Genomic DNA, 57,671 nt, shown 5'->3' on the forward strand with positions numbered 1-57,671 from the left:
CCATAATTGTCAATTGTCAATTAAGTAAATAAAAGGCTATGAAACATTTGTTATTTAACATTTCATAGCCTTTCATTTACTTAATTTTTATTTTTTCTGCTGTAAGATTTCTTTTGATTATGTCTTTTAAAATACCTATATCATCATTACTGCTAAAAGCCCTTTTAGGAATTATCATAGATTTAATATCTCCTAAATAGATAAACATACTGTTTTTTGATTCCGTTACTTTAAAAATATTTTTCCAACCTATATTGTTATTACTTGATTTGCTAATTAATAAAATCCCATCATCATTTATAATATAATTTTGTTCTTCCTGTAAAAGCATTTCACTTTTAAAAACCTTTTTTGAATAAAAAACAATTAGAAAATAAAAAGCTAATAAAATTAAACTAATAAGTAAAATCCCTGTAGGTATCATAACAATAAACATTTCCTTTAATAATTGAGTATCCATACCATTAGAAAGTACTTTAAAAAGTATTGTACCTATAAACAAAATAAAATATAAAAAACCAGCTGCATAAAAATGTTTTCTACTATGATGAATATTAAAATCTTTATAATCTTTAAATTCTAGCTTAAAGTTAGCTTTTACTTCCTTTTTCTTTAAGTTATCCATAACTCTCCTCCATATTTTAATTTCATGCTTTTATCATACATTAAGAAATAATCGCTTGTAAACCTTAATCATAAGTTATAAATATTTATTATTAAAAATTATGTTTATTTTATGAAAAGTTTAATAAATATATTTAATACTAAAAAATTCTCTACAGGGTGTTTCAAAACCTGTAGAGAATTTTTTAATATTATTTTATTCTTCGAAGTTAAACTCCCTATTTACATATTTAACCAATAATTCAATAGATGCTTCTATATCCTTCATATTTACAAAGGCATTTGGTCCATGTACATATCTCATTGGTGCAGATATACCAGTACATCTTACTCCAAAATTTGATCTATTTATAGCGCCTACATCGGTACCTCCAGCATAGATAACATCTCGTTGATATTTTATATCATTTTCCACACAACACTTAATCATTTCTTCAACTAAGTATTCATCACAAATTACACTGCCATCAGATATTTTTACAGCAGTTCCAGCACCTAAAGCATTACTTCCCGCATCACTATTAGGATAATCATTAGCTATAGTACCATCTAAAGCTATACCTATATCTGGATTTATCCTATTTGCTGCTACAGTAGCACCTCTTAAGCCAAGTTCTTCTTGAGTAGAAAATACACAGTATATATCATTATATGGTTTTTCTATTTTTTTAAGAGCTTCCGCTAATATATAACAGCCTACTCTATTATCTAATGCTTTTGCACATACATTATCATTCTTAAGCTCTACAAACTCCCCTATATATGATGCTACATCTCCAATTTTAATATATTTTGATGCTTCCTCTTTAGATTGTGCACCAATATCTATATATAGCTTTGTTATATCTTTTTTAATATTTTCAATCTCACAGGAGTTAGCAATAACTCCTATTGTCCCATTTCTAAACTTAACTCTACTCATTATAGTAGGTATTATAGGAATTCCACCTAAAGATCTAACTATTATAGTACCCTTATCCTCAATCTTCATTACTTGGAAGCCGATTTCATCCATATGAGCAGAAGCCATTATTTTCTTCTTATTTTTCCCATATCCTTTTTTGAATACAATTAAATTTCCCAATGGATCAGTAATAATATCATCACCATATTTTTTGATTTCTTCTTTTATAACCCCTCTAATCTCTTTTTCATATCCACTTACACCAAAAGCTTCTGTTAATTCTTTTAGAAACATATATTTATCCCCCCAATTAAAATTTACTTACAAGGTAATTTCTACAAAATTTATTGAAATCCTTTTTATTCGATTAAAATGAAACCTATCTTTAAGATTTCACGTAAATTTTATAATAAAATATATTTAAATTTTAAAAATTTATTACAAATTAAAATATTATTGTAATACTTTAATATACATTATATAAGTAGGATTTATAAATACTTTATTAGGTTTTATAAATTCAAAATGTATAATTCATAATCCACAATTTTACTTAATTCAAAATGCACAATTCACAGGTCACAGTTCACGATTGTGGATATTTATCCACCCCTGGGGTATATTACAAATCTAAAAAGTTGTAGAAAACCAAAAGTATGTACATAAAACTAATAGTAAAAACTACACTCTAAAATATACCCCTGAGGGTGCAGTATGATATGGTCAAATATTTAATACATTAATCAATATTTTAGTTATATTATATACTTTCATTATTCTAATTAAATTCAATGGATGTCGTTCCAAACTATACTGAACCTCAGGGGAACCCTTTCAGGGCTTCACTACTGTTCCCCTGAGGTGGAAAATCAGCAACTTCTTATAAAAAATAATTAAAGAAATTAGTTTGATAAAACTAATTTCAACCACAATTGTCAATTGTCCATTTTCAATTCTCAATTGTATAAGCTATTCTTCAGAGGTGAAAAACATATATCAAAATAAGTATTTATTATTAAACCGTAGAAAGGAGATTAACATGAATAGAGATTTGGATTTAGCAATTAACTTAAGAAATAGTGGTAAATTAAGAGAATCTAATGAATTATTGGTTAATTTAGCAAATCAATATCCAGAAGATGCTATGATAAATTATCATTGTGCTTGTGGATTAGAGGCTTTAGGCTTAGACGCAGATGCTATACATTATTACGAAAATGCAATATATGGAGGGCTACCTAATGAAGATTTACAGGAAGCAATAATAAATTTAGGAAATAATTATAGGGCTTTAGGTAGATATGTTAAAGCAAGGCAAGTGTTTGAATATGGATTAAATATATTCCCTAAAAATAATGCAATAAAAGTATTTTATGCAATGACATTGTATAATTTAAAAGAGTATGAAAAATCCATGGAAATTTTATTAAAAGTTTTAGCTGAAACTTCAAATGATAAGAATATAATGAAATATAAAAAAGCAATACAATTTTATTCTGATAAACTAGATATGAGATGGTAATTTAATTTTATATAAACCTTAAAATCTTTAAAAATTAAGGATTAATAATTAAGAATACGAATTTAGGATGAAATCCACTAAGTGTGAACTTCTTAAAATAAAACTTATTCTAGAAAACTCTAAAGGCTTTAGTGGTGGAGTTTTAATTATAATTCTTTATTAGACACCTTAAATTTACAATAATACTTCATGGCTAATTGTGAAAAAAGGTTATGGAGATATTCCTATCTCCATAACCTTTTTATCCAATAACTTTTAATTCTTTATCATATTTATTTAAAACTTCACAGCCGTCCTCTGTTACTAATACCAAGTCTTCTATCCTTACCCCGAATTCTCCTGTTAAATATATACCTGGCTCAATTGAAAATATCATTCCCGGTTTTACTACATCCGTATTTATTGAAGATACATCACCAAAGTCATGAACCTCTATTCCTATTGAATGGCCTGTTCTATGGGTGAAATATTTACCATAACCAGCTTTCTCTATATGGCTTCTCGCTGCTGCATCTATGTCACAAAATCTTACCCCTGGTTTAACAGTTTCTATAGCTTTTTTATTTGCTTCTAGAACAATATTGTAAACCTCTTTTGCTTTATCAGATACAGATTTATAAAAAACTGTTCTTGTCATATCTGAGCAATAAGAATTCTTTAAGCATCCTATATCTATGATTATGCTATTTCCTTCTTTTACCATAGAACCATCTACTTCATGATGTGGATCCGCACCATTAGCTCCATAAGCAACTATAGGACTAAAAGAATAACCTTCTGCTCCCATATCTACATAGATATCTAAAAGCATTTGAGCCATCTTCTTCTCACTATATTTTTCTTTAGATAATAAGCCTATGATTTTTTCCATTGCCATATCATTTGTTTTTGACGCATCTCTCATTAAGTCTTTTTCTTCTTCATCTTTGAACATTCTTACAGTATCAAGGACAGGAGAGCCATTAACAAACTTGCATCCTTCAGTAAATTCCATAAGTCTTAACAAAAATCTTGATGGCCAATTTTTATCAATTCCTATTATCTTTGAGTTATCAACATATTTAGAAATTATCTCCACACCATCCTGTGAATCATTAAACCATATCTTTTCAATACCTAAGTCCTCATAAACTGGAAATAATTCATTTAAGAATAATTTATGATTTCCTTCCAAGTTTAAATAAAGAGCAAGTAGCCTTTCACCTGGACTAATCCACTTACCTGTTAAATAAAATATGGATGGTGGATCACATACTATGATTTGAGGTATATTCCTTTTTTCCATTTCCTTCAAAACTTTATTAAGTCTTTCTACTTTCATAATAAAACCGTTGTTGTCAAAACTTTATAAAAATATAGGTATTACTTTAATGGTTGTAATATCCTATGTCTTGACAAGCTCCTTTCCCTAAGTATTTTTATACTTTTCATTATAACATATGGAATTTCTTTTTATTCTGTTTTAATAGCTTCTAATGCGCTAAGCTTCATAGCTCTTCTTGCAGGATAAAATCCTGATATAATTCCTACCAAAGTACTAAAAACTAATGCTGACGCTACAAGCCATATTGGGATTATTGAAAGCTTACCACCATCTCCCATCTCACCAAATAAATTCAAATTACTTCCAATTACATTTATTATCATGGACAATAGATAGCTTAATCCTATACCAAAGGTTCCACCGGATAATCCTATCATCGCTGCTTCTAATAAAAATATTCTTCTTATATCTTTTAATTGGGCTCCTATAACCTTCATTACACCTATCTCTCTGGTTCTTTCATATATTGACATTATCATTGTGTTAGCTATTCCAATAGCTGCTACTAATAAGGATACCGCACCTATCCCCCCTAATATAGCTTGCATTATATTTGTAGTACTCTTTACAGATTCAAGAAAGTCATTAAGACTATACGCATTATACCCCATATCTTTAATTTGATTTTGAATATCAGCTACTTTATTTATATCATTAACCTTAACTAAAATTTGCTGATACTTATTTTTATTCTTAGGCTTATTTTTATTACTAGTATCTAATTTTTCTTGTTCCTTTTGAAGCTTTTTAATATACTCTAAGCTGGTAAATATATAACTATCTTTTTCATAATCACTTTTCTTAAGTACTCCTACAGTGTTAACTTTTATGGGCTTTGCCATTTTTTTAGGCTTTCCATCTGGAGAAAAAATCTGAAAATCCATAGTTATACGATCTTTTAAAGGATTTATCTCCGGCGGCATTCCAAATCCTGAACTTTTTTCATCGTAAAAGTAGTTTTTTACTTCTGCACCCCAAACACATTGATTATTATCTCCAACCTTAAGAATTCTTCCTTCCTCAATATTAAAGTCAAATGCCTCCATTGCTTTAGAATCCATACCTCTTAAAGTTATATAAGAAGTGTATCTACCTTTAGATAACTTCATTTGTAAATTCATTACTCCTGTAGCTAGTTCTACATCTTTAATCTCCGATAGATTTGCTATAGCTTCATCATTTAGATAAACCTTTTTCTTATTTGGTAATGGCTTACCATCGGGGCCACCCATACCAAAATCCTCCATAATAGTAATAGTATTAAGACTACCCATTTGACTTATATTATTTTTAAAACTCTCACTCATTCCAAAACCTAAAGATAGCATTGTGATAATAGAACTTGTCCCTATAATTACTCCTAGTATAGTAAGAAATGTTCTAAGTTTTCTTCGCCATAAATTTTTAAGCCCCATTTTGACGATATCTAAACTACTCATCTAAGGTTTCACCTTTCTTTTTCTTTCTTTTCTTCCAAATAAAGAATCCAGCTCCAGCAACTACTATTGTGCTAATAGACCAAAGAAGTATACCACCTATTCCCTTTTTATTTTCTTCTGGAATTTCCTCTGGCATATTAGGATCCATTGGGGCTCCTTCTAAGACATTTATATTAATTTCTTTTACCTCTTCTACATGTTCACCTGCAGTATTGTCATAAGAAAATATTAACTTCCCTTTTAAAGGTCCTGTCTTATTTGGAATAATAACTCCATCATAGTTTTCTGTAGTACCAATTTCAAAATTACCTAAATAATAATTTCCATTTTCGGAAGTAAAGTCTCCTTCAAGTTTTATCATCATATTATATAGAGGTACTTTGCCCATATTGAAAAATTGCGCACTTACTGGTATAGGCATTCCTACATAACCTTCTGTTGGAATATCCATATTACCAATTTGAAGTTTTGCCTGTTGTACTACAGGTACACCTATAAGTTCTGTTGCAGTAATATCTTTTCCTGTTTCATCTTGATATTCAAAATTAGCAGTTATAGTATAAGTCTTTGCCTTTGCATCAGGAACAGTAAAGAACTTAAGTTTTTTCTCTATGGTTCCTTTAGGTGGAATTGATTCTATATAAAATGTATTACTACTATCAACTGGAGTAAATACATTTCCACTTTGTTCTGTCTTTTCATCAACAGTAAGGAAAATCTTAACATTACTTATAGCCTTATTTGCATTTGTATTAAAGAAAGAAAGATTTACATCAAATTTTTCTCCCGCTCTTACTATATTAGGTTCAAAACTATACTTATCTATTATTAATCTAGGAGTTAACTTATTTGAATCTGCTCCATTAACTAATATTCCTACATATTGAGTTATTTTATTGCTTTTACCTTCTTCACCTTCTGCAGCTGCTTGATTATCAAACTCTACATTAATGCTTATTGGATAATTTTTAGTAGTGGCTTCTGAAGTAGCAAAGAAAGTAAAATCTAATTTAGCTACTTTTCCTGGCTCTAGGTTATCTATCTTTTTTACATTTGCAGTTTTAGGTACCATTGCAGGATCTCCACTATCTAGTGTAACCTTTACATTAGATACCTTTGCTTTGCTCTGATTTCTAAGATCAAAGGTAATTCGCACGTCTTGATTTGGTCTAACTCCCTCTCTAGGGTAATTGATATTTTGTATAGATAAATCGGATAATGTTGCAGTGGATCCCCCTACAGTTATAAAAACTTTATGGCTTTCCTCATACTTTTGATTTTGAGCATCTTTGTAACTAGTTTTAAGCTCTAGTGCATGACTTCCATTTTTAATATTTTTTGATGCTTGAAGATCATATTCTATAACAGTTTGATCATATCCAGCTAGTACCTCACTATGCTTATTATTAGAACCCCCTACTATAGAAAAACCACTTTCTGCAAATCCATCAAGACTATATTTAACATCTCTAGCTTGAAGACTTCCTTTATTTTTAATAGTAAAACTAGCTTTAAACTTCTGCCCTGCAGTAATAGTAGCTGGATTAGTCACTACTCTATCAACTACTAATGTAGTAGGAGTATTTTTATTTACTACTTTTACATATACAGTTTCAGAATGAGTAAATGGATTATCATAAGCATTGGTAAAACTATAATTTAATTTAATAGGATAACTTTTCTCAGCTGCATCTGAATTTGCAGTTAACTTAAAACTTATGTTTTCAGATTTATCTGAAGAAATCTTTTTTATAACTCTAGTAGCACTTGTATCCTCTAGGGTTAATGGAGTGCTTCCATCTCCAAATTCAGGAGTTACCACTATATTTTCTGCAGTATATCCACCGGTATTTTTTATAGTAAAAGTAATTGTTTCACTATGCCCTGCATCAATAGTAGGAATACTCTTATTTACTAAATTAAGTCTTGGTACATATTTTGTTGTATCTACAGGTTTTTCTTCTTTTTCTATCTCTGTACTTTTAGGTACAGCCTGTTCTATTGAAATAAAATCTGTGGTAGTTATTTGTTTCCCTCCTTGAAAATACGTAATTGTAAGAGGTAAACTTGTATTACTGTCTCCATTATATTTCAGATCTAATTTTTCTGTTTTCCATTCACGTTTGTCAGTTTTTGGATTTACATCTAGATCTATTGCATCTTGTTTTGATCCTGTGCTAACTGGTGCAAATGGTGACCCCTTATCAATTGCTACACTAACTTTGCTTATCTCTTTATCTCCTTCAAGAAAAATTTGAATCTTAAATTTAGTATTTTCATATATACTACTTTTACTTCCATCATTTACTATATATTTACTAACTCTTATTCCTTCTTTATATCCAGTATCCTCATCAGCTGGTTTTGCCATTACCTCAAAAGGTATACTAGTTAATATCATTACTATCCCCAGTAATAACCCTATAATTTTTTTCATTTTTATTCTTCTCCTTTATCCCCCGTATTGTCTTTGTTTATTTCTATCTTGTCTACATTTCCATCTCGTATATGTATGACCCTATCTGCATAACAAGAAATTTCAATGTCATGAGTTACTATTATTAGTGTTTGATTTTGCTCTTTAGCCATTTTAGTTATTAATTCCATTATTTCTAGAGTGGTCTTAGTATCAAGGTTCCCAGTAGGCTCGTCTGCAAAAACTATATTAGGATTTCCTACAAAAGCTCTTGCTATACTAACCCTTTGCTGTTGTCCTCCACTCATTTGAGATGGTTTATGATTTAGCCTCTTTTCCAGCCCTACAGCTTCTAACATTTTCTTAGCTCTTTCATTTCGTTTTGAAGTTGAAATGTTTCTAAATATTAAAGGTAAAGTAACATTTTCTAGTGCAGAAAGAGTTGGTAATAAATTATAAGATTGAAACACAAATCCTATATATTTTTGTCTAAAAGCTGCTAACTGATTTTCACTCATCTTTTCAATATTCTTATTTTTTATGATTATTTCTCCCCTAGAAGGCTTTTCTAAGCCAGCCATCATATTCAGTAAGGTACTTTTACCAGACCCTGAGGTCCCTAAAAGACATACTACTTCCCCTTGATATATTTCTAAATCTATATTATCAAGAGCTACAATTTTTTCATCACCCATCCTGTAGAGTTTTCTTACATTTTTTAATTCAATTATTTTCCCCAAAATTAAACCTCACCGTCTACTTTCCTACTTTTCTCCATTTCTTCATTTTTTTTAAAAGTCTATTAGCTTTTTCTATATTCATAATAAAAACACCTCCCTTTTTACTAATTTTTTTTTAAAATACCTAATTTTTCTCTTTAAATATAATAGACTTAAATTTGCAGAAAAAATTTTGTATTTTTCACTAAAAACCACCATTTTATAGAATAAGTTTATATTTATTATAAATATTGTAAGTTATAAAGTAAAAAAAATTAAACTTATTTATAAAAAGTTTATAATTTTTTAGCTAAATCACTCTCAAATTTATAAAAAAACTAATTTTAACAGGTTTAAAGTAAAATCTCAAAAGATAATTATGTGCAAATATAAACCATATATTTATACAATAAATTAAAATATTTTAAAATATTAAATTCAAAAATAATATGTCCTTTTAATATTATACCTTTTTAATCTTACAAATAAATTAATTATAGATTACAAAATAGTAAGAAATTAAAAAAATTATAAGTTCTTTGCTTTTAATTTTATCGCACTTATATAGCTGTTAATTACTAAGATAATAAATTAGTAATATTTTTTATTTATTAAAGGAAATATATCTATAAAAACAGAATATACTTTTAATATTTCAAATATAGATTTACTTAACAAGGAGGATATGTTATGAAATTTGAAAAATCATGCGGTGCAGTAGTATATAGAAAGACAGATGAAAATTTAGAATTTCTAGCGGTTAAGAGTAAGCTTTCTAATCGTTGGGGATTTGCGAAAGGACATGTAGAATTTGAAGAAACTGAAAAGGAAACTGCAAAAAGAGAGGTTCTTGAAGAGGCAGGTATAAATATTAATATTCATGATGGATTTAGGATGGAAATAGACTATAACATAAATGAAAATATTAAAAAAGAAGTAATATTCTTTTTAGCAGAATTATCAGAAGAAACAGCAATTATTAATTATAAAGAAATTCATGAATATAAATGGGAGAACTTCGAAAACATGCTTAACTTATTAACCTATAATAATCAAAAAGAAATATTAAAAGAAGCTTATAGCTTTCTTCAACATAAAGTTCATAATTAAAATTCACCTACTTTATCGACTTGTAAGAGATTCTAGAATGATATTTAAAACAACTAGTAGCCTTTGTTTTAATATAATCATTACAAAATAAAAAGCAAAAGCTACTAATTTTTATTTTTAAATTTATAATAAAAGATAATCGCTTGTCCTATATTATTTTTACTCAATATAAGCTTTATATTTAAAAAATAAAGTAGTCTTTTCAATATATGATTTTATATTTGTTTGCAAGCTATCTTTCATATTCTATTTCTTTATTAAGTATTTTGGAAATATCTTTATTAGGTTCTTTATTTACTATGCAATCTTTTATAAGTTGTGATAATTTATCTGTGTCATACTCTCTTGTTGCTGTTATAGTTGCATCTAAAAGTTTATCACTGTCTACTTTATCCCACTCTAATTTATATCCATTTTTTATCGCTAATGTCCTTATAAATTCTCTTTGTGTTTTTCCATTACCCTCCATGAAAGGATGTGCAAAATTTAATTCAGACATATAATGAGCTAATCTTTCAGACATCTTGTCTACATCTAACCCTTTTAGGCATCTTTCTTTATTTAGACTATTAAGTAACTCATGTGTAGCTTCCCCTAAATGCTTGGTCGGTGCAAATCCGCCATCTAAATTCATCTCTTCATTTCTAAACTTTCCTGCAAAGGGATAAACATCGCCAAAAATAAATTTATGAATTTTCATAAGATGGTTAACATCAAATTTACCTTTTATAGGATTTTCTTTTAACTTGGATATTCTATCTGTTGAAATAATTTTATCTATAATATCTAAACTTTCTTTGTTTTTTATATCTAATTTATTTTTTAAGACATTAGTACCCTCATAATAATAAGAAGATTGATAATCTTCTTTGTATAAAGCTTCCATAAGTATATTATCCCCCTTGATTTACTTCTAAATTTATCTCTTTTACTATTTTAAGTCTTTTTTATTACTCATCATTTATTATTTTCTGTATTAAATTGCTTAGAATATTCTTTAACTTTTTCTATAAATTCTTTATCAGAACAATTACCCATTAAATGTTCTTTTATCATCGTCCTTTCTTCTTCATTCAAAGTTTGTCCATCAAATTTTAGACTACCTTCAGCACTTCTTATAGCTTCGTCTACACTTTTCTCATCAACTTTGTTTTTGTTCATAGATTATAATCCCCCTAACATTTTATTTTCTTTATTCTATGTGACATCATCTGTGGTATTTCACCATTGACTCTTAAGCTTATTAAATTATTGACTATAAATCTTATGTATATATATTTTTAGGAAAGTCTGTCTGATGTGTATTGAAAGGTTTGTTAAGTAATAAGTATATTCTAATTTGTATGCTCTTCATTGGTAATAATACATCATAAATGTATACTTATAGTATATTATGGATTTAATAGTAAATCTACATATTTTTTAATTTTGTTACAATTTAATGTAATATTCTTGAAATACTCCTCAAAAAAAGCATGGTTTCCCATGCTTTTTCCTATTTTAAATTTTCTATACTTTCAAGTACAGCTTTATACATTTCTTTGTATTTTTCACCTTTAGCTTTTTCTTCTTCAACAACTTCTGCTGGAGCTTTTGATACGAATCTTTCATTAGATAGTTTCTTCTCAACTCTATCTATTTCTGATTCTNNTGATTCTAATTTAGCTTTTTCTTTATTTAATCTTTCAAGCTCTTTCTCTACGTCTACAAGTTCTAAAAGCGGCATGTAGATTTCTGCGCCTTTTGAAACTACAGTAACTACATTTTCTGGAGCTTCTTCTTTAGAAGATAATATTATAACTTCACTTGCTGAAGCTAATTTTTCAAAGTAAGTTATTCCTTCTTTAAAAGCTTCCATTGCTTCTGTAGCATAGATATAGGTTTTAGCTTTTCTTGAAGGTGGTACATTCATTTCACTTCTAGCATTTCTAGTATTTTTTATAGCATCTATAATATAATTCATATATTCTTCTGCTACTTTATCTTCAAGTTCTTCTGTAAATTCTGGCCAGTTAGAAATAGTTATAGATTCACATTCTACTTTTAAATGAGTGTATATTTCCTCTGTAATGAAAGGCATTACAGGATGAAGTAATTTTAATCCTGAAACTAATACTTTATTTAAAACATTTAATACTACACCCTTAGCTTCATCATCTTCACCATATAATATTGGCTTCACTAATTCTATATACCAATCACAGAATTCTGTCCACATAAAGTCATATACTTTTTGAAGTGCTATTCCAACTTCAAACTTCTCTATATTTTCAGTAACTTCTTTAATAACAGTATTTAATCTTGATAATATCCACTTATCTGCTATTGAATAGTTTTTATTATCTTTAAACTTCTCCATTAATTCTTCATCAAAATTCATCATAACAAATCTTGACGCATTCCAAATTTTATTAGCAAAATTTCTAGCCGCTTCAACTCTTGATTCATAGAATCTTATATCATTTCCTGGTGCATTTCCTGTAACTAATGAAAATCTTAGTGCATCTGCTCCATAGTTTTCAATTACTTCTAGTGGATCTACACCGTTGTCTAGAGACTTAGACATTTTTCTTCCTTGATCGTCTCTTACAATACCATGAATAAGTACAGTATCAAAAGGTACTTCTTCCATATTGTATAATCCTGAGAATATCATTCTAGCAACCCAGAAGAAAATAATATCTGGACCAGTAACTAAAGTACTAGTTGGGTAGAAATATTTTAGATCTTCTGTATTTTCAGGCCATCCTAATGTTGAAAATGGCCATAATGCTGAACTGAACCAAGTATCTAAAACATCTTTATCTTGCTCTAAATTTGTAGAGTTACATTTAGTACATTTTTCTGGTGCATCTACTTTAACTATTATCTCACCACAATCTTTACAGTACCAAACTGGAATTCTATGTCCCCACCATAACTGCCTTGAAATACACCAATCTTGAATATTTTCCATCCAGTTAAAGTAGATTTTTTCAAATCTTTCTGGAACAAACTTAGTTTTCTTTTCTCTAACCACTTCTATAGCTGGCTTTGCAAGAGATTCCATTTTAACATACCATTGTTTTGATAACATTGGTTCAACAGTTGTATTACATCTATCATGAGTTCCAACGTTATGACTATGAGATTTTATCTTTACTAAATATCCTTGTTTTTCTAAATCTTCTACCATAAGCTTTCTAGCTTCATATCTATCAAGTCCTGAATATCTTCCATAGCCTTCACTTATAGTTCCATTTTCCTCTAAAACAACTACCTGTGGAAGATTGTGTCTTTTTCCTACTTGATAGTCATTTGGATCATGGGCTGGAGTTATTTTAACTGCTCCTGTTCCAAATTCCATATCAACATAATCATCTTCAACTATTGGTATTTCTCTATCCACTAATGGTAACTTAAGCATTTTACCAATTAAATGACTATATCTTTCATCTTTAGGATTTACTGCAACTGCTGTATCTCCTAATAATGTTTCTGGTCTTGTAGTAGCAATTTCAATTTTTTCATCACTACCTACTACAGGATAGTTAATGTGCCAGAAAAATCCTTCTTGCTCTTCATGTTCTATTTCAGCATCTGAAAGTGCTGTCATACATTTTGGACACCAATTAGTAATTCTATTTCCCCTATATATAAGATCATCATTATATAATTTTACAAAAACTTCTCTAACTGCTTTATTTAAGTTTTCATCCATAGTAAAAGCTTCACGAGTAAAGTCTGCTGAACATCCCATTTTTTTAAGCTGTTCTCTTATTCTATCTCTATACTCATCTGTCCATTCCCAAACTTTTTCAAGGAAAGCTTCTCTTCCCATTTCTTTCTTTTTTAATCCTTTTTTAAGCAGTGCATTTTCAACTCTTACTTCTGTTGCAATACTGGCATGATCTTCACCTGGTAGCCAAAGAGTACTATATCCTTGCATTCTCTTAGTTCTTATTAGAATATCTTGAAGAGTATTATCAAGAGCATGACCTAAGTGTAATTGACCTGTTATATTTGGTGGTGGCATCACTATTGTATAAGGTTTTTTACTTTTATCTACTTCTGGAGTAAAAAATTTCTTTTCTTGCCACCATGCATATAATCTTTCTTCAAAGTCTTTCGGATCATAATTTTTAGCTAAGTTCTTATTATCTTCCATATTAAGTCCTCCTATCAATTTTTATTTCTCACGTAACTGAAAATACACCTAAATGGAGCCATAAAGAGTTACGGTATTGTTCCTAAAAGCTGTGTTTTCATAATGAATTTAAAATTAAAATGTTTCTTCACAAGGTAAAAATTTATAAAAAAATAAAAAAGAGCCTTTCATCCCCAAAAGGACGAAAAACTCGTGGTACCACCTTTTTTCCCTGCAAAATTACAGGCTCATATAAACTAACGATTTGACAACCGGCTTTATCTACTAAAAATATATTCAATAAAGAAGCTCCAAAGCTACCTTCAGATTGTTCCATATAGAAGACCTTTCAGCCGTAGAGCCTTCCTCTCTTAATACTTCCAAATCCTACTCCTCTTCTTCAACGCTTTTATCACTGTTTAATTATTAGTACATTATATAGAATAACTAATAAAAAGTCAATACTTTTTTAATAATTTAACATGTTATGCTATATAATATTAGTTAGATAAATATGTATTAAACATATATTATCCAATAAAATTAGACATGAATATTCTATAGCTAAAGTGTGTTTTAAAAATATTATCTAATCAATAAAATAGCAAAGATTATGAGCTATATTTTACTTTCCATTCGTGTTAATATACTTAAATATATATATATATATTTCAAATTTACAAGTATATATAGGCTATCTACTATGATTATGTAAATCTGAATAATAGTCAAATATCTTAGTAAATTTTTACGAATTAATTCTATAACTTTAATAAATATATTTGTATAATTAAATTGAGTTCTATTACAAAATTTATGAAACAATTTTTTTAAATTTTTTCTGCAAAAGTGAATCTATGTCAATGCCTTAAGCTCAAAAAGTTGGACTTTTCACGCAAATTTTTAGCTAAATATTCACATTTTTTTATAATTAATATAAACTACACTTCCATGTATTCTTTTTATATAAAGCTCTACTATTGTATCTTTAAATTCTTTTGTATAATGCTTTTGACCATTTGCCGTTACAAATACTTCCTCATTTTTTTCTTACTATAAACTTTATTATTTGTTGAATTATTTACTTTGTTTGTCTTTTTCGTGCTCTTTAAAAATCATAAAATGATCTAAAAATACAAATTGATGCTATAAAAATGTATTCATAATCAATACCTCTATTTTCTACCATCACATTTCTGCTTTTGATGAAAATAAGTGACACAACATATAGTTATAATAGCTATAACTATAGCTATCAATTTTATTTTTTCATATAATGTGCGTGACGTTTCAATCTCTATATACTTTTCAAACCAATCTTCTCCTGAACTCCATCCACTATTATTATCCTCTGACCAAATCTTTACTGGATTCTTATCTCCAAGGATTTCGTTGCAAATCCATGCTGTTATCCAATAATTTGCATCATTTAAATTACCTCTTTTAAATTCTGATATGAAAAAATCTACAACTGGTTCACCCATTTGAATAATTTCATCATATTCCATTTTATTAGCTTTTATTTGTTCATATGGATTAGAATTTTTAGGGTCAATCATGTTTTCTAATGATATAATCTTTTTTAAATTTAAGTTTACAACTTCAATCTGAGAGCGTGTTAAAGTTATCTTTTCTTTTAGTGGATTTCTTATGATATCAAAACCTATAATTATAAATCCTACAAAAAATAATAGTATTATAGAAAGCAAAAAATATTTTAAACGAATATTAACCTTCATTTTTCCCTCCTAGTAAAATATAATTAATTAGTCGATTTCAGAATAGCACAACCATTGATATTACTGATGTTACAAAATATCCATTGTATATTTTACTTCACTAACCTCCGAATATAATATACTCACCTAATTAAATTTCTGTAGATTTGCAAATAAATTTTATAAAATTTTAACTTAGATTATTACTCCCTCATTTAGGTACACATAAGTTTATCTAAAAAATTGCTGTTTTGAAAAAATTATCCACACTTTTTTAATTATCAATTCTGCAATCATCTAAAATATAATTAATTATACGAAATAGTTCTCTCTGTCTGCTAATTATAAATTATATAAGCTCTTATTTTATATTATTACACATATTGTAAAAAGTTTCCCCTTGAGTAGTAAATAAATTTCCCATTTTATTACTTTTTACTTAAAAGACTTATATAAGAAATTAATAATTCTTAAGCAATGCATTATTAAAAAAACACCTAGAAACTAATTCTAAGTGTTTTTTTGTACTTTATTGTTTCTTTACAATTAAATTCTTATCATTTATTTCCAGAAAAATATTTGCGCATATCCATAGTTATCTTTTTTAACAGAGTCGTTAGGATTATATTCATAATACGGGTCTGTTGAATAGTGAGTAAAAACTTCTAGCCTTCCCCATTTCGCCCTAGTTTCACTAGTTCCAATATATTTAGCAAAATGAGTTATTTCACTGGAATTTCCGTATGCAACTATTTGAGGCGAAATTCCATCAGAAGGATCATATCCTCTCTCTCTTAAATAACTTATAACTTGTGCATGAGTTGGTAATGAGTTAGGTTTCCATGGCCAAATCCAACCTGAACGTCCCAGTGCGTATCCTAAACAATTATATGTTGAATCAGCTGGTGCATAATAATGCCATGTCCATGAATACTTTGAGTAATAGCTAGGGTCCATAACTAAACTTGCAGTTGCCATAGCATTAGATACTTTCTCAATTTCATTAATTTTATTATCATTTTCTTTTAAAATAGAATTAACTACAGTTTGATCCGTTTTTTTGTTTACTTCAACCACATCATCTTCTTGTAATAAACTCTCAAAAGCACTAAAATACTGAGTTTCACCATCTTTTAAATATTCTTTAATATAAGGTATAGCAAAAATACCTAATTTCTTTAGTTTTTTATTCTTTTCAGCATCATTTTCATTTGAATCAACTATCTCATTAACTTTATTTGGTACTTCTTCTAAGTAACTCTTAAATGTTGAAACAAATGTTTCTGCTGAATCCTATCCTTTATAGTCTTCTTTTAGGTTTACACCTGAAATTTCTTCTATTGCAATAGCAAGAATATACTCTGGGGACTTATTTTCAATCAGGTATTGAAGCACTGGCAATGCTTTTGGTCCTATTTTAACAAGCTTTTCATATCCTGCATTATCCTCAATGTAGTGATAAGGATTTGAACTCATTAAATAACGTATATCTTGTTCACCTTTTTCTTGTATAATATGATACATTTCTATTATACAATTGTTAATCTTATCTTCTAAATCTGAATTATCTTCTGTCTTTGCCATTACAGTAGCTTGTCCTGAAAAACATATGGTTAGTGCAAAAATTAATGTAAAAAAAGCAGTTAATATTTTTTTCATAAATATCCCCCTCTTTTCTTGTAAAATATTGCCTTAATTTTACCATAAATGTAACATAAATCAAGTATTTTTCATTTATATATAATAAAAAATTTACCTGTTGTGCTAAATGATATTACTTGGATAAATATATATCATATGAATATATTATCCAATAAAAATGGATATAAGTATTTTATAGTTAAAATGTGTTTCAAGAAATATTAACTAAATAGTAGTTCTTTAATATTAGCTACTTTATTGATCGTTTTAAGTTATTGGTATCTTCTTGGTATTTAAATCCCAAAGGCATCTCTATCATCTTTGTTTGCTGAAGTTACAGAAATGTCTGTTATATATCCATCAATAGCTATTAAGCCATGAAGTTTAAATCCAAAATAGGTTTCTTTCTTTGAAGCACATCTTCCATAAGAGGCTAATCCTTTAAATGTTTCATGAAACTTTGCTTTTCCAAATTTACAAGCATATATAGGCATACTGTCTACTATACGATGTGGATCTGAGTAATAACCAAGTATTTCAGTAAGTTTTCTACGGATTAGTTCTATAACTCTAAAAAGAAATCTACGGGTACGATTAAAACGAGTTCTATTGCAAAATTTAGGAAACAACTCTTTTAGGTTCTTTCTGCAAAATCCAAGCCATGATTTTTCAGAATCTATAGTCATAAGTTCACCTACAATGGCAATGGCAATTATTTTACTATCAGACATTATAGAAATATTAATATTTCTACGGTTCTTAATTTCATTTGGAACCATTCCTTGGTAAATATCATCAATTATAGTAAAGCTTACAGTAAAAAAATCTTTTAAATCTTCAATTGTTGTGGTAGTATTTGTGTTACAAAACTCTAACATATATGTTACCTCCATTGATTATTTTGTTGTTTTCAATGAAAGATTAACATATTATGTTGGAGTTTTTATACTTGTAAATTATGCTAATTAATTTAACTAGCACAACAGGTTAATTTATTTATTTTAATACTTTATCTTCTTGCAATAAATTTTATTTATTTACAAAATCAGCTTTTTCTGCTCACCGCTAAAAACTCTCCGGAACCACGGGTATAACCTGTGGTATTCATAATACAAAAAAGAGCCTTTCATCCCTAAAAGGACGAAAAGCTCGTGGTACCACCTTTTTTCCCTGCAAAATTACAGGCTCATATAAACTAAAGATTTAACAACCGGCTTTATCTACTAAAAATATATTCAATAAAGAAGCTCCAAAGCTACCTTCAGATTGTTCCATATAGAAGACCTTTCAGCCGTAGAGCCTTCCTCTCTTAATACTTCCAAATCCTACTCCTCTTCTTCAACGCTTTTATCACTGTTTAATTATTAGTACATTATATAGAATAACTAATAAAAAGTCAATACTATTTATTTTAATTTAAAATAAAATGTAAAGTTTTCTAAAATCTAGTATAAAAAATGTTTTTATGGTAATTATTACAAATAATAAAGAACATTTTATTGGAGGGTTATAAATGAGCTATTTTGATAAAGCAAATGAGCTTTATAATAATAAGAAATATGAAAAGGCAATTTCTATGTATACAAAAGCAGTAGAAATGAAAGAAAATGAAGCGGCTTCGCTATATAATACAGCAGTGTGTTTTATTAAGCTTAAAGATTTTCCAAAAGCTATTGCCACTCTGCACTGTGCTATAAGATTAAAAAGAGAAAGCTCTTACTTTTTTAATTTAGGCTATTGCCATGCGATGCTTAATAATAATAATAAAGCTCTAAACTACTTCAATACTGCTTGGGCCTTAAATCATGGCGATAAAGAATGTGAAAAGGCTATAAGTATAATACTTGAAACCTATTACAACAAAAATAAGACTTCCTAGTTAGGAAAGTCTTATTTTTTATTATATTAAAATAATTATAATAAGTAATATAATTTATACTCATATTATTATTTATAGCTATCTAAAGTTTCAAAAGAATATCCTTCCTCTATTAAATAATCAATTATATCTGGTAAGGAATCTACAGTAGTTTGCTTTGTTTGAGAATCGTGCATCAATATAATAACTTTATTTTTATCGCATACTGTTTTCTTAACATTACTAATTAACTTATTAACTGGAACATTAAGCGCTTCAGCATCTCCATTTAATGCATTCCAATCATAGTGTTTATATCCTTTATCTTTAACTGCTTCAATAAATTGATATTTTTTAAAGGATCCGCTTGGAAATCTAAAAAGCCCTCTTTCATAGTTTGTAAGTATATCCTCTAATACTTCATCAGCCTTATCTATATCCTTTATTAGCATATTAACAGATGAATAGATTAGCTTATAATCGTGACTATAAGTATGATTTCCTATAGTATGACCTCTTATCTCAACGTCTTTTAATACATCTTTATTAACTTCAGCTAAAGAGCCTATAACAAAAAAGGTTGCCTTTATATTATAATTATCTAATATATCTAATATTTGAGGTGTAATATTAGTTGTAGGTCCATCATCAAAGGTCAAATAAGCAACTTTTCCTTCTATAGGTTTTTCTATGCTTTCTCCATCTACTTCAGTTTCTTTTGTCGATTCATCTTTAAAGGTATTAGAGTCTTCTTCTTTATCTAGTTTATCATTTATAGAAGTGTACTTATGCTCTTTTTTATTAGTTTCCATAAACGTTGCAATATTTAAACTTGTCTTATTTGTATTGTTAGAATATAACCCCATAATCCATCCTAAAGAAAAAAATCCAATTATAACTGCTACTACAATCAAACTTCCTTTAACATTCTTTTTCATAGCGCCCCCAAATTTGATTAAATATTATTTAAAAAACTCTAAGCTAAGGCATCTAAAAGAAAATAATAAACCAAAGATGTTAATTTTATATCAGACAAGGCGTCAGGTTCTGCTCATAGTGCTCTATGGGCAGAACCTGACAACCAAGTATGATGGAAAATAGGCTAACATACTGCTCTATTATTTTTTGAAGATGCTCAAATAATAAATTTTTACTTAGTTTTTTTAGAGTCATTTACATGTTAAATTTAATTTATCCAATTTACAAATAAATATTCTCTAACATTCCCAAGCTGTCGTAATATTTAAGCAAGGATTATCAAATGTTGATTTCACATGCTTCTATTATATAAATTATACTTATTATATTATATTTTTATGTGTTTTAAAAAATATTAGTACGATTTTTTATTTACATCCTCTATATTAAGATTTAGCAAATTATTACAGAATAAAGGATTACTAGGTACAATTCCTAATAATACTTTTTTTAAATTATATGAATATTTTGAGATTCAACGATAAAAGAAACTTTGTTCAAATGCTCCGCCTATAAATTTAAATACATCTTATGTTAAGGTCAACCACTAGAATTAAGGCATTCTCTATTTTCATTACAGTCTTTAATCTATTGAAAATAAAAGCTCTATTAAAAATTTTCCCAACCGTTTCGCATTTTTAAAATTTAATAAAAAACTTCTTACCACCCTTGAATTTCCAATAGTTTAATACGGTTTTGATTTTAAAGATAGTTTGTAAAATAATCTTTATCTTAACTTTTTTCTACAATTATCCAAGTTTTCCTTTTATAGAATAAAAATTTCGAAAGTATATTTTTATGGTAAATATTTACATTATTTATAAGTTATGGTAAGATGATACATGTTGAGCTCAACACATACTATTTTTATTATTTTTAATTTATTGGAGGAAAGTAAAATGAATTTAAAAAGAGTTTTAGCTTGTACATTGCTAGGTATCACTATGATTACACCTGCTAATGTAGCAACCACTTACGCTGCTGGAGAAACACCTATTAGAGAATTAGGACATCACTATGGAGTAAGCGTAAAATGGGATGATGATTTGCAACTAGTTAATATTGATGGTCGTCGTTATTCAATTCAAGATATATGTGATAAAGTTAAAAATGGCACCTGTATGATATCAAAGAAGTCTTTTCATAATATTTTACACGATAATGATATAGATCATAAGAATTGTGATTATGAAAAATAATATATTGTAATAAATTTAACTTGAAAATGGAATATATTATATTAAATACAAAACATTATTTAAGTTAATTAAAAAGGCTAAACTCAATATATATTGGGTTTAGCCTTTATTATTTAGAGATTTATTAAGAAAAGTTAAATAAAAAGAAATTAACATTCCTTTAGCTTTTATACCTCTAATCACACAAGTACGTTTTTAGTAGATTTCTGAATTTATAAATTTAAAAATCATTGATTTATAAGGCTTTATATGGATTTTATCTACCATTCCCCAGCAATAGTAGCATCCCTATGATCTCTATCAAAGTTACTGTTATCAAAATAGTTCCCTCCGCTATAAAAGGTAGGGTCTACCTTTATCCATCTCTGTTCACTATCATCATAAAATTCATTCCAAGAATGGTTTACCCACTGTTTTCCATTAAAACCTTCACCTATAACCATTCTCACTTTTATATCATTTGCTCTACACATAGCAACAAAAAGGCATGCATAATCAAAGCATACACCTTGCCTAGTGTTAAAAGCTTCAATAGCTCCAGATTTTATGTTCATATTATTATTTATAACGTTTAGTGCTTTATTATCATCATATTCTATCTCTTTACCAACCCATTTATATATAGCCTTTGCTTTATCATAGTTCATATTATATTGACTTACTAAATTTATAGCAAAATTATTAATTTGCTCATTTGACTTTATACCATCTTCTAAAGTAACACCATTATAATAAACTATGACATTTTTATTAATATAATTACTAAAAGGTAACTTTTGTTTTCCTTCCTTGTCTTCAACTATTATTTTAAATGAGTCATTCAATGCATTAGGTAAATTTTTTATAACCTCAGAATTAGTTATTGGTGTTATCACCTTATTAGATATATAAGTATAAAGTTCTGATTCACTAAGTGCTTTTAAATAATTTTCATTTTTATTTAACATAGCAGCAAAGCTTAGTAAAAAAGCTAAAATAATAGAATAGCATATTCCTTTTGGAATTTGAAATACTCCACCAAAAACTCTTCTAGTAAAATTACTTTTTCTTTTTAAATTATTATCTATACCATCAAAAAGGGGATATAAAGTTATGTTATTTATAAGGTGAAATATAAAAATAATAATACTATGAATTATAATAATTAAGGCTATTCCAGTTAGCCATCTAATTATTGTAGGATTTTTTTCTCCAAAACTCATTATAAAATTGGGCATATATTTATATATATTATTGAAGGAACCTTGATTATGTAATGTAAAAACTTCATTTATATAATGTCCCCCTATAAAAATTGAGGCAACAAAAGACAAGCTTCCTATTACAGAGTTAATAGTTTCTTTTAAAGCAGAAGTGGAATATTTTAATAAAAACCCTTTCAAAATAGGATATAATAACGCAGCAACCAACCCTATCGTAATTACATTATATTTCACTTTATTCACCGTCCTTTACTTATATAGATATATAAATTCACAATTCACAATGCAAAATTCACAATTTTGGACATTTCTCACCAATAGCTGAGAAATTTAAAATTGATTAACTGTAGCGGAGAACAGTGTTCTCCATAAAACCCAAATCACATTCATATAACCATGGTGATAGCATTTAGTGATACTAGATGTACAAAAGAATAACTGGCGAACACTGTTCGCCCCTACAATTGTGAATTGTAAATTTTGAATTGTGCATTAATGTATAGCTATATTAGCTGTACATTAAGTCTTAAGATAGAACATATATGTGTACTTAAAAGTTTAATGTAAAATTAAATATAACCATATTTTCATGAAATTTCAATTCATAATTAATGGTAAATTTAGAAAATCTCCTTTAAGACTTTTTTTATTTCATCATATTTATATCCTCTTCTCAGTAAATAATCATGAAGTTTTTTATATTGCTTTTTACTATCACTTTCAGATTTTATGATTATATTAAAGCGTTTAGAAGCAATATTTACTAGCTCATCAAAATTGTCTTCAACTTCTTCTATTACTTCTTTTTCTTCTTCTTCCTTAATCACTTTATTTAATACTTCATTCACTACCTCAAAGTTATAGCCATTTCTCAAAAGATAATCTCCTAGCTTTTTCTTTAGCTTAGGTATACTATTCTCGCTTTTACATAAAATCTTATACTTCTTTTCTCCTAATTTATAGGCTATATCTCTTTCTTCCTCAGAAGAAATATTATTCAAATAAAAATTTATTTTTTCTTCATCTATTCCCTTATTTAAAAGAGAATATCTTATTTTGCCTTTTCCTTGAACTTTAATTTTTTCTTTTATATATAGTTCTACATACTTATCATCATTTATAAAGGAATAACTCTTTAAAAATTCCATAATTCTATTTATAGTTTTTATATCATATTCTTTTTGCAATAATTTATCATACATTTCCTTTTCAGTTTTAAAGCTTTTTTCTAAGATTTTTAGTGCAGAGTTTTTTCCCTTTATATAGTTGTCTTCTTCAACTATGTCAGAGAGCTTTTCTAAATCAACTATCATACCATTTTTAAGATTATGATAATAAACAAGTTCACTACTACAGGCAAAACTAAAATCACCGTCTAAGTATATATTTACTCTATCCTTATTTTTCTTTTGAATTTCAATTTTAGTTATAACATTACTCATCATTTTCACTCTTTTCAGGTAATAAAATATGGACTGTAGGTTTTTGTAAAACCTTTCTAGCCACATTATAAAGATCTTCTTTTCTTATTCTATCCATATTTTTCATATCTTCTACAAATTGATAGATATATTCTTCTTCCATGGCCTGATGAAGTACATAGTTTCCTAAGTCCGTTGAATCTTCAGCTGTGGAAGCTACTGCAGTTTTAAATACTTTCTTCATAAGATTTATGGTATTATCATCGAAAACTATTCTTTCTTTTGCAACATTATAAATACAATGATCTATAGTCTCTATAGCTTCCTCTACATGTTCTTCTGATACAGAAGTATATATGTAGAGAGTTTTTATTTTATCACTTAAATCTAACATTGAATAAACATCATAGGCAAGTCCTCTTTCTTCTCTCAATTCTCTAAACAATATAGAATTAGAACTTTCCCCTAGCTTATGATTTAGCACTCTAAGAGCGAGTTCTTCCTCTGTTGTAAGATCATTAAAAGAATAGAGATAAACTATGGTGCTTTGCTCGATATCTTTTTTATAGGAGATCTTAGTTTTATGAAGATTTTTTTCTAAGCTTACTGGAGGTTTTATAAAATCTTTGTTTTTCCAATGTCCAAAATATTTTTCTACCAATGATTTTATATATTTATGCTCATGATTAGAAACAACAGTTATATAGCAATTATTTGGTACATAATAAGTATTATAAAATGTAACTAATGCTTCTCTAGTCATATTCCTTATATATTTTTCCTTACCTATAACATCACATTTTAAAGGACTATTTATGAATGCTGCCTTATTAACTTCTTCAAAGCTAAGTTCTTCTAAATCATCCTTAACACTTTTTACTTCCGCAACAATTACTCCTCTTTCCTTTTCAATCTGTTCTTCTGGGAAAATAGAATTTGATAATAAATCTCCTAAGAGTTCTATAGCATTTTCCACTTCTTCACTTAAGGTAGTACTACTAAATACTGTACAGTTATAGTCAGTATAAGCATTATACTCTCCCCCTAAATTTTCAAGTTCATTATTTAAAGTTTCATTATCTCTTTTTTTAGTTCCTTTAAAAAGCATGTGCTCAATAAAATGTGCAATTCCTCTTTCACTTTCCTTTTCATATAATGCTCCTATATTTACCCCTACATGAATAGAAGATATTTGGGTATCTCTTTTTATAGTAATTAATTTTATTCCGTTTATTAGTGTTATTTCAGAAGTATCAAAAATATGTTTTTTCATATTTGCTCCTTTTTCTAAATTATTATAATCTCTCTAGAATACTATAATATATTAATTTTTGTAAATCAAATTAACCTTTAATTAAAATTATTTAATTCTTTTTTTCTTTTTCATGTTTACATATGTGTATAATTTTACAACATATATTTTTTTGGTTTATGAATTGCTATTATGGCAATACTATGTTACTATTAGGTGTATTTTAACGTAACGAATATATAATATACACATATTAAACCAAATAATAGAAAGAGGAATGTTAATGGATAAAATAAAATTTGATGATTTGGGTCTTGAACCTTCTGTATTACGCGCAATAAATGACTTAAAATTTGAATTTCCTTCAGAAATACAAGCTAAAAGTATCCCTGTTAGCTTAGAAGGATATGATTTAATAGGTCAGGCTCAGACAGGAACAGGTAAGACCCTAGCTTTCGGAGCTCCACTTTTAAGCTTAATGGCTCCTTCAAATGGAAAAGTTCAAGCTATAATACTAGCTCCAACAAGAGAACTTGCAATACAAGTTAGTGAAGAACTATCCCGTATAAATAAATACGAAAAATATAAAATACTTCCTATATATGGTGGCCAATCTGTTGAAAAACAGTTAACTCCATTAAGAAAAGGAGTAGATATAGTAGTTGGAACTCCTGGAAGAGTTTTATATCATATTAATAGAAGAACTCTAAAACTAGAAGATGCTAAGTTCTTAGTTTTAGATGAAGCTGATGAAATGTTAAATATGGGCTTTATAGAGGATATAGAAGCTATAATAAGTAACTTAAAAGAAGATAGGCAAACTTTATTATTCTCTGCTACTATGCCAAGACAAATAAAGAATTTAGCTAAAAATTATATGAAGCCAGATGCAAAGCATGTAGCTATATCTAAAAAATCTTTAACGGTTTCTAAAATTGAACAATACTATTTTGAAGTTAATCCAAAGAATAAATTTGAAGTTCTATGCAGAATATTGGACGTAGATGCACCTAAGAGTGCTATATTATTCTGTAAAACTAAAAGAGGGGTAGATGAGTTAGTAGACGCTCTACAAGGTAAGGGATACATTGTAGAAGGAATGCATGGTGATATGAAGCAAACTCAAAGATTAAATACCCTTAAAAAATTCAAAACTGGACATTTAAATTATCTAATTGCAACAGACGTGGCTGCACGTGGTATTGATATTGAAGATATAACTCATGTTATCAATTATGATCTTCCACAGGACAGTGAATCTTATGTTCACAGAATAGGAAGAACAGGAAGGGCAAATAAAGAGGGTACTGCTTATAGCTTTGCCACTCGTAAGGAAATGTCTATGATAAGACAAATAGAAAATGATACTAAAAGTAAACTTTTAAGAAAACAAGTACCTACCTTAGCTGAAATATTTGCTTCAAAATCTGAAGGAATACTAGACTCTATAAGAGAAACTTTAGAAGAAAATTCTTATGAAAACTTTATTCAAGTATCTAAAGATCTTATAAATGAGTTTGGTGCAGAAGATGTTGCTGCATCCTTAATAAAGATATTATTTGATAAAGAATTAAATTTCGAATACACAGAAGATAATATGAAAAATGATGAAATGTCTAGATTATTCTTCTCTGTTGGAAGATTAGATAGTATATCTACTAGAGATTTAGTTAAGTTCTTAGATGATACTGCTGAAGTTAAATCTAAAGAATTAGGTCGTATTGACATATTAGATAAGTTTACATTTATAGATGTACCAAGCAACTTAGTAGATAATATAATTGAGAAAAGTTCTGGAAGAAAACTTAATCAAAGAAAAGTTAGAATAGAATTATCTACTAGAAGGAAATAAAGAGTAGTCTTTTATTTTAGACTACTAAAAAACCCTTGTTATTACTGAATTTAAAAATTTGAATTTAGTAATAACAAGGGTTTTATATTTATGCTCTTTTTTAGTTGCTGTTTTAAACTATATACATTCCTTCATATAAAAATTAGGAATTAAGTATGAAGAATGAAGAATTATGGTAAAATTAATTTTTATCAAACTAATTTCTTAAAATAGATTTTTAAGAAAAGTGACACAGTCACTTTAAAAATAAATCAATTCTAAATTTCTCAGCTTCTGCTGAGAAATATCCAAAATTGTGAATTGAAAAAGTTGTGAATTCAATAGTTTTAATTATAATACTGAAAAGCACGAATTTTTTAGATATATGTTAATTTTAGAACTGGTATATCTATATCTAATTTATTTTTAAAACTAGTTACTTCTAGCTTCTTGCATTGCTTTTTCCCCTTTTTCCTGTGCATCTTTTAAAGCTTCATCTACTGACTTTTCATTGGCAAATACTTTTTCAAGTTCTTCTCCTAATACATCTAAAGCTGGAATAACTCCTATTGATCTAGCTCCACTATATCCTTTATCTAATGTTTTCATTGGAATTTCCTTTCGTGGATTTTCTTGCAAGAACTTTTTATAATTATCAAGTTCTAAAGCTGATTTTCTAACTGGTATATAACCAGTTTTCATTGAGAAGTATGCAGTATTTTCTGTGTTGATTAAATATTTAATATATAGCCAAGAAGCTAATTTTTCCTCTTCACTGCCAGTATTAAAAGCTGCAACATTAGTTCCATAATAAAGCTGTGCATCTTCTTTATGAGTTGGTAATGGTGCTAAAGACCAATTTCCTTTCATTGATTTTTCTATATAAGGAATTGCTGAAGTTGATGCTATACACATTGCTGATTTTCCTTGTGTTAGGGTATTATTTGGATTTTTATCCTCTCCAGCAAGTCTAGCAACTTTACTTTGAATCATATCATTAATAAGATTAACTGCTTCTTTAGTTTCTTCTTTATTAAAATTAATCTTATCTGACTCTTCATCTATAACTTCTTCACCAGCTTGTCTAACCCAAATGGCTATATCTGTTGAAATATTATTTGGAAAAGCAACTCCATAAACCTCTGGTTTTCCATCTTTATCACTATCTACAGTTAATTTTTCCGCTGCTTTTTTAAATTCATCCCAGGTTTTTGGGACCTCTACATTTTTTTCATTAAGCATATCTTCATTATAGTAAAGTACCATTTGACTTTTATTAAAAGGAAGCGCATATTGATTCTCTCCCCAAAGACCATCACTTAAAAATATAGGATAAATATCCTCTACTTCTTCCTTAGATAGCCCTACTTGATTGTTATTTATGTATGGTTTTAAATCTTCTACTAAACCTTTATCAATATACCAAGATAATCTATTGCAATATATTTGAGTTATGTTAGGCAATGTATTACTCTTTGCCGCTCCCATAAGTTTTTCAAATAAATCTCTATATCCACCTTGATTTACTAGCTTTACCTTAATATTTGTATTTTCCTTTTCAAAATCTTCTGTTATTTTCTTCAATGCCTCTTCATTTTCGCCTTTCATCGAGTGCCAAAATTGAATTTCTACATTCTCCTTAATTTCAGTAGAAATTGCTGATTTTGTGTCCTTATCATTATTAACTTCAACCTTATTACAGGCTACTACTGATAAGCTTGTAATTCCAGCTAAAATTATAGCTAGTAATTTTTTCTTCACCTAAACCCCTTCTTTCCTTTTATATAATTAACCTTTTATACCACTTCTACTTACACCATTTATAATATATTTAGATAGTAGTATATAAATAATTATCATAGGTAAAATTATTATTGTTGTCGCTGCCATTAATAAATTATAATCCATCCCTACTTCTGATGAAAATTTAGCAAGTACCGTAGGAAGAGTTCTCATTTCTTCTGAATTTGTTACAACAAGAGGCCACATAAAAGCATTCCAGCTATTTATTATCTTTAATATAGCTAAAGTAATTATAGCTGGTTTAGCCATTGGTACCATTACAGTACAAAGATATTTAAAATCACTACATCCATCTACCTTGGCTGCATAATAAAGTTCCTTCGGTATTCCCAAAAAGTACTGACGAAGAAAAAATATTGCAAATACACTTGCGCACCAAGGAATTATTAATGCTTTGTAAGTATCTATCCATCCTAACTTACTTAATAAAACGAAGTTAGGTATTACAAGGATTTCACTTGGAATCATCATTGTGCTTAAAAGCAATGTAAACAATAAATCTCTACCTTTAAATTTAAAATTTGAAAAAGCAAACGCAGCTAAAATTGTAGTAAATAATTCTCCTAAAGTTATGCAAATTGTTACAATTATGCTATTAAAAAGATGCCTCATAAATTGATTTAACTTAAATACTTCCATATAATTTTCCCATTTTAAACTTTTAGGAAATAAAACTATATCTTTGGAAAATATCTCACTTAAATCTTTTAATGAAGTCAATATCATCCATATAAAAGGTACTAAAATAAATATTGCACCTGTTAATAGAAAAATATATTTAAGCACCTTAAGTAATTTTTTTCCCTTCAATAGACTCTCCCCCTCAGTAATGTACTTTTTTCTTTCCTATAAAAAGCTGTATCAAAGTAAATATAAAAATTATTATAAAAAGTACAAATGCAGCAGCCGCCGCTGTAGCAAATTGCCAATTCATATAAAATTTATTAAAAATATAATACACGATAGTCATACCACTTTTTAAAGGTCCAGGCTTTTTATCATAAAGTATAAAAACTTCATCAAATAATTTAAAACTACCAATTACAGAGGTTATAGACAAAAAGAATATAGTTGGCGACAATAAAGGTATAGTTATTTCCTTAAGACATTTCCATTTTGATGCTCCATCTATCATTGCTGCATATTGATACTTTTTATCTATACTTTGAAGTCCCGCTAGTAATATAGCTATTTTATACCCAATGCCTCTCCAAATATTTAAAAATATTAAAAGAGGTATTGTCCAAAAACTTTCATTTAAAAATTCCTGAGGTGCTATATTAAATAATCCTATAATATTATTCATAAGACCATAATCACTGCTAAATATCCATCGCCAGACTATAGAAATGGCTACAGCGGATGTAACGAAAGGTAAAAAATATACGCTCCTAAAAGTTTCTTTAAATTTTATATTACTATTAAGTATTAATGCAAAAATTAAAGCTATAGTTATAGATAATGGCACTGATACTAAAACATATATAAAAGTATTTTTTAATGCTAAATAAAAATCTGGATCTGTGAGCACATATTTATAGTTTCCCAGTCCTTTTTCATAAACAATATCTTTTATATAATCAAATTTAATATAGAAGCTCATAGATAATACATTAATTATGGGATATATTTGAAACAATAAAATTATAATAAGACTAGGAAGTAAGTAAAATATAACTTTTTTATTTCTATTCATACTTTACTCCTTTAAATTATGAATTTTCTTAAAATTTAAAGCCACTCTATCTTTATAAAGAAAGCTCGTATGCTTTGTAGTAATTACACAAAGTAGACTTTCTCCAACTCTTACTTTTAAGTAAATATCCTTTCCCATAGGTTGTACATCTTCAATGATTCCTTGAAGATTATTTTTATTTATATTTTCTTCTATTTTTCTTACTTCTATATCCTCTGGTCTTATAGCTATAATTCCCTCATTAAGATTTTTATCTTTCTTAATGATATTTGTTATGTAATCATCCTTTTCTAGTAAATTGATTTTTGGATTTCCAATAAATGAAGCAGAAAAAATAGAGTTTGGATTATCATAAAGCTCTTTAGGAGTAGAATATTGTATACATTTTCCTTGATTCATGAGCAAAATCTTATCTGATATACTGAGCGCTTCCTCTTGATCATGGGTTACAAATAAAGTTGTTATGCCAGTTTTCTTTTGAAGAAACTTAATCTCTTCTCTCATTTCTACTCTTAATGCTTCATCAAGATTGGAAAAAGGTTCATCCATAAGTAAAACTGTAGGCTCTTTAATAATTGCTCTTCCAATTGCAACTCTTTGCTGCTGTCCTCCTGAAAGCTCCTTTGGTTTCCTATTTAACAATTCTTCAACATGAATCAACTTACTAATTTCTTTTGCTTTTTCTAAAGCTTGTTTTTTCTTTATTCCCTTCATCTTTAAAGGAAACATTAAATTTTCTGCAACGGTCATATGAGGATATAGGGAATAGTTTTGAAATACCATTCCAATGTTTCTATCTTCAATAGAAACATCATTAATCTTTGTATTATTAAAATAAATTTCTCCTTTTGTAGGCTCTAAGATACCTGATATCATAAAAAGTAATGTACTCTTTCCACAACCACTAGGCCCTAATATGGTAATAAATTTACCTTGTTCTATTGTTATACTTAAATTGTCCACAGCTTTAACATTTTCATATGTTTTTGCTAAATTATTTATTGCAATTTTCATAAACTCTATCACCTATCTTTTGAGTTGTCATTAATATGAATTTCCATGGTAATGTTAACATTTATTAAATTATTTTTCCAATAGGATATACATATAATTATCTACTCATCTATTAAATATCTAAATAAGTCAAATTCAAATACTTTGTTGCATTTTTAAAAATAGTAATTAAAAATCTTTAAATCATTAAAATAAATTGCAAAATAAAAAATACTAGAATGTAAAGTTAAACAGCTTTCTAGTATTTTTCATAGATTAAAATTTTATTTAATTTTATACATCTATCTTTACTAATCATCTATAAATATAGTTGATAAAATTTCAAAAAATTCTTTTCCTTAAATCCGCATTTTTTATATAATTTAATTGCTTCATTATCACAATTCACACAAAGGATTATCTCCATTATAGTATCATGTGAAAACACGAAATCAATTGCCATATTTAATAATTTAACTCCTAATCCACACCCTCTGGAATTAGTAGTAACGCCTAAATATTCTATATTCCCCTGTTGAGCTTCTGGACATACCTCTAGATATATATATCCTAGAATTTCATCTTTATCTTTGTATATATAAACTTTATTTTTTGAATTTATTTTATTAACTATCATGTCTCCACTATAGTAAGTATTAGGGAAAATACTGTCATGAAGCTTTATAAATTCATCTTTTTCATCCTCTTTTAATATCCTTACTCCATCACTAAGCTTCTCTATCCTATCCTCTCTATTTAGTGATAGTATAAACTCATTACTTTTAAAATTAAAATCTAAACTATTGGAAAATTCCATGGCTAAGGAATTTTTATAGTTAAAAAACATATTTGCTTTATTTATTTTCTTAGGTATTAAAGGTAGTATATTATTCCACAACTTTAAAGCAAGATTTACACCATATCTTACATCTACAAAAGGTCCATGAACTTCCGCTGTTTCATTTTCAATATCTAAATCTACACCTAATACAGCTGCTATTTCTTTTTCATCACTTAAAAATATTAAGCTTTTATTTGGTAAAAAATCTTCCTGTAAAATTTCCAATATTTCTTCTTTATTATCTCCACAATATCCTATATGATTTTCTTTTCTCATATTCATTACTGCTATAAATTCTGCTATTTTTTCTAAATCTTCTTTACCTATAACAGATAGCTTCATACCCTCTATTTCCATGGAAATCCCTCCAATATTTAAATTGTTACTACTATATATAATTCTGCATTTATTGGTTATTTCTTTTATATTTACTTCATATTATTGTTTTTTAACTATTTTACAAACAAAAATGGAGAAGTTTTTATTACTTCTCCATTTTTACTATACAATTAAACTAAAATTTATTTTACTATAACTTTTAATTCTACTTTGTATTTATCATCGTTTATATCATGTCCTTTTACAACACCAGTATAGATTTTTTCTCCTGCTGCAGAAGTATCTATAACTAAATCTTCAGTTTGCCATTGTATTTCTACTATTTTAGGTAATACTTCATTAATTCTCTTTCCATCTGGTAAAACAAACACTGCACTTGGTAACATAGCAAATTGATCTTTATTGACAGTTACAGGTTTTGATTTTATATTTTCAATATCAAAATATTGAGCTGCTTCTCCAATATATGATAAAACTTCGTTACTTAAAATTGCTTGTCCACCTAGTCCATAAACCTTTTTAGCCCTTAAAAAATTAGCATATATAGCAGTATTGTCATCTACTTCATATGCACTTGCTAAGATTAGTGGTGAACCTGTCATTGCTGCAGCTGCACTTCCAGATAATGCATCTGGATAGTTCATACCTGTTGCTACATAAATTTCATCATAACTTAGCCAATTTCCAAAAACAGATAATACATTTACATTTGTTTCAAATCTATTTTGCCCACCTATTCTCATTGGATTTGGGAATGCGGAAGCAACTTCATAACTTATAGCTCCAATTCCGCCTACAATAACAGTTTCATTAATTTCTGTTGAAGCTATAAAATTTTTGACATCTTCATTCATATAATTACTTGGAGTTAATATAATTGGCATTGAAAGTTTTCCTGCTACTGGAGCTATTGATAATGCATCAGCATAATTTAATCCATAAGCAACAGCTATTCCATTTTCTGTACCAATTTCCTTAGCTATATTTACCGCTGTGTTATATCTATCCTTTCCATCAATTCTTCTAGTTGCAACACCCATGGCTTTTAATTCTGTTTCTACCTCTTTAGATACAGCACCATTTCCACCAACTATAATTGCATTAGAAGCACTTAATCTTTTTATCTCTTCTTTCACAGATTGAGGTAACTTTTTATTTTCAGTTAAAAGTATTGGAGCATTATGCTTTGCCGCTAATGGTGTAGCGCTAAGTGCATCTGGATAATCCATTCCAGTAACTAGTACTATTGTATCTGATCCATTTGCCCATTTTTCCTTAGAAATAGCTACCGCTGTTTCATATCTTCCCGTATTATTGCCTCCATATAGTCTCTTAGTAGTAGTTTCTACTGAAGACTCTACCCATTCTCCTGAAAAATTGAAAACATCTTCGGAACTATTATTAGCCTCGCTTTCCATCATCATTTGTATAGCATTTTCATTTTTTGCTTCTGTTGCAAAAACTACACTGCTATTAAACAATAAAGTAGCTAATAATCCACAACTTAAAATTTCTAAAACACTTTTTTTCATTAACTTTATCTCCCCTTTTTGGTTTATCTATTAAAGATTACCATAATTTATTTATTTTTTCAATTTTAATTTAATAAAAATTTTCTTTAAATTTTTATTATTATTTAATTTTCCAAAATATTATTAGTGTTTTATTTTTACTATCATTGTTTAATACAGTATTTTATAAGATTTTATGTCGAATTTTATAAATATTAAAATAGAGTTTAATTCTAAAGTAATTTTAGATTTAGAACTAAACTCTTTGCTTTTTTCAAATATATAAATTTTAACATATGTTTTAATATATGTTGATATTTGATATGTCAGTGTACTCTTATACAAAGGAGATATTATAAGGAAAATATATACATTTCATGTAGCGATGAATAGTGTTCGCCAGAAAATCCAAATCGATTTCCATTATAATATATTTGACAGAAAGTTAATTTTCAACAGATATTATTTCAAAATATTATCTTAATACCAAAATTAATAAATATATTATTCCAAATCATATCTATATAATAAATGTGTAAAAGAAAACGGGCGAACAATGTTCGCCCCTACGATAATGCAGATAATAAAAAATATATAGCCACCATATTATCATGACTAACAAAATTCTCATTTATTTATGTAATATTTTTTCGTAACAATAAAATTTACCTTTACGAAACTGCACTTCACCAACACATTTATAATTCAATGCTTCATATAGATGGATAGCAAAAGGATTTTTAGAAAAAGCGTCAAGACGAATTATTGAATAGTTATTTTCAAGTGCCTTATCTTCAACAAAACTAACTGTCCTCTTACCAAATCCTTTACCCTGTACTGTAGGATCAACACACATGCGATGAATTACACATACATTTCCTTCTCTTTGCTTCCAATTAACAGCTTGGTACTCTGTATCTTGTTGTTCATTGATTACTATAGTTGAAACTAGTCTATTATTATATATAAGCACATACATTTGCTTATTTTCTATATCATTTTTAATAATATCGCTATTAGGGTATATGTTATCCCATTGATCAATACCCTTTTCTTTCATATCTTGTATTGCATTAGAAAATATTTTAATTATATTATCTAAATCAGACTTATTTGCTAACCTAAATTGATAATCCATTTTGAGATACCTCCTAATAATATAAACCGCTACTTAATTTTGTATGAGCATATTAATTTACAGTTTATTTATTTTCCTAAATTTTATAACATTATAACTTAATGGAAATCTATTGATAACCTAACCATATCAACACACTGTATTCCGTTTTCTATAATAGGCTCATCATAATGTTTTATAAAAAAATCATGATCTATACTTCTTATTCTAAATCCACACTTTTGATATAGTGCTAACTGAGAAATACTAGAGTTTCCCGTACCTACTTCTAAGGTTTTCATATCCGCTTTCTTTGCTGTTTCTATTGCATCTTTAATTAGTGCCTTTCCTATTCCCTTTCCATGAAAACTTTCATTTACAGCAAGATTTACAAGTTCCATAGTAGCAGGTCTTGTTTTAATTAATACATATACTCCAATTACCCTATTATGTAGTTCTGCAATATACACATCCCCTCTAGATGTGTATTCCTTTATTAAACCAAGTGAAGGATCTGCTAACAACAGTAAGTCATAAGGAAACAACTCTTCATTTTCTACTTTTTTAATACTTAACTTATCTATAATATCATTCATATTTTTAATCCTCTCCATTTATATCAAGTCTTTTTTGTTATACTATATACTTTAGTACAAATTATTATCAATAACAAATTTAGTATTTTTATAAATTTTAGACCTTTAAAAATATAAATTATCAAGATTACTTTTTAAAAGCTATATAGCCTTAATTTATGTAATTTTATTTTAAAATAGTAAAGCGTGGCAAAATACCACGCTTTTAGATAAACTAATAATATTAATGATTAGTTCCAAATTATTTTGAATAAAGCAATACTAAATACCATCTACAAAAATAGTATGCTTTACTCTCCATTTCTCTAGAGCAATACTAACCCAAAAACCATATATGCCTAAAGTTATAATAGATAACAGAAGCCACTTTATCCAATTGCCGAATAAGCCTACCGCAGTTCCTGTAAATTTTAGTCTTCTGCCTTCTATTACAGTATGGTTAATTTTCCAACCATAAACCATACATTCTGCCCAAGGATAGCATATTCCTAGAGTTAATACAGTTATTAATATTCCTAGTATTCTCCATCCTATTAATTGAAGTAATCCTCCATCAAAATAAGATTCCCTTTTCACATTACGATTTGATAATTCCATTTTATCCCCCTTGAATTAAATATTATTACAACAATATTATAAGGGGAATTTTATATAATATCACCAATAATTATAAAGTTTTCAATTTATTTAACTTTTATAAATTACTGATAATTATTTTCAAATTATCATATAAATTTTTCCATAAAATGTTAAAAGTAATGTATTCAAAAATTTAAATAAATAAAATTCTTATATTTAAATAAGAATTTTATTTATTTAAGAAATTTTTTATATTAAACTTTCATAAACTATTAATGGGGTGGTTTTATGAAATCATTTTATAAAATCTTTATCACACTTATTATTATATTAATAATTGAATATCTAATTATTTTCTTACTTTATTATTTTTAAATTAGCAATTAAATTAATTCTCCATTTATCCCCACTGTTACCTCTCTATAAGGTACTATAGTTTGGGATTGAAGCATTGCATTTTTAACTGAACTTACTATACCTGAGCAACAAGGTACTTCCATTCTAACAACAGTTATACTTTTTATATTGTTGCTTTTTAAAATTTCAGCTAACTTTTCTCTATAATAGTCATTATCATCTAATTTAGGACAACCTATTACAGTTATATGATCTTTTATAAAGTCTCTATGAAAATTTGCATAAGCATATGCAGTACAATCTGCTGCTATTAATAAATTTGCCCCTTCAAAATATGGTGCATTAGGATTTACTAATCTTAATTGTACTGGCCATTGACTTAATTCTGAATTAAAGCTACTGTTTTCTTCTTTAGAATTACAGTCACATATATCATTCTTTAAAGCCTTTGTACTTAGATTTAATCCTGCCTTTCTTTCAATTTTCTTTGCCATTGTTCCAGGGCATCCACAAGGCATAGCTTTACTTTCTTCTTTAGTTTCTTTTTTTACCTTATCTATATCCTCTATTCTTCTTTTCACCGCTTCATCATCATAAGCTCCTGCTTCTCTTTCAATTATCTCAATAGCACCTTGAGGGCAATTTAAACAATCTCCTAGTCCATCACAGTACATATCACTAACAAGCTTTGCTTTACCATTTACTATTTCTATAGCTCTTTCATGACATGCATCTACACATATGCCGCAACCATCGCATTTTTCCTCATTTATATGAACAATTTTTCTAATCATAACTTATACCTCCATAGCACACATTAATTTAAAAATCTAAAAGAAAATAATAACTCAAATATGTTAATCTATTTTAGAAATATGAAAGAAAAATATTCTAGCATACTGGTTTATTACTTTTTTAAGATCACTTAACTACTATAGTGTGTTAATTTAATTTCAATCTATGATTAAATTATATCAACTTAAATGTTTTTGGTATGTAACTTATGTTACAGAGTTAATTTTTTATAATTCCAATTTTATGTGAGTTTTTAATAACTTTTATTTTTTCCTCAATATTTTTATCCAAAGCTATTATAGCTACCGTTGCAGGACCACAACTTCTATTTACATCTATGTTTGGATTCTCTTCTAAGATAAATTCCATGCCATTATTTTTAGCTAGTTCTTCTGCTTCATATAATATTCCTTTAGATCCTATAGGAACAATTTCTTTGACTCCTTTTAATTCTCTTAAATAGTAAAGAACATCATATTGAAAAATATCTTCATCATATTCATAGCTTATCTCTTCTCCAACTTTAGGTATTCCTATGGAATAAATTATAACATCATCTTTTATATTATTTACTCTAAGTTTAGACTTTTCCCCGATCCCAATTATAGTCATTCCTAATCCTGTAGAAACACAAGGGAAATTTTCTTCTGTACTTCCACTAAGGGCAACATTGCTAATATCCGCCAATTCTAATTCACTTTTAATTCCCTTTATTATTTCTTCTCCTGTAGGTTTCATTTCTGCACAAACATTATCAATAACAGTAACCACTTCTGCACCACTACATAATACTTCTAGAAGCCCTACTCTAACTGTATATTTTCCTGTTATAAAAGGTGGAACCTTTAATGCATCCTGTGGCTTGTCTCCTATACTTCCACAGCTATCACAAGCAATTACCATAGATTTATTTTCATCTATATCTACTAATACTAAGTCTCTTATTTTATTTATCTTCATGTAGATTTTCCTGGTTATGAAAAACGTAACAAAACATAACCTTGCCCTTTCTTATATTTTTCATATTAATTTTTACGTTTTTAAAACCAATATATTTTATTAAATCTCCATAATAATTTACAAGACTTAATTCCATACCTTTTTAGTATTTTATTTTCCATTGTAGTAATATTACATTGATTTTTATTTGAATAAAGTGCAGTTATATAACCAATATAATATTCTCCATTTTTCTTTGTGTATTTTATTAAATCTCTATGCTTAAATCCATTTAGTTCTGCAATATTAGCTTTTGATTTTCTTCTCATAGGTTTGATAATCCAATCTTTTATATTACATTCCTTCATATTTACTTCTAAATCTGTTATGCAAATTGCATCATTACTATGTGTTTTATATATATTCCAATCGATACGTTTGTTAGCAGTATCTCCACCTGTAGTTAGCATTAATTTGCCCAATTTAGATAACTCTTGTCTTAAATAAGTTTTACCTTGCATAACGTGTTGAGCGTAGTCAAATCTTATATTTTTACCATCAATTGTTTTATAATATTTATCAATAAGTAATTTTCTTTGCCCTCTGTTTTTTGATGACAACCACTACACAAAGTGATTAAATTACTTATGGCATTAGAACCCTTTAATCTACGAGGAACTATATGATGTACTTCTAGCATACAATTAGATCTTCCGCATTCCATACACTCGCAATTATCTCTTAATATAACTGCTTTTCTTATATTTTCATCTAACCTATTTGATTTTTGATATTGCCATCCATATAATTTCTTACCTTCTGATAATGCTCTTATATCTACTACAACATCTTCTAAATGAAATTCCTTAATATTAACAAACTTTAATAATTGATTAATGATTCTAATGGTTGATTGTTTTTTCTGTAATATACTAGGTGCTACTCTACCTTTTCTTTTACTTGCTGATCTATTATCAAATCTAACTTTTCTGTATCTTTTATGAGTTCTATGGTATCTTCTATAACTTTTTCTAGTTTCCATTAAACTTTTAACATTTTGTCTAAGTTCAATAGTGCCCTTGAATATTGGTTTATTATATGTTTTGCATTTTTGAACTAATGCTATACCTACATGTTTACTTCCATCATCTATCCCACAAATTATTTCAGTTTCTTCATCAGGACGAACCTCATAATTTAGTTGAATTGCCATAGGATATTTTTGAAGTAATCTTGCTTTCTTCTTTCTAATCAACACCCATGCTTTATTACAAAGACATGAAGCTAATTTTCTTCCTTTTTTATCTTTTACAAATGAATATTCTTTTTGATTTTTAGTCATCTCTGACCACTCTCCTTTCGGGCATTTTCCTACTTGCTAAAGACAGTATGGAGTTCATATGATTAGGTGTTTGACTTCACAACCTAGAAGTCGGTCATCCTTCATCATTCTTAGAGCCTTAAACTGTTGGATATATTTAAGGGTAAGTCTTTAACTTATCATACAATCATAGTTCATCATGCTAAACTGTTTTCACAATTCTACACTCACTTAGGCTTGAAAACATCAAATAGTTATAACAACATACCTAAAGGTTGTGATATGTTATTATATGTTATGATTTTTAGCAACTACTTGAAGTTCCTTATGTTACTGTTTCTTAAATTTTTTCCAACTTCATTATACACCAAATTTATTTCATATAGCTTCAAAGCGTTTTTAATATTGCATATTAATGTTATTAAATAAAATTAATTATATTTAATTTTTTATTTATGATACCATATTCTTATTTAGTTTATACTAATGTTTTAGGCCTCTTCAAAAAAATAATAGCTCAGTATGTTAGCCTATTTTCCATCACGCTGTGTTGTCAGAACCCTCACATAGCTCTACTATGATCAGAACCTGTCTCCTTTTCTGATGCAAAATATATTTCGTATCTTTAACTAGCTATTTTCTTTCAGATGTCTTATTTGATATAATCGAATATGAATTGTAGATTTTCTCAATAATATACTTAAGGTATATTTTAAAAAGCTATAATAAAATTCAAAGCGCCCTAATGTACTGTATAAAAAGATAAAGATTTTTTATCAATTGACTATTGAAAATGGACAATTGACAATTATTGTTGAAATTAGTTTTAATCAAACTAATTTCTTTAATAGATTTTTAATAAAAGTGACTTCGTCACTTTTAAAAGGAATAAGTTCAAAACTTCTCTTGAGAGAAGTATCCATAATTGTCCATTGTTAATCGTCAATTCTCAACTACATAAATATACGCTAAAACAACTTGTTAACACAATTTTATGATTGTATAGGTTAAATTTAGAAATGGTACATCTATATGTAATACTAAAGATAATTTTATGAAATAAAAGATTTTATATACGGAAAGAGAAGTGAACTGTTAATGGAAAAAGTTATATTTAAAGGAAGTGCTATGCTTAATCCAGTGCCAGTGGTACTAATTAGTTGTAAGAATAATGAAGGTAAAGATAATGTTTTTACAGTAGGTTGGATTGGAACAGCTTGTACTAAACCTCCTATGATTACAGTGGCAATTAGACCTGAAAGATTATCCTACGAATACATAAAAGAAACCATGGAATTTGTAGTTAATCTTCCTTCTAAAAATTTAGTTAAGGAAGTGGATTTTTGTGGAGTTCGTTCAGGTAGAACTATTGATAAAGTTAAAGAAATGAACTTTTCAATGACAAAATGTGAAAATATTTCTGCCTCATTGATAGAAGAGTGCCCTATTTCTCTTGAATGTAAAGTTAAAAGTATCACCCCTTTAGGTACTCATGATTTATTTTTAGCTGAAATAGTCTGTTCACATGTAAATAGTGATTTAATTGACGAAAAAGGTAAAATCCATTTTGAAAAGGCAGATCTCATTTCCTATTGTCATGGAGAATATTTTGCATTAAATCCTAAGGCTTTAGGTTCCTTTGGCTATTCTGTAATGAAGAAGAAAACTATGAAAAAGAAAAAAATTAAAAGATAAATTAAGGCATCTTTAAAAATGACTGCTTAGAATTTTTGAATAGTTATTTTTAAATGCCTAAATACTATGAAAGGTAGTGAAATCCTATGGAATTTCTAAAAGTTGCATCTGCTTGCCCTATCACTAATGTAGCAGATGTAAATTTCAATGTAGAAAATATAAAAAATTGTATTGAGGAAGCTATAAAAAAGAATTGTAAACTTGTAGTGTTTCCTGAGCTCTCTATTACCTCTTATACCTGTGGAGATCTATTTTACCAAAGACAACTATTAGATAAAAGCGAAGAAGCTTTAAAAGACCTTTGTGAATTTTCTAGACATAAAGATATATTAATTGCTGTAGGTGCACCAATAGAGCATAAAAATTTGTTATATAATAGTGCAGTTATAATACTTAATGGTGAAATACTAGGTATAGTTCCTAAAAGTTATCTACCTAATTATTCAGAGTTCTATGAAAAAAGATGGTTTAACAGTGGTTTAAATTTAACTAACGAAAAAATATCTTTAAGTTTTAGTAAAAACATTCCTTTTGGAACAAACCTTATTTTTACTTGTGGTGATACAAAAATAGGTTTTGAAATCTGCGAAGATTTATGGGTTACCATACCTCCTAGCAGCTATTTAAGCCTTTTAGGTGCAAACATAATATGTAATTTATCCTCTTCAAATGAACTTGTAAGTAAAGCAGAGTATAGAAGAAATTTAATTTCAAATCAAAGTGCAAGATGTATGAGTGCATATATTTATTCTTCATCAGGTGTTTTTGAATCAAGTACTGATTTATTGTTTAGTGGTCATTTAATGATATGCGAAAATGGTAGTACACTTTGTGAAAATGAAAGATTTCAAAGACATAATGAAATTATTACATCAACTATAGATGTGGATAAATTAAAAAGTGAGCGTTTAAAAAATGTAAGTTTTAGAGATAGCATTCACTTTTGCCCATATGATGCAGAAATTATAGAATTTGAATTTAAAAACAAAGAAATTATAAACTTCAATCGTTATATTGATAAGCATCCATTTGTACCAAAGGATGAAATTGAAAGAGAAAAAAGATGTAAAGAAATTTTTAATATTCAAGCTGCTGCTCTAGCTAAGAGATTTTCTTATACAAAATTAAAAAAAGCAGTTATTGGTATTTCTGGAGGACTTGACTCTACTTTAGCATTGCTTGTAATTGTTAAAACCTTTGATATGCTAGGTATAGATAGAAAAAATATACTAACTATTACAATGCCTGGCTTTGGTACTACTGATAGAACTTATAATAATGCTATAAATCTTTGTAAGCATCTGAATACGGAAATTAGAGAAATTAACATAGTAGATGCTTGTCTTCAACACTTTAAGGATATTGGTCATGATGTAGATAAACATGATGTAACCTATGAAAATGTTCAAGCAAGGGAAAGAACTCAAATATTAATGGATATAGCAAATAAGGAAGGTGGTCTTTTAATAGGTACAGGAGATTTATCTGAGCTTGCATTAGGATGGGCTACTTATAATGGTGATCACATGTCTATGTATTCTGTGAACTGTTCTATACCTAAAACTTTAGTTAGATATTTAGTGCATTATGTAGCAGAAAAAGAGTTAAGTGGTGAGGTTTCTGAAATTTTACTAGATATATTAGACACACCTGTTAGTCCAGAACTTCTTCCTAAGGATAAAGAAGGTAATATTGCACAAAAAACTGAAGATATAGTAGGACCTTATGAGCTTCATGACTTCTTCTTATATCATTTTATAAAAGAAGGAGCAACTCCTGAAAAATTATTATTTTTAGCTAAAGCTGCCTTTAAAGAAAATTATTCTAATGAGGAAATTGAGAAATGGTTAAATACTTTCTTAAGACGATTCTTTACTCAACAATTTAAACGTTCTTGTTTGCCTGATGGTCCTAAGGTAGGTTCCATAAGTCTTTCTCCTAGAGGAGATCTAAGGATGCCTTCAGATGCAAGCTATAACTCTTGGATATAACAAAAAGTCGTGGCTAAATGTCACGACTTTTTAAAATTAAGAATGAGGAGTTAAGATAAAATTATTTTTTGATGAATTAATATTTATAATGTGTTTTTAAAGCAATAAACTTATTTCTTTAACATAAAAATTTATTTAGTAATTTTTCATTTCGTTTTATTTATATACGTCTACAATAAGTCCTGTTATTTCATCGATAGTACTTGCTATATTTAGAGTTTCTTTTTCTTCACTTAATAACATTTCTGTAAGTTCTTCTAGTTTTTTATCTACAGTTTCTACAGTAATAAAATATTGAGTTTGCCAAAAGCTTATATCTTTTTTAACGGAATACATAAAAGCAAGTACAGATTCTAAATATTCTTTTATTTCTCTCTTATAAGCTCTAACATCAGCATAACATTTGGTTACCACTAATTTGCTTCCCTTAGATTTTATATTTTTTAACATCTGCTTTAATTGTTCTTCTGACTTTTTTTGACGCGCAAAATTAAAATTTCTAGAAAAGTCATTATGTTTATTTATAGTAACCCCTTCTGTCTTTATTGGAGTCGTTCTTCCTAATTTAGATATTTCCATTTAAATACCTCCTAATGACTATTTTTTGAATAGGCTTTATTCTCTATAATAATTATATCGTAATAATACTACATTCTTTAAGGCTAAATTCAATTTGTTTGATTATTAAGAATAGTAAGAGTATAATGAAAAAAGTATAATAAAGCCACAGTTCTTAAATTACGAATTTTTTATTATTAATTTGCAAATATTAAATATTCATTATTGTAAGTTTACAAACATAATGATTTTAATTTAGATTGCTTTCATTAAATAAAATTTATATTTTTATATACTAAAATATTATAAAAGTGTGGTGATAATAATATGAAAAAACTTCTACAAATGTTTATTACTTTTTTCAAAATTGGAAGCTTTACTTTTGGCGGTGGATATGCAATGATTCCTCTAATTGAAAAGGAAGTAGTAGATAAACACAAATGGCTTACTAAAGAAGAATTTTTAGATATAATCGTTATCTCTCAAACTTTTCCTGGTGCTTTAGCTATAAATAGTTGTACATTTATTGGATATAAAATAGGTAATTTTCCTGGTGCTATTTTAGGTTTACTTGGTGTAACCTTGCCTTCCTTTTTTATAATACTTCTAATTGCTATGTTCTTTGCAAAATTTAGGAATCTCTACACTGTTGAATTGATATTTAAAGGAATTAATGCTGCAGTGCCTTTATTAATTCTAGTAGCAGTAATAAGCCTCAGTAAATCCCTTAATAAAAATTATATAAATATCATAATAATAGTTATAACAATACTTGCAATTACTATATTTAATGTAAATCCTGTAATAGTAATATTACTTTCAGCAATTTACGGTATTATTGCAAATAGAAAGAAGGTGTAATCATTGCATATACTTTTTAAATTATATTTAGCATTTCTAAAGATTGGTACTTTTGGATTTGGCGGTGGTTACGCAATGTTATCCTTAATTGAAAAAGAAATAGTAACAAACAATAGTTGGATTAGTTATACTGAATTTATAGATATAATTGGAATTTCTCAAATGACACCAGGCCCAGTGGCTATAAATTCCGCCACTTTTGTAGGATATAGAGTATATGGTTTTTTAGGAAGTATAGTTGCTACTCTAGGTGTTATAACTACTTCCTTTATTTTAGTGACATTAGCTTATTTCTTCTTTCAGAAATTTAAGGAGTCAGATTTATTGACCTCTGCTCTTTTAGGGATGAGACCTGCGCTTATAGGCTTAATAATCTCTGTATTCTTATCTCTTGGACGTACTTCTTACATAGATCTTAAAAGTATAATCATAGCCTTTATAATTGGATTAATGCTAATAAAAACTAAAATTCATCCAATATTAATAATAGTTATTTCAGGAATTTTAGGAATAGTATTCTATGGTATATTACCACTTTAGTTAAATCTTACAAAAACTAATATATAGGTCATCTTAAATTATAGGGTTCCACAATGAAAANNAATTTTTACCATGAATGCAAATTAAGAATGAATAATGAAGAATTATGGTTAAAACTCCAAGGCCGAAGCTTTGGAGTTTCTTAAATAAATTTTATTTTAAGAAATTCACTAAAGGTGAATTTCATCCTAAATTCGTATTCTTAACTATTAATTCTTAATTTCTAAGGATTTAAGCTATTTTTATAAAAAATTTATTTTCCAGAGTACATTTTAAACTTTTATATTAGTTCTCTATATTGAAGTCATTTTTGAATAATTATTTATTTCATGTCATAAATTAATTTAAATACTCTTTTATCCTAATATATATAATCTATAGGATTAAAGAGTTTTTTAAATAAATAGCAATCTTTACATTTTTTTCAAATTATATATTGTATTTAAAACCATATTATGTTATAATATTTTCTGTAATAACAGTTATTTCAATTTTTATCATTATCTTCCACAATAATAATTTTTGTATATTTTGTGGATAATATATTTTAGAGGTGATTTTTAATGTGGTTTAGCAAAAGTTCAGAAGAAGTCTTAAAAGAATTTCAAACCAATAGCATTACTGGCCTGACGTCCAAAGAAGTTGAAGAGAAAAAAAAGCAGTTTGGGCTAAATAAATTTGCAACAAAAAAACCTAGAACTAAAATTCAAATGTTTTTTTCTCAACTTCAAGATATCTTAATTTATATATTAATTGCCGCTGCAATACTATCTGCTGTTGTAGGAGAAGTTAGTGATACTATCATCATTGGAGTTGTCATACTAATTAATGCGATAGTAGGAATGGTTCAAGAAGCCAAAGCTGAAAAAGCACTGGATGCACTAAAACAACTTTCTACGCCCAAAGCTATAGTTAAAAGAGATGGTGAGCTTACGGAAATACCCTCTGAGGAGGTCGTTCCAGGAGATGTAATTATTATAGATGCTGGAAGATATATTCCCTGTGATTTAAGATTAATTGAAAGTGCAAATCTTAAAATTGAGGAATCTGCCCTTACAGGAGAATCTGTTCCTGTTGATAAAGATGCAAATATTTTAATAACTAGCGATGATATTTCTTTGGGCGATCAAAAAAATATGGCATTCATGTCTACTTTAGCTACTTATGGTAGAGGAATAGGTATAGCTGTTGGTACAGGAATGAACACTGAAATCGGTAAAATAGCAAAAATGCTCGATGAAAGCGAAAATGAACAAACCCCACTTCAAAAGAAACTTGAAGAGTTAGGAAAAATTTTAGGATTTTTAGCTATAGGTGTATGTATAGCTATGTTTGTAATAGGCTTACTTCAAGGTAGAGATAAACTGGAAATGTTTATGATCTCTATAAGCCTAGCGGTAGCAGCAATTCCTGAAGGTCTAGCTGCTATAGTTACAATAGTGCTTGCTATTGGTGTTCAAAAAATGATAAAACAAAATGCTATAATTAGAAAACTTCCTTCAGTTGAAACCTTAGGATCAGTAAATATAATTTGCTCAGATAAAACTGGTACATTAACTCAAAATAAAATGACAGTAGTAAAATTTTATTCTGATAATATCTTAGATGATATAGATAAATTAAATATAAATAATCCTATACACAAGTTGTTAATAGAAAATATGGTACTTTGTAACGATGCTACAGCTAGAGAAAATTCAAAAACTGGTGACCCAACTGAGATAGCATTGTTAGAAGCAGGAAATATGTTTAATATCTATAAAGAAGATCTAGAATCTTCACATAAAAGAATGGATGAAGTTCCTTTTGATTCTGATAGAAAATTAATGACCACTGTAAACAAATACGATAATGAATATTACGTTATGACTAAGGGTGCAACAGACAACTTATTAAATATCTGTACTAATGCTTATATAAATAATGAAATAATACCTTTAACTGAAGAATTAAAAGATACTTTCTTAAAATCAGCTTATGATATGTCTGATGATGCACTCAGGGTTTTAGGTTGTGCTTATAAAATTATCCCTTCAACTAATGTTGAAATCAATAACCTAGAAAATGATTTAACTTTCGTAGGTTTAGTTGGTATGATAGACCCTCCTAGACTTGAAGTTAAAGATTCTATTGCTCTATGTAAAAAGTCTGGCATAAAAACTATAATGATTACCGGTGATCATAAAAATACTGCTTTTGCTATAGCAAAAGAATTAGAAATTGTAAATGACATCACTGAAGTTATTTCAGGCGCTGACCTTGATAAATTACCTGATGAAGAATTGTCTAATAAAATAGATAGCTTACGAGTATTTGCAAGAGTTTCACCTGAACATAAGGTTAAAATCGTTAAAGCTTTTAAGTCAAAAGGAAATATAGTATCTATGACCGGTGACGGTGTTAATGATGCTCCTTCATTAAAAGCTGCTGACATAGGAGTTGCAATGGGTATTACAGGAACAGATGTGGCTAAAGGTGCTTCTGATATGATATTAACAGACGATAACTTTTCTACCATAGTCTCTGCTATAAAAGAAGGTAGAAATATATTTAATAATATCAAAAAGTCTGTAGTATTTTTAATTTCTTGTAATGCAGGAGAAATTGTTTCCCTATTCTTTGCCATACTTTTAGGATGGGCTACTCCACTTAATGCAACTCATATATTATGGGTCAACTTAATTACAGATACTTTCCCTGCATTAGCATTAGGTATGGACCCAGGTGATAAAGATGTAATGAACAAAAAACCTCGTAATCCTAAATCAAGTATATTTAAAGGATCAACTTTAAGCTTAGTAGCTAACGGAATCCTAATAGGTTCCTTAACCTTAATTGCTTTCGTCTATGGCGCTAGAACTTATGGTGGTGCAGATGTTTCATTATTAGCTATGCCTAAGCAGGTTTTAATCCATGCTCAAACTCTAGCTTTTACGGTTTTAAGTGGAACCCAATTAATTCACTCATTAAATATGAGGAACGAAACTAAATCTATATTCCAAATAGGATTATTTTCAAATATGTATTTAATTGGTGCTATAATACTAGGATTTTTACTTCAATTAATAGTAATATCCGTTACTCCAATAGCAAATTTATTTGGAGTATATAAGCTTACAATTAATGATTGGGAATTCGTATTTCTACTAAGTTTAGTGCCATTAGTATTTAATGAAATTGCTAAATTAATAAAAAGACTAAGAATGAGATAATATAAGGAAGCCTAGAACTAGGCTTCCTTATTACGTTTATCAACGTACTTCATAATATTATTTATTTTTAAGACTTATTAACTCCACTTTAAATTATATTGAAATCGCCTGACCAGAACATAAGTAATTAATCTGATCATGTAATATTCCTTTTAATTGTTCATATGCTTTTTCACCAGTACAATGACAGGTATAATATATTGATTTTTTTCCACTTAAGTATTTCCCAATATTATTTATCAATTCTACATTTACACATTTGCTATGCACAGGATTGTATAAATGAAAACCTCCAATAGCAAAATCTATATTTTTCTTAGTGATATCCTCAGCCTGTTCTAAGATATTAACTATTCCACGATGAGCACATCCAGCAAAAAGATAACTCTTGTTATTAGATGTAATTATAAGATTTTGTTCATGATTAAAATTATCACGAATAAACAACTTCTCTTCTTTTACGTATAATCTTTTATTTGATGTTGGCAGCATTTTATTTGAGTTTATTTTGTTAAAAATAATAAGTTCATCATCTATTTTATAAATATCGTCAACTAAGATAATTCTATCACTTTCTCTTAGCTTGCTATCTAAACCTATATAATATTTAAACAAACCTAAAACATTAGTATAGTACTTATCAAAGGCATTTTTATGAATATAAATTTTTGCCTTATCATTTACTTTTAAAAATTCTTTTAATCCTCCACCATGATCTTTATGCCCATGAGATATTACAACAATATCTACTTCCGAAATATCTATATTTAATTTTATAGCATTTTTTATAAATAAATCATTAGGCCCAACATCAAATAACATATTATGCTTTTCAGTTTTTATGTGTATAGATAATCCATGTTTACTGTCATATTGTGAAGATAGTGCATTGTTTTCTAGTAATGCTGTAACCTTCATATTTTATCTCCTCTTCATATTAAAATCCTTTATAAATTAATATATTATATTTTATTTATATAAGGATTTTAACGGTTAATCCTTATAATATAGATATTGTTTCTTATGAAAATTCTATTTAAAGATCTGTTAGTAAAATTAATCTCTATTTTTTCCTAATTTTTCATTATTAAAATCCACCTGCTCCACCACCACTGCAGCCACCACCGCCTCCAGTTGAAGTACCTCCGTTATAGCCTACTGTACTGGAAAAGACACCATAAGATCCATAGTATATAAATGAATTTGTGGTTGTAAAATTATCAAAGTTAAGATAATTTATAAGCCATATATTAGTAGCATATATTGATGAAGTCAATGCAAATTCTCTAAACTCTTCAAGTCTTTTTCTGCTAACATTCAAAGTTATCATATAAGGTAGATATTCATCTAAAGGGTACATCATAGCCATTGAACCTAATTCTCTACCTTCAAAGTTTGTTTTTACTTTTTTCCATTTCATTTTTTCACTATAACCATAATTGCTTAATCTTATTATTAGTCCTATACCTAGTACAAATATAATTATACTAATTATAAGTGATAAGATAGCTATAACATTTCCATTAACTAATGATATGATTGATATAATAAAAGTCATAATAGATAGAATTATATATGAAACTCCAGATTTTCTATTACTTTTATCAAAATAATTATTATCTTTTGCTAAATCATCTACTTTCTTTACCCATTTATGGTAACTTGCCATAAAATTAATTCCTTTTTCTTTATCTTTGGCGATTTTTTCTATCTCTTTCATAGTTATTTCGTTATCATAATTACTTATATCTATCAACCAATCTATTAGATACTGTTCATGAGCTAAAAGCTTCTCATATGGCTTATCTAAGACTATTATTTTATAATCCTCATTCTTTCCTACTGTATTGTTCTCTAACCCTATAAATCCTCTTCTATTCAAATCTAATAAGGTAGTTATAAACTCTGTAGTTGTAACTGCTCCATTATAGAATCTTGACAGTATAGCAGGACTACATTTTTCTGGAAACTCATTAAAATCTTCAGTTTTTATGATTCTTTTTGTAATTTTCATATAAAAAATAATAAACGTTAATCCTATAATTAAAAATATATAAACTAGAAAATTAATGCCTTTTTTAATATTTTTATTGGTTTCTACCCTCTTTTCATAGTCTAATCTTTTTCTTTCTTCTTTTTGTAGTATTTCTGTTAATCCATCTTTATTCTCAGTTTTAGTAGAGCTTATTAAAATATCTTTTGGGAATAAAACTCTGCCAGTGAGATACATATCTTTTTTAATATCCGTCGCTTCAAATATTATTTTATTATTTTCAATTTTAGCTGTAGGAAATCCATCCCCTGTATCAAAAAATGCATTAATATCTTTCTCTGATACCTCTTTAGGAAGCGCTATTACTCCATTAAAGCTGTCTATCTCACTTTTATAACCTTTATCCCAAAAATTATAATATAACTCTCCAACATCATTATATAAGGTAGTTACGTCAGATAATGTATAACTAAGCTTAATTTTTCTCTTTACATTTTTTGATGGAATATATAATTTAACCCTAAATAAATTTTTATTTTCTTCTGCTATTTCATAAAGAAAACTATCTCCATTTTTAGCCTTTTCACTATATTTAAATTCTTTTTCTACCTCATCTTCTATAAGAAAAACTTTTAAATCTTTAATGCCATTTGTTCCCTCTGTAGAAATATCTTTAAAAGCCCCATTAAATTTTCCACTGAAATCCATAATCAATATTTCTTCAACCTTTAATGATCCATCCTTTAAAATATTAACTGTGGAATTTAATTCATTAATTTTAACCTCTTTGTCATTGGCATAAACAACTATAGAAGTTGAAATTATAAATATTAACATTAAGCTAAAAACTTTGAATAAATTTATTGTTAATTTTTTGTTATTCATTTGCTCACCTCAATTGATATTACTAGAAAGAAATAGCTTATTAGATTTCTTTAAAATTTAAAACCTTCTCCTAAAACCTAACTATATATATTTTCAATAAATTATTTTTAATTCCTCTTTTATATCCTTTATAAAAAATTTAGATTCTCATACTCTATAAATTATTCTTCATAAAATTCAAGAAAGCAAAAATCATCATGATACACATGATGATTTTTCTTATTTATATTAGCTTTGTTCCGTTTTCATCTTGTATTATTAGGTTTCTCTTCATAAGTCCGCCTAGAGCTCTTTTAAAAGCATTTTTGCTTGTATTAAAAATACTTTTTATATCCTCTGGTGATGATTTATCATTTAATTTCATTGACCCATGATTTTTCTTTAAATAATCTAATATAACAGTTTCTAAATCTTCTTTTTCTACTAGTCTACTTTTTCTTGAGGTTACACCAACTTGACCTTCTTCATAATATCTTTTCACCCTAACCTTAATGGTTTCTCCTGCTTTAAGGTCATTATAGTACTCGTTTTTAAGTATTACTCCCCTATAAATGTTTTCTAAAGCTATCATAGCTGTTTCATTAGTTTGGAATCCATATATAGTCCCCTCAACCTCTTCTCCTATATTGTAGCTATTTGTATCATGAAGATATTTATCTATGTTAGTGGTAGCTGCTAAACGATTAGTTTTATCTAAGTATAGATAAAACAAGTATTTTTTTCCTACTTCTAACTTATATTTAATTTCCTTAAAAGGTACTAGTACATCCCTTTCAAGTCCTATGCTTATAAAAGCACCTACTTTGCTATTATCTACTACCTCTAAATAAGCAATTTCTCCTATTTGTGCTAAAGGATTTTTCATAGTAGCAATGATTCTATCTTTAGAATCTCTATATATAAAAGCTTCTACTTCATCTTCAACCTGAAGTTCATTGCCTAATGCACTCTTTGTTGGTAATAAAATATCATCAGAAGTATTATCAGTTTTCCCATCTAAATAATATCCAATTTCCGCTTTCCTTACAACTTTTAGTTTATTTATTTCTCCAATTTTTATCATATATAATCTCCTAATTCTTCAAAAATTTTTCCCAATGTATATATTCATTTAGCTTATCTACAAATTTAGCTAAGTACTTTTCTTCTAATTCAGTAAATCTATTAAATATTGGACTATCTATATCAAGAACACCATAAGCTATTCCATCTTTAATTATAGGTATTACAATTTCTGAATTAGACGCAGAATCACAAGCTATATGTCCTGGAAAGTTATGTACATTTTCAATTCTTTTTATTTCTTTATTTTCTGCTGCTGTTCCACAGACACCTTTTCCAAAAGCTATTCTGTTACAAGCAGGTCTACCTTGAAAAGGTCCTAAAACTAACTCATCTCCTCTAGTAAAGTAAAATCCACTCCAATTAATTTCATCTACAAGAGCATAAATAATTGCAGACGCATTTGAAAGATTTGCTAAAACATCACTTTCACTGCTTAATTGACCTTCTAAAAGAGTTAGCATATATCTATATTTCTGTTCATTTGTCATTTTATTTATACTATCTAACTTTATCATTTTATGCCCCCTTACTTCTTCAATTGATAATTGAAAATGGACGATGGACAATTATGGTGAATTCTCAGCAAAGCATGAGAATTTTTTAAAAATTTGTAAGTTACTTTTTATCTTGCCATTTTAAATTTAAAATTGGTTACAACATTCTTCGCTACTGCGAAGAAGTATTTATAATTTTCAATTGTCAAATTTCCATTGTCAATTCTTAAAAAGTTTTGTGTTCCATTCCCATTTGAACATATCCTTCTGCAGATTTTTTTATGTGTTCTATTTCTTCTTTTGTTAGTTCTCTTACAACTTTTGCTGGAGATCCCATGCATAGTACTCCTGATGGTATTTTTTTGCCTTGAGTTACTAAACTTCCTGCTCCTATAATAGTATTTTCTCCTATTTCAGAATTATTAAGTATAATAGAGCCCATTCCTATTAAAACATTATTTCCAATACTACATCCGTGAATAATACTATTATGACCTATAGTAACATTATCACCTATTTTTGTCGGTGTATTATGATCATTATGTACAGTACTATTATCTTGTATATTTGTATTCTTTCCTACTTTTAAATAATCCATGTCTCCTCTTAAAACTGTGCCGTACCATATATTTGAATTTTCTTCTATTTCTACATTTCCTATAATAGCTGCATTTTCTGCTATAAAGCAACTCTCATGTATATTGGGATTTATTCCCTTAAATGATTTAATCATATTTATCTCTCCTTATATTTTCTCTTAATTTAATATTACACATCTTTGAGTAAATAATTCTAGTATATTTTAATAATTATTTTTTACATTCTTTAGGCATCTGAAAGAAAATAATAGATCAAAGATGTGCTAATATACTGGTCTATTATTTTTTTGAAGATGCCTTATATAATCATTTTAGTGAATATTATATAAAAAAGCTAGCATGTTAAGAATAAAGGGATACAGCTATTTTCAGAAACTTTCAATTATTTCCTCTTATTTTTATATAATAATTTTTATTGATTAAATTATAATCTTGGTATATAATACCACATATAGTGCATATAAACTATTATATAACTATATATAGTGTTATTTCGACTTAGTTGATTTTAAATACGGGAGGTGACCATGCTAGGAATATATTTTCTAGCATTATATTATGGACGATATTAAGAAATTTTTAAAAAGATATTACACAAAAGCCTTAACGGAAAATACGAATTTAACAGTTTATGATTTATTTGAATGGAAAAAAGTTGATGTTTTTATAAAAGACTATAAAACTAATACAGTATTAGTTGATATGAAAGATTTAGAGTTTCCTAAAGATTACTCACAAAATGCTTGTGATATAATTGCCTCTAAGTATTTTAAAAAAGCATTAGTACCTAATGAAGTTGGATACGAGAACAGCTTAAAGATGATAGTTCATAGAATAGTAAACTTTTGGTGTGATGCTTTAGTTGATGAAGGACTTATAAATAATGAAGATGAAAAAGAAATTTTATATGATGAACTTGCATACTGCTTTTTAAATCAAATGTATGCACCTAATTCTCCTCAATGGTTTAATACAGGCTTAAAACATGCCTATGATATAGATACAGACAGTTTAGATACTTTCTACTATGATGAAAAAAAAGCTAAAGTAGTGAAAAGTAAAGATGCTTATACTCGTACTCAAGCTTCTGCCTGTTTTATACTTTCAATAGAAGATAAGTTACTTGGAGAGCATTCTATTTCTCAACAATATGTAACAGAAACTAAATTATTTAAAGGTGGCTCTGGTACAGGTACAAATTACTCTACCATTAGAGCAAAAGGAGAAAAATTATCTGGTGGAGGAATTTCTTCTGGAGTTATGAGTTTTTTAAAAGGCCTTGATAGAAACGCTGGCGCTATAAAATCCGGCGGTACTACAAGACGTGCTGCTAAAATGGTTGCCTTAGATATTAACCATCCAGAGATATTTGAGTTTATAGAATGGAAAGCTAAAGAAGAAGATAAAGTAAGAGCTCTTGGTAAAATGGGATATGATGCAAACTTTGAAGGTGAAGCATATGAAACTGTATCAGGGCAAAACGGAAATAACTCTGTTAGACTAAGTAATGAATTTATGAAAAAAGTTATTAGTCTTTCGGAAAATGAAGATGAAACTATTGAACTTGAAGGAAGAATGGATAATTCTGTAAATAAAACTGTTGAAATTAAAGAATTATGGGATTCTTTCAATTTATCTGCTTGGAAATGTGCAGATCCAGCACCTCAGTTTGATGATGTTTTCAACGCATGGCATACTTGTCCTGCTGGAGAAGACGGTTTATATGGTGCAAAATATAATAGAATAAACTCTACAAATCCCTGTGGAGAATATGCTTTCTTAGATGACACTTCCTGTAATCTTGCATCAATAAATGTATATAAATTTTATGATGTTAAAAATAAAGTTTTCGATTTAGAAGGTTATATTCATTTAGTAAGACTTGTACAATTAGCTCTAGAAGCTTCTATACACTGGGGACAATTTCCTACAGAAGACATAGCTAGAAAAACATATTTATTTAGAGCTACTGGACTTGGAATCTCTAACTTAGCTTCACTACTTATGGTGATGGGTTACCCCTATGATTCAGATGAAGCTAGAAGTTTTTCTGCTAGTATTATAGGTATACTAACTGCTAGCTCTTATGTTACTTCGGCACTTATGGCTAAAAATTTGGGAGCTTTTGAGAAGTATGAAATAAATAAGAATTATATGTTAAGAGTTATAAGAAATCACGCAAGGGTGGCTAAAGCTATAGATTCTGAATATGAAGATTTAGACTATACCCCTGTAGAAATAAATCATGAAATATTGACTAATAATGGATTAGATTATATAAGCAAAGCCTTAAAAGAGCTTTGGGTTAAAGCTATATCCTTTGGAGAAGTATATGGTTATAGAAATGCTCAAGTATCTGTTATTGCACCAACAGGAACTATATCCTTTGCAATGGATTGTGGAGCCACTTCTATTGAACCTTATTTCTCTCACTTTATATATAAAAAGTTATCTGGTGGTGGATTTATGACTATTGTAAATCCAGTTATAGAAGCCTCTCTTGAAAATCTAGGCTATAAAGAAAATGAAATCAAAGATATAATTGATTATATCCTAAGAAAAGAAATAGTTGATGAAGACGGTCTAGAGTATGAAAAAATCGTAGATGGAAAAATTGAAGGTGCACCTCATCTTAAAGAAGAACATCTTTCTATATTTGATACTGCAAACAAATGTGGAAGTGGAGATAGATTTATAGGACCTATGGGGCACGTTCTTATGATGGCAAGCATAACTCCTATGATTTCTGGTGCTGTTTCTAAAACAGTTAATTTGCCTAAGAATGCAACAGTAGGTGATTTTAAGAAGGTCGTTATTAATTCTTGGAAACTTGGAGTTAAAGGAATTTCACTATATAGAGATGGATGTAAGGCTAGCCAACCATTAAATACAACTCTAAACTCTGAGAGGAAGCTTACTCTTGAAGATTTAACTTATGCACAATTATTAGAAAAAGCTAAAGAGTTACAAAAAAATTCTAATATCTCAACTCGTGAAAAACCTGAAGGCATAAGAGTTGGCACTACTCATCCTGCACAGATAGAGGATGTTAAAATATATACTACTGTTAATAGAAATGAACAAGGCGCAATAACAGAAATCTATATAACAACAGATAGAGAAGGAACAATCATTACTGGATTATTAAACTCACTATCAAAGTCAATTTCTGTTATGCTTCAATATCATGTACCTGCACAAGATATTGCTAGAATGTTAAGAGGTCAAAAATATGAACCTTATGGCTTTGTACAGAAACATCCATACATTAAGCATGTAACCTCTATTTCTGATTTAATCAGCAAGGTTATAGATATAGAACTTGGAGATTTTTCTCGTTGCCAAGTAAAACCTGATAGTGAAGATATAATGATGATAAGCCAAAAAAACTATTTTAGTGCTCAAAGTGAAATATCTAGTAGTTTAGTAGTTAACGATAAACTAACTGCTGGTGAAAGAATATACTCTGAAGTTTGTTCTCACTGCTCAAGCACTAGACTAGTGAAGAATGGTACTTGTAAAGTTTGCCAAGATTGTGGTACTACTACAGGATGTAGTTAAGAAAAAGTCGTGACTCTTTGTCACGACTTTTTGTTCTTTATATGAT

The 57,671-nt window shown here is 28.0% G+C and carries 46 protein-coding genes, 1 pseudogene and 2 other annotated features; of the genes and pseudogenes, 11 read left to right on the top strand and 36 right to left on the bottom strand.

The annotated features are described in order from the left end of the window. Positions 1 to 76: 76 nt before the first annotated feature. Positions 77 to 625 carry a YcxB family protein gene (locus B3603_RS05050; protein WP_291561483.1) on the bottom strand — a complete coding sequence of 183 codons (549 nt, stop codon included), beginning with the start codon at positions 623 to 625 and terminating at the stop codon, positions 77 to 79. Positions 626 to 820: 195 nt separating this feature from the next. Then, positions 821 to 1,822 carry a M42 family metallopeptidase gene (locus tag B3603_RS05055; RefSeq protein WP_291561485.1) on the bottom strand — a complete coding sequence of 334 codons (1,002 nt, stop codon included), beginning with the start codon at positions 1,820 to 1,822 and terminating at the stop codon, positions 821 to 823. A gap of 745 nt (positions 1,823 to 2,567) precedes the next feature. Here B3603_RS05055 and B3603_RS05060 point away from each other — a divergent pair. Next, the gene (locus B3603_RS05060) at positions 2,568 to 3,050 is read left to right on the top strand and encodes a tetratricopeptide repeat protein (RefSeq protein WP_291561487.1); all 483 of its coding nucleotides are present in this window, start codon (positions 2,568 to 2,570) and stop codon (positions 3,048 to 3,050) included. Between the two features lie 241 nt (positions 3,051 to 3,291). Here B3603_RS05060 and B3603_RS05065 read toward each other — a convergent pair whose 3' ends face one another. The 4 genes from B3603_RS05065 to B3603_RS05080 all read right to left on the bottom strand — a co-directional run bounded on the left by B3603_RS05065 (position 3,292) and on the right by B3603_RS05080 (position 8,969). Beyond that, on the bottom strand, positions 3,292 to 4,371 hold the full coding sequence (locus tag B3603_RS05065; RefSeq protein WP_291561489.1) for a M24 family metallopeptidase: 1,080 nt from the start codon (positions 4,369 to 4,371) through the stop codon (positions 3,292 to 3,294). 131 nt (positions 4,372 to 4,502) lie between these two features. After that, the gene (locus B3603_RS05070; RefSeq protein ID WP_291561491.1) at positions 4,503 to 5,813 is read right to left on the bottom strand and encodes an ABC transporter permease; all 1,311 of its coding nucleotides are present in this window, start codon (positions 5,811 to 5,813) and stop codon (positions 4,503 to 4,505) included. Further along, entirely contained in the window at positions 5,806 to 8,250 is a 2,445-nt protein-coding gene (locus tag B3603_RS05075; RefSeq protein WP_291561493.1) for a COG1361 S-layer family protein, read from the bottom strand. Before B3603_RS05075 ends, B3603_RS05070 begins: the two co-directional genes overlap by 8 nt. A 2-nt stretch (positions 8,251 to 8,252) precedes the next feature. Continuing rightward, positions 8,253 to 8,969 carry an ABC transporter ATP-binding protein gene (locus B3603_RS05080; RefSeq protein WP_291561497.1) on the bottom strand — a complete coding sequence of 239 codons (717 nt, stop codon included), beginning with the start codon at positions 8,967 to 8,969 and terminating at the stop codon, positions 8,253 to 8,255. Positions 8,970 to 9,638: 669 nt separating this feature from the next. Here B3603_RS05080 and B3603_RS05085 point away from each other — a divergent pair. After that, positions 9,639 to 10,058 (top strand): bis(5'-nucleosyl)-tetraphosphatase, encoded by a 420-nt coding sequence (locus tag B3603_RS05085; protein ID WP_291561498.1) that lies wholly within the window; start codon positions 9,639 to 9,641, stop codon positions 10,056 to 10,058. A gap of 232 nt (positions 10,059 to 10,290) precedes the next feature. Here the strand turns inward: B3603_RS05085 and B3603_RS05090 are convergent, their stop codons facing one another. The 7 genes and pseudogenes from B3603_RS05090 to B3603_RS05120 all read right to left on the bottom strand — a co-directional run. Continuing rightward, positions 10,291 to 10,944 (bottom strand): Fic/DOC family protein, encoded by a 654-nt coding sequence (locus B3603_RS05090; protein ID WP_291561500.1) that lies wholly within the window; start codon positions 10,942 to 10,944, stop codon positions 10,291 to 10,293. A gap of 71 nt (positions 10,945 to 11,015) precedes the next feature. Continuing rightward, positions 11,016 to 11,219: a hypothetical protein gene (locus tag B3603_RS05095; protein ID WP_291561502.1), complete on the bottom strand. Its 204-nt coding sequence runs from the start codon at positions 11,217 to 11,219 to the stop codon at positions 11,016 to 11,018. Positions 11,220 to 11,553: 334 nt separating this feature from the next. Then, complete coding sequence (locus tag B3603_RS05100) at positions 11,554 to 14,205, bottom strand: valine--tRNA ligase (protein WP_291561504.1); 2,652 nt, start codon at positions 14,203 to 14,205, stop codon at positions 11,554 to 11,556. A gap of 174 nt (positions 14,206 to 14,379) precedes the next feature. After that, positions 14,380 to 14,597, bottom strand: a binding site (T-box leader). Positions 14,598 to 15,359: 762 nt separating this feature from the next. Further along, complete coding sequence (locus tag B3603_RS05105; RefSeq protein WP_291561506.1) at positions 15,360 to 15,923, bottom strand: hypothetical protein; 564 nt, start codon at positions 15,921 to 15,923, stop codon at positions 15,360 to 15,362. 540 nt (positions 15,924 to 16,463) lie between these two features. After that, positions 16,464 to 16,979 carry a DUF7689 domain-containing protein gene (locus B3603_RS05110; RefSeq protein WP_291561510.1) on the bottom strand — a complete coding sequence of 172 codons (516 nt, stop codon included), beginning with the start codon at positions 16,977 to 16,979 and terminating at the stop codon, positions 16,464 to 16,466. A gap of 216 nt (positions 16,980 to 17,195) precedes the next feature. Further along, positions 17,196 to 17,561, bottom strand: coding sequence for a hypothetical protein (locus B3603_RS05115; protein WP_291561512.1), 366 nt, complete (start codon positions 17,559 to 17,561; stop codon positions 17,196 to 17,198). Positions 17,562 to 17,851: 290 nt separating this feature from the next. Next, positions 17,852 to 18,421, bottom strand: a pseudogene (locus B3603_RS05120) (IS982 family transposase); the annotation flags it as partial. Between the two features lie 255 nt (positions 18,422 to 18,676). Then, positions 18,677 to 18,894, bottom strand: a binding site (T-box leader). A 162-nt stretch (positions 18,895 to 19,056) separates the two neighbouring features. On the opposite strand from B3603_RS05120, the gene B3603_RS05125 reads away from it, so the two are divergent. Then, complete coding sequence (locus B3603_RS05125; RefSeq protein ID WP_291561514.1) at positions 19,057 to 19,422, top strand: tetratricopeptide repeat protein; 366 nt, start codon at positions 19,057 to 19,059, stop codon at positions 19,420 to 19,422. A 68-nt stretch (positions 19,423 to 19,490) separates the two neighbouring features. Here the strand turns inward: B3603_RS05125 and B3603_RS05130 are convergent, their stop codons facing one another. Then, the gene (locus tag B3603_RS05130; RefSeq protein ID WP_291561517.1) at positions 19,491 to 20,339 is read right to left on the bottom strand and encodes a polysaccharide deacetylase family protein; all 849 of its coding nucleotides are present in this window, start codon (positions 20,337 to 20,339) and stop codon (positions 19,491 to 19,493) included. Between the two features lie 939 nt (positions 20,340 to 21,278). Between B3603_RS05130 and B3603_RS05135 the strand changes: the two genes are divergently transcribed. Further along, complete coding sequence (locus B3603_RS05135) at positions 21,279 to 21,578, top strand: hypothetical protein (protein ID WP_291561519.1); 300 nt, start codon at positions 21,279 to 21,281, stop codon at positions 21,576 to 21,578. Positions 21,579 to 21,838: 260 nt separating this feature from the next. Here the strand turns inward: B3603_RS05135 and B3603_RS05140 are convergent, their stop codons facing one another. The 3 genes from B3603_RS05140 to B3603_RS05150 form a co-directional block, all read right to left on the bottom strand. Beyond that, a complete protein-coding gene (locus B3603_RS05140; protein ID WP_291561521.1) occupies positions 21,839 to 23,014 on the bottom strand; it encodes a transglutaminase-like domain-containing protein in 1,176 nt (391 codons plus the stop codon). A 386-nt stretch (positions 23,015 to 23,400) separates the two neighbouring features. Then, positions 23,401 to 24,222, bottom strand: coding sequence for a recombination regulator RecX (gene recX / locus B3603_RS05145; protein ID WP_291561523.1), 822 nt, complete (start codon positions 24,220 to 24,222; stop codon positions 23,401 to 23,403). Further along, positions 24,215 to 25,474 carry a M16 family metallopeptidase gene (locus B3603_RS05150; protein ID WP_291561525.1) on the bottom strand — a complete coding sequence of 420 codons (1,260 nt, stop codon included), beginning with the start codon at positions 25,472 to 25,474 and terminating at the stop codon, positions 24,215 to 24,217. The genes recX and B3603_RS05150 overlap by 8 nt, the downstream gene beginning before the upstream one ends. A gap of 262 nt (positions 25,475 to 25,736) precedes the next feature. Between B3603_RS05150 and B3603_RS05155 the strand changes: the two genes are divergently transcribed. After that, positions 25,737 to 27,305 (top strand): DEAD/DEAH box helicase, encoded by a 1,569-nt coding sequence (locus B3603_RS05155; protein WP_291561528.1) that lies wholly within the window; start codon positions 25,737 to 25,739, stop codon positions 27,303 to 27,305. Between the two features lie 411 nt (positions 27,306 to 27,716). On the opposite strand, the gene B3603_RS05160 is transcribed toward B3603_RS05155, so the two are convergent. From B3603_RS05160 to iscB, 13 genes are all read right to left on the bottom strand, one after another. Next, the gene (locus B3603_RS05160) at positions 27,717 to 29,045 is read right to left on the bottom strand and encodes an ABC transporter substrate-binding protein (protein WP_291561530.1); all 1,329 of its coding nucleotides are present in this window, start codon (positions 29,043 to 29,045) and stop codon (positions 27,717 to 27,719) included. Positions 29,046 to 29,072: 27 nt separating this feature from the next. Continuing rightward, a complete protein-coding gene (locus B3603_RS05165; RefSeq protein ID WP_291561532.1) occupies positions 29,073 to 29,897 on the bottom strand; it encodes a carbohydrate ABC transporter permease in 825 nt (274 codons plus the stop codon). A 13-nt stretch (positions 29,898 to 29,910) separates the two neighbouring features. Continuing rightward, positions 29,911 to 30,783: a carbohydrate ABC transporter permease gene (locus B3603_RS05170; RefSeq protein ID WP_291561535.1), complete on the bottom strand. Its 873-nt coding sequence runs from the start codon at positions 30,781 to 30,783 to the stop codon at positions 29,911 to 29,913. A gap of 3 nt (positions 30,784 to 30,786) precedes the next feature. Continuing rightward, positions 30,787 to 31,797, bottom strand: a complete 1,011-nt coding sequence (locus B3603_RS05175) for an ABC transporter ATP-binding protein (RefSeq protein ID WP_291561538.1) — start codon at positions 31,795 to 31,797, stop codon at positions 30,787 to 30,789. Between the two features lie 298 nt (positions 31,798 to 32,095). Beyond that, complete coding sequence (locus B3603_RS05180) at positions 32,096 to 32,974, bottom strand: GNAT family N-acetyltransferase (protein WP_291561541.1); 879 nt, start codon at positions 32,972 to 32,974, stop codon at positions 32,096 to 32,098. A gap of 164 nt (positions 32,975 to 33,138) precedes the next feature. After that, the gene (locus tag B3603_RS05185) at positions 33,139 to 34,488 is read right to left on the bottom strand and encodes a cell wall-binding repeat-containing protein (RefSeq protein ID WP_291561543.1); all 1,350 of its coding nucleotides are present in this window, start codon (positions 34,486 to 34,488) and stop codon (positions 33,139 to 33,141) included. A gap of 610 nt (positions 34,489 to 35,098) precedes the next feature. Then, a complete protein-coding gene (locus tag B3603_RS05190) occupies positions 35,099 to 35,605 on the bottom strand; it encodes a GNAT family N-acetyltransferase (RefSeq protein WP_291561545.1) in 507 nt (168 codons plus the stop codon). A gap of 98 nt (positions 35,606 to 35,703) precedes the next feature. Continuing rightward, entirely contained in the window at positions 35,704 to 36,180 is a 477-nt protein-coding gene (locus B3603_RS05195) for a GNAT family N-acetyltransferase (protein ID WP_291561547.1), read from the bottom strand. A 261-nt stretch (positions 36,181 to 36,441) separates the two neighbouring features. After that, positions 36,442 to 36,777: a DUF898 family protein gene (locus tag B3603_RS05200; RefSeq protein WP_291561549.1), complete on the bottom strand. Its 336-nt coding sequence runs from the start codon at positions 36,775 to 36,777 to the stop codon at positions 36,442 to 36,444. A gap of 365 nt (positions 36,778 to 37,142) precedes the next feature. Then, on the bottom strand, positions 37,143 to 37,910 hold the full coding sequence (locus tag B3603_RS05205; protein ID WP_291561551.1) for an ATP-binding protein: 768 nt from the start codon (positions 37,908 to 37,910) through the stop codon (positions 37,143 to 37,145). 220 nt (positions 37,911 to 38,130) lie between these two features. After that, the gene (locus B3603_RS05210) at positions 38,131 to 38,871 is read right to left on the bottom strand and encodes an AIR synthase related protein (RefSeq protein WP_291561553.1); all 741 of its coding nucleotides are present in this window, start codon (positions 38,869 to 38,871) and stop codon (positions 38,131 to 38,133) included. Positions 38,872 to 38,951: 80 nt separating this feature from the next. After that, positions 38,952 to 39,470: a hypothetical protein gene (locus B3603_RS05215; RefSeq protein WP_291561557.1), complete on the bottom strand. Its 519-nt coding sequence runs from the start codon at positions 39,468 to 39,470 to the stop codon at positions 38,952 to 38,954. Continuing rightward, positions 39,395 to 40,192, bottom strand: coding sequence for an RNA-guided endonuclease IscB (gene iscB / locus B3603_RS05220; RefSeq protein WP_291561558.1), 798 nt, complete (start codon positions 40,190 to 40,192; stop codon positions 39,395 to 39,397). Before iscB ends, B3603_RS05215 begins: the two co-directional genes overlap by 76 nt. A 1,077-nt stretch (positions 40,193 to 41,269) precedes the next feature. Here iscB and B3603_RS05225 point away from each other — a divergent pair. Together B3603_RS05225 and B3603_RS05230 are read left to right on the top strand one after the other, a co-directional pair. Continuing rightward, a complete protein-coding gene (locus B3603_RS05225) occupies positions 41,270 to 41,866 on the top strand; it encodes a flavin reductase family protein (protein ID WP_291561559.1) in 597 nt (198 codons plus the stop codon). 86 nt (positions 41,867 to 41,952) lie between these two features. After that, the gene (locus B3603_RS05230) at positions 41,953 to 43,857 is read left to right on the top strand and encodes an NAD(+) synthase (protein ID WP_291561561.1); all 1,905 of its coding nucleotides are present in this window, start codon (positions 41,953 to 41,955) and stop codon (positions 43,855 to 43,857) included. A gap of 156 nt (positions 43,858 to 44,013) precedes the next feature. Here B3603_RS05230 and B3603_RS05235 read toward each other — a convergent pair whose 3' ends face one another. Further along, entirely contained in the window at positions 44,014 to 44,436 is a 423-nt protein-coding gene (locus B3603_RS05235) for a YaaR family protein (RefSeq protein ID WP_291561563.1), read from the bottom strand. Between the two features lie 306 nt (positions 44,437 to 44,742). Here B3603_RS05235 and B3603_RS05240 point away from each other — a divergent pair, with 306 nt between their 5' ends. The 3 genes from B3603_RS05240 (at position 44,743) to B3603_RS05250 (ending at position 49,028) form a co-directional block, all read left to right on the top strand. Continuing rightward, positions 44,743 to 45,276, top strand: coding sequence for a chromate transporter (locus B3603_RS05240; protein ID WP_291561565.1), 534 nt, complete (start codon positions 44,743 to 44,745; stop codon positions 45,274 to 45,276). A gap of 3 nt (positions 45,277 to 45,279) precedes the next feature. Further along, positions 45,280 to 45,816: a chromate transporter gene (locus B3603_RS05245; protein ID WP_291561567.1), complete on the top strand. Its 537-nt coding sequence runs from the start codon at positions 45,280 to 45,282 to the stop codon at positions 45,814 to 45,816. 563 nt (positions 45,817 to 46,379) lie between these two features. Continuing rightward, positions 46,380 to 49,028, top strand: a complete 2,649-nt coding sequence (locus tag B3603_RS05250; RefSeq protein ID WP_291561569.1) for a cation-translocating P-type ATPase — start codon at positions 46,380 to 46,382, stop codon at positions 49,026 to 49,028. 93 nt (positions 49,029 to 49,121) lie between these two features. Here the strand turns inward: B3603_RS05250 and B3603_RS05255 are convergent, their stop codons facing one another. From B3603_RS05255 to B3603_RS05275, 5 genes are all read right to left on the bottom strand, one after another. Continuing rightward, entirely contained in the window at positions 49,122 to 49,946 is an 825-nt protein-coding gene (locus B3603_RS05255) for an MBL fold metallo-hydrolase (protein ID WP_291561573.1), read from the bottom strand. A gap of 169 nt (positions 49,947 to 50,115) precedes the next feature. After that, a complete protein-coding gene (locus B3603_RS05260) occupies positions 50,116 to 51,906 on the bottom strand; it encodes a DUF2207 domain-containing protein (protein ID WP_291561574.1) in 1,791 nt (596 codons plus the stop codon). A 223-nt stretch (positions 51,907 to 52,129) separates the two neighbouring features. Continuing rightward, a complete protein-coding gene (locus B3603_RS05265; RefSeq protein WP_291561576.1) occupies positions 52,130 to 52,969 on the bottom strand; it encodes a CvfB family protein in 840 nt (279 codons plus the stop codon). 10 nt (positions 52,970 to 52,979) lie between these two features. Then, positions 52,980 to 53,486, bottom strand: a complete 507-nt coding sequence (locus B3603_RS05270) for a GAF domain-containing protein (RefSeq protein ID WP_291561578.1) — start codon at positions 53,484 to 53,486, stop codon at positions 52,980 to 52,982. Between the two features lie 205 nt (positions 53,487 to 53,691). Beyond that, positions 53,692 to 54,198, bottom strand: coding sequence for a gamma carbonic anhydrase family protein (locus B3603_RS05275; RefSeq protein ID WP_291561580.1), 507 nt, complete (start codon positions 54,196 to 54,198; stop codon positions 53,692 to 53,694). Positions 54,199 to 54,622: 424 nt separating this feature from the next. On the opposite strand from B3603_RS05275, the gene B3603_RS05280 reads away from it, so the two are divergent. Beyond that, positions 54,623 to 57,625: a vitamin B12-dependent ribonucleotide reductase gene (locus B3603_RS05280; protein WP_291561582.1), complete on the top strand. Its 3,003-nt coding sequence runs from the start codon at positions 54,623 to 54,625 to the stop codon at positions 57,623 to 57,625. Positions 57,626 to 57,671: the final 46 nt, after the last annotated feature.

It is taken from the genome of Clostridium sp. UBA2485, from assembly GCF_002341865.1.
GTDB lineage: Bacteria > Bacillota > Clostridia > Clostridiales > Clostridiaceae > Clostridium_J.

Bases quoted from the DNA above. Each gene is read 5' to 3' on its own strand.
- B3603_RS05050 (WP_291561483.1), bottom strand. From the start codon at position 625: ATGGATAACTTAAAGAAAAAGGAAGTAAAAGCTAACTTTAAGCTAGAA.
- B3603_RS05055 (WP_291561485.1), bottom strand. From the start codon at position 1,822: ATGTTTCTAAAAGAATTAACAGAAGCTTTTGGTGTAAGTGGATATGAA.
- B3603_RS05060 (WP_291561487.1), top strand. From the start codon at position 2,568: ATGAATAGAGATTTGGATTTAGCAATTAACTTAAGAAATAGTGGTAAA.
- B3603_RS05065 (WP_291561489.1), bottom strand. From the start codon at position 4,371: ATGAAAGTAGAAAGACTTAATAAAGTTTTGAAGGAAATGGAAAAAAGG.
- B3603_RS05070 (WP_291561491.1), bottom strand. From the start codon at position 5,813: ATGAGTAGTTTAGATATCGTCAAAATGGGGCTTAAAAATTTATGGCGA.
- B3603_RS05075 (WP_291561493.1), bottom strand. From the start codon at position 8,250: ATGAAAAAAATTATAGGGTTATTACTGGGGATAGTAATGATATTAACT.
- B3603_RS05085 (WP_291561498.1), top strand. From the start codon at position 9,639: ATGAAATTTGAAAAATCATGCGGTGCAGTAGTATATAGAAAGACAGAT.
- B3603_RS05090 (WP_291561500.1), bottom strand. From the start codon at position 10,944: ATGGAAGCTTTATACAAAGAAGATTATCAATCTTCTTATTATTATGAG.
- B3603_RS05095 (WP_291561502.1), bottom strand. From the start codon at position 11,219: ATGAACAAAAACAAAGTTGATGAGAAAAGTGTAGACGAAGCTATAAGA.
- B3603_RS05105 (WP_291561506.1), bottom strand. From the start codon at position 15,923: ATGAAGGTTAATATTCGTTTAAAATATTTTTTGCTTTCTATAATACTA.
- B3603_RS05115 (WP_291561512.1), bottom strand. From the start codon at position 17,561: ATGAAAAAAATATTAACTGCTTTTTTTACATTAATTTTTGCACTAACC.
- B3603_RS05125 (WP_291561514.1), top strand. From the start codon at position 19,057: ATGAGCTATTTTGATAAAGCAAATGAGCTTTATAATAATAAGAAATAT.
- B3603_RS05130 (WP_291561517.1), bottom strand. From the start codon at position 20,339: ATGAAAAAGAATGTTAAAGGAAGTTTGATTGTAGTAGCAGTTATAATT.
- B3603_RS05135 (WP_291561519.1), top strand. From the start codon at position 21,279: ATGAATTTAAAAAGAGTTTTAGCTTGTACATTGCTAGGTATCACTATG.
- recX (WP_291561523.1), bottom strand. From the start codon at position 24,222: ATGAGTAATGTTATAACTAAAATTGAAATTCAAAAGAAAAATAAGGAT.
- B3603_RS05150 (WP_291561525.1), bottom strand. From the start codon at position 25,474: ATGAAAAAACATATTTTTGATACTTCTGAAATAACACTAATAAACGGA.
- B3603_RS05155 (WP_291561528.1), top strand. From the start codon at position 25,737: ATGGATAAAATAAAATTTGATGATTTGGGTCTTGAACCTTCTGTATTA.
- B3603_RS05170 (WP_291561535.1), bottom strand. From the start codon at position 30,783: ATGAATAGAAATAAAAAAGTTATATTTTACTTACTTCCTAGTCTTATT.
- B3603_RS05175 (WP_291561538.1), bottom strand. From the start codon at position 31,797: ATGAAAATTGCAATAAATAATTTAGCAAAAACATATGAAAATGTTAAA.
- B3603_RS05180 (WP_291561541.1), bottom strand. From the start codon at position 32,974: ATGGAAATAGAGGGTATGAAGCTATCTGTTATAGGTAAAGAAGATTTA.
- B3603_RS05185 (WP_291561543.1), bottom strand. From the start codon at position 34,488: ATGAAAAAAAGTGTTTTAGAAATTTTAAGTTGTGGATTATTAGCTACT.
- B3603_RS05190 (WP_291561545.1), bottom strand. From the start codon at position 35,605: ATGGATTATCAATTTAGGTTAGCAAATAAGTCTGATTTAGATAATATA.
- B3603_RS05195 (WP_291561547.1), bottom strand. From the start codon at position 36,180: ATGAATGATATTATAGATAAGTTAAGTATTAAAAAAGTAGAAAATGAA.
- B3603_RS05200 (WP_291561549.1), bottom strand. From the start codon at position 36,777: ATGGAATTATCAAATCGTAATGTGAAAAGGGAATCTTATTTTGATGGA.
- B3603_RS05205 (WP_291561551.1), bottom strand. From the start codon at position 37,910: ATGATTAGAAAAATTGTTCATATAAATGAGGAAAAATGCGATGGTTGC.
- B3603_RS05210 (WP_291561553.1), bottom strand. From the start codon at position 38,871: ATGAAGATAAATAAAATAAGAGACTTAGTATTAGTAGATATAGATGAA.
- iscB (WP_291561558.1), bottom strand. From the start codon at position 40,192: ATGACTAAAAATCAAAAAGAATATTCATTTGTAAAAGATAAAAAAGGA.
- B3603_RS05225 (WP_291561559.1), top strand. From the start codon at position 41,270: ATGGAAAAAGTTATATTTAAAGGAAGTGCTATGCTTAATCCAGTGCCA.
- B3603_RS05230 (WP_291561561.1), top strand. From the start codon at position 41,953: ATGGAATTTCTAAAAGTTGCATCTGCTTGCCCTATCACTAATGTAGCA.
- B3603_RS05235 (WP_291561563.1), bottom strand. From the start codon at position 44,436: ATGGAAATATCTAAATTAGGAAGAACGACTCCAATAAAGACAGAAGGG.
- B3603_RS05240 (WP_291561565.1), top strand. From the start codon at position 44,743: ATGAAAAAACTTCTACAAATGTTTATTACTTTTTTCAAAATTGGAAGC.
- B3603_RS05250 (WP_291561569.1), top strand. From the start codon at position 46,380: ATGTGGTTTAGCAAAAGTTCAGAAGAAGTCTTAAAAGAATTTCAAACC.
- B3603_RS05255 (WP_291561573.1), bottom strand. From the start codon at position 49,946: ATGAAGGTTACAGCATTACTAGAAAACAATGCACTATCTTCACAATAT.
- B3603_RS05260 (WP_291561574.1), bottom strand. From the start codon at position 51,906: ATGAATAACAAAAAATTAACAATAAATTTATTCAAAGTTTTTAGCTTA.
- B3603_RS05265 (WP_291561576.1), bottom strand. From the start codon at position 52,969: ATGATAAAAATTGGAGAAATAAATAAACTAAAAGTTGTAAGGAAAGCG.
- B3603_RS05270 (WP_291561578.1), bottom strand. From the start codon at position 53,486: ATGATAAAGTTAGATAGTATAAATAAAATGACAAATGAACAGAAATAT.
- B3603_RS05275 (WP_291561580.1), bottom strand. From the start codon at position 54,198: ATGATTAAATCATTTAAGGGAATAAATCCCAATATACATGAGAGTTGC.
- B3603_RS05280 (WP_291561582.1), top strand. From the start codon at position 54,623: ATGGACGATATTAAGAAATTTTTAAAAAGATATTACACAAAAGCCTTA.